Below are 57,671 nucleotides of genomic sequence, written 5' to 3' on the forward strand. Positions count from 1 at the left end.
CTTTAAAATCCATTCCTCCAAGATTTACACTTATAAAAAACAGTAAAAACAGTACATATCCTGATACAAAAATATTATTGAATATTATTGTTAAAATAAGAGTTAATAAAGCAGATATAAGTTTAAACTCCGGATTGATACTTCTAAGCTTTGATTTAAAAGCGTATAAATCTATTGAGAAATATCCGCCATGTTGATGTGCCATATAATTTTCCTCAAAAAAAGCTGCCTACATGAGATAGCAGGTTCCGCTCTAAATAAACCTGTTGATCCCTTGTAAGCAGCTAATATAAATAAATTAACCACATTTTTAGAAAATCAAAATACAAGTAAACATAAAAAAGTCATAAAACAAGTAAAATGGTGTCCTAAAACAATAAATCATTATAGATGAAGGCTTATGGGATCGTAAAACCGCTCATTACTTATAAAAATAAGTATATATTACATAGATGTATCCTGACTTAAATTCTAATAAAAAATTATTAGACGACTCGGCCTTCCCATTTATAAAACAGTGGCAAAAGAGTCTTTTAATTATTACAGTAGCGTCCCTGTGCGGGATTTTCACCCGACTTCCTATGCAAAGCATAAAATCTATGTGCTTGTTAAAGGTTATCATAAGATTTTATTAAAATCAAGATTTTTAAATAAAAAACGGTAGCAAGTAACAAAAATGTCTACTTGATACCGTTTTATTATATTACATTGCAAATAAGTCGTTTAGACTCTCTGACATTGTAGGATGTGTAAATATAAAGTTTGCAATGTCCTTTGCTTTAATACCATGATCCATTGCCAGCTTTATAAAGTTAATCATCTCATAAGACTCTTCACAGAAAAGCTCTGCACCCAATATTGTGCCGTCAGCTGTAACCAAAGCTTTTAACAGTCCGTCAGTCTTTCTTAAGACCTTAGCCTTCGGAATAGCATTTGCACTAAGGCTTAGAACTTTGTATTCCACTCCTGCAGCCTTTGCATCCTTTTCACTCATTCCCACTCTTGAAAACGGAGGGTTGATAAATACGGAATAAGAGAAAGCTCCTCTATTTTCTGTAGTTCTCTTATCTTCTCCCATTATTTCATCCCATATGATTCTACTGTCATCAAGTGAAATATATGTAAACTGAAGCTTACCGCAAACATCACCTGCCGCCCAGATATTATCTGCACTTGTCTTTAAATGCTCATCGGTAACTACACCACCTCTGTCGGTGAGCTTAACCCCTGCATTTTCGCATCCAAGGCCGTCAGTATTCGGTCTACGACCTACAGCAAGTAAAATTGCATCAGATTCCAAAGTCTTTGCCTCTCCTGCAACCTCATAATATAATTTGCCTTCTTCGGCTTTGGTCACCTTTGCACCTGTAACTATCTCTACAGATTTCGCTTCCAATACTTCACGGATTGCCTTTGCAATATCCTCGTCTTCTCTAGGTAAGAATTCATCACCGTCTTGTACTACCGTTACCTTGCTTCCGAAATCTGCATACATAGATGCAAACTCCAGTCCTATATAACCGCCACCTACAATAGTAAGTCTTTTCGGTAACTCCTCAAGATTCATAATAGACTCTGATGTATATACGCCTTTACTGTCGACTCCTTCAATCTTCGGTATTACAGTAACAGAACCTGTATTGATAATAAACTTCTCAGCCTCAATTTCCATATTTCCGTCTTTAGTTGAAACAATAATATGGTGATTATCCTTAAATGACGCCGTTCCGTCAATTATCTCCACACCTGTGCTTGCTATCTTATCGTAATTTGCCTTATTAAGAGCGGCTGTAAGTTTCTTCTTTTCAGCAACTGTCTCCTTATAATGCTGTGCTTTTTCCTCAAACTCTCCTTTTGGAGTTTTTAATGCATCTGTTATAAGTCTTTTTGAAGGAATACAACCTACATTAATGCAGGTACCTCCATACATATTTTTATCTTTCTCAATTAAAGCAACACTTTTACCGGATTTACTAAACTTCGCAGCAAGAGTCTTTCCTGCTTTACCGAAACCGATAACAACTATATCATAATTAGCCTTCATAAGCTTTACTTCCTTTCAATTTGATTTTATATTATTATACACCTAATTTTATACAATTGAAATACTTAAAATTAAATAATTAAAATTCCTCATCAACACAATACTCCATATCCCCGCTATTCCAAATATACATAATAGCGGATACAGGGTTTTTCCCTTCTTCCCAAAGCCATCCTGAGTAAGTAGTTGAATTTCCAAAGTAGCCTTCTGTAATAATCTCAAACTCACAATTTTTATGAACATCCATAAATTCCTCTAAAGAAATAGCATCTCCGATAAAATGACCTTTACCTAATGTTTTATTAAAAATCAACACACTGCAAAGCCTTAAATCACAATCTATAAAACAGACTTCACCCTTGTGTTCTACTTCTTCGTTGTTTACATATTGAAATAATGAATCAACCTTTAGAGTAAGCATTTTATTATGGAATTTGATTCCCTTTACTCTGCTACCATTTAGGCTGAAAATGATATTGGCGTGTCTGTCATATATAAATTTATTTATATTTTTGTCCATGATTTACTCCTTAGTGAATCTATAGCAGCAGAATTATGCTAATAATATTTTGACCGTTTAAAAGGGATTCTAATATAGCGGCTCAGTTGTCAAAATTTTAGATTTTTATAATGATATAAAATCAAACAACTATTTCCAACTGATATCAAGTTTCTTCTTCTCTTTTACACACTCTGTCAAATATAAGTTAATCAATGTTTGATACGGAATACCTGTTTCTACAGCTTCTTCTTTAAAATAATCTATAACTGTTGGCGATATCTTAATAGTTACCTGCTTCTTAAGCTCTTTAATGTATGGATTTTTTATAGCTTTACTAAAATCAAATTCCTTTTCAAGAAATTCATCTCTCATAGATTCACTCATGATAAAATACTCCTCTCATAATTTTTTCTTTCGTATGAAGTCGCTTTTCTTGAAGATATTATTATTATAACCGACTCTTTCCGAATACAATGAACAACAACTAAAATATTTCCTATATTACTACATCCTAGGATACGAAATCTTTCTTCCACATCTGAATGTAGATCATAATATTCTACAAGTGCCTCTTCGTCATAAAATACTGTTTTCGCCTCTTCAAAACTAATACCATGTTTTGCTTTATTTATAGTATTTTTATTATCATCCCATTCAAATGAATACATTACTTTACTCCCTTTTTTATAAAATAATTATATTATATTTACTTTATATTGTCTATGCTTAAAGTATGTCTTCTTTCTTTCAATATGCTTACAGCAACAGATAATTGAATTTCATTAATTATAATGTGGTATACTTGAATTTATATAATTTGGTTTTCTTTAGATAATAATCTTGTTTAATTATCATATTACTACCTCCCGAGAATAATTTAATTGGATTTCCACTGTTTTATTTTGAGTTATATATTTTTTTGTGTACTTTACACTTTATAACTTACTTATGGTATACTTAAAAAGTTAAAAAATCTGTTTTCTTCTATTTCAAAGTATTGAAAAACTGAATTTCAATACCCTATAAAACTTGTACTAATTGGAAGATATTACTGTATAAGGGGAACGAACGGATTACTTGAAAATAGTTTATAAAATAGGGAGAGAATAATGGAAATAGATTTAAGTCCTGAGGAAAAAAATAAAATAAATAATCTATGGAAAACCTCACGATTTCAGCGTAGTTGGAGATCCGTACAAAATATAGTAAATTGTAAAGATAGTGTTACGAATTATTTTGTTCGAAATATTATTCTGATATTTATAAGCATTATTGTCGGTATAGGCTTTTTCTTTTTGGAAGAACAAGGCATTCTTCCGGACAGTGTTTTGATAGATAAGCTTATGAAGTTCATCGCAAGACTGATTCTATTTCTTATAGCACTACAAATCATAAGTGTCCTGGTTTATAGCTTATTGGGTCCGAGCTTTGAAGAAAAGCAAAGAAGTAAACTGCGTGTACTTTACGAGAGTGAAATTCTTGAACCGATACTGCAAGCACTTTATCCTTTGGCCAAAATTGACACGGAACATGATATTTCACCAAGTAATGTAGCAGAAGTAGTTCCTGCCGCAAAATACTATGTCCAATCAGGTATACTTAAGCTAAACAATGAAAAGGATATTGAAATAGTGGATTTATATGCATATACTGTCACAAAGGGATCGGCAACATGGAAGGATGAGATAAAGCACCTCCATGAGATTACAGGTTTTATCGGACAAGTTTACTCTATAAAGAATACTCACTCTTTAAAAGGGAATTTGAGAATTATTCCGACAAAGCATTTCCTTAATATAAAGACTCAGGGAGGCTATCTTGCTGCCATGTCAGGCGGAAAGAAAATTAATGTAGACGATTTATGGCAAAACGAGCACTACAACATCTACTGTACTGACGAACAATCAGCAAGGATGTTCTTAACTCCTGCTGTTATCGACCTGTTTAACAACTGTTCTTCGGACTGTGAACTTTCTCTATACAGCACCGAATCTCGCATTTATATTTCAACTTATAATAATAAGCGTCTTTTTGCAGCACCGAGAAACAAAGATGGCCTTAGGTCATGGAGTATAGAAAAAGCTGCAATGAATATAAAATATGCTTTTGATTTTGCAGACAAAATAGCCGAGATTATGTAAGCATTAAAATAAATACATAACAATAATTTATATTTATCAACATTGCATATACTCTGTATTTATACTATAATTGTAATACAGCTAATTACATAATTATTGGAGGTGTAATATGTCAACACTACAAATTCGTATAGACGATCAACTAAAGAAAGACGCCGACTCACTATTTTCAAGTCTGGGTTTGGATACATCTACAGCAATAAGAATTTTCTTAAATGCTTCACTTGAGCACAATGGATTACCGTTTCCGGTCGCACATAATAAGCAATATAATGAAAGTTTTACAGCAATTCAAGATGCAAGATTACATAGAAACTTAAATGGGCCGTATAAATCTGCTAAGGAAGCGGTTTTGGCTATGTTGGAGGATTAAATGTATCAAATTCTATTTACAAACAAGATGAAGCGTGATGTAAAGCGAATCAAGAAGCGTGGTAAAAACATTTCAAAGTTGGTAGATGTACTTGATTTACTCAGCACAGGAAAACCGCTTGAATCTAAATATAGAGACCATCAACTTTCCGGTAATATGTCAGACTTTAGAGAATGTCACATAGAACCGGATTGGCTACTAATATATCGTATTGAAGATGATAGACTTATTATCATTGCGACTGAAACCGGTACTCATTCCGACCTTTTCGGTATGTAGCTTAAATTTTTTTAAATCCTAGATTTATATGCCTATTTCCTGTAAGCTGATATTTCTTCCATTTAAATCTGTAATCTCAGCCTTTTCATCATCAGTAAGGTTATCAATAAAAATACACCTTTCATTAGGATATCCACCGACAAATTCCATTTTGGGAATATGAATTTGGCTTGGGTTTTTCGCGAATAAACATAATCTGTTATCACCCCAAAATCTTGTGAGTGTTAATATCTGTTTCTTGTATATAACATCTATACCTTTCAATTTTATCTCCGTAATTTCTTTATTTTCATACCTTATTCTAAGTGTTCTTAAAATACTTGAGTTAATGCCACTATATCATCTTTGATAAGTTACCCTATATTATCTGAACCTTTTCATAATATACTTTAACTTTGGAGTTTCAATCACTTCATAAATCTCAAAGCCAAGCTTATCATAAACTCTCTTTGCACTTTTATTAAAGTCAAATACAGTCAAAGAAATACTTCTAATATTCTCATCTTTAAAGATAAAATCTATAAATTCTTTCAAAGCCGCTGTTCCAAGACCGGCTCCTGTTTTTGTAGGGTTTAATACAAATCTACCTATGTGAATGTTATCCTCTTGTATTCGCACTTCTTGTATCATTCCGATAAACTCTTCACCATTAAAAATCGAAAATTTGTTTTCCAATTTTTCTATTTTTTTATAAGTTAGCGGAAAAGAAACTTCTGTTCCCATCCATTGCTCTTGAAATATCTCTCCTCTTTCATTTGACCACTTGCATAAAAGTAAAATATTATCTTTATCGATACCTTTTACAAAACCAATGCTCATAGCAATCTCCAAAACATATTATAGCTCATATTGCAGCAGTTCTTGCCTCAGCTCTTTTACAATTTCCGCCATCTCTATGATATCATCTCCTATCATTTCATATGCTGCCTATCAAGTCCTATACCTGTAAATATTTCTTTAAGAGTAATTTCTTCTTTATTCAGGCCTTCTAAAAACTCTACGAGACTCAAGCTGTCATCAGAACCACTGATAAAGTCTCCCCAATATTTTGAAATATACATACTTCACCCCTCCTCGGCTTTTATTTTCAAATCTGTAGTTCTTCTCTCACCATCATCAATGCAAATCCCAAAAGATTTTCACCTCTCCACTTTTCCATATCCCATCTGTTTACATCTTTCATGGAAAGACCTATTCCCCAGATTTTATCCTGTACGGCACATTCCGCAAGTATGTCATTACCTGTATTCAGAAGTCTTTTCTTTAAATCTTTATTCTGAGAAAACTTCTCAAGCAAGCCCTTGTATATAATAATCTGTCTTACTCCGTTCCAATATGTATCATTATAATTTGAAACCTGCCTTCCAAGAGCTTTTATTTTTGAAACATCTGTAGTTTCTAAAATTTCCTTTGCAATTTTGGTATCATCAAAAATAATTGCCTTTTTATACATCATATATTGTTCCATTGAAGAGAACTTTATCGAATCAATTTTAAACTCTGAAATATACCAATTACTTAAATATCCGTTTTCCTCGTCAGGATTATGAAAACATCTTATATTCATATCATACCTCCTATAACCATTTTATACTTATATCAAAAAAGTGTCAAAACCCTTCAACTTTAAAGAGTCTTGACACTTTCTATTATCTGTTCATTATCAAATTTTTATATCTTGCCAGTTCTACTTTTGCATTAGCGAAGTCTACCATATGCCATTCCCAGTTCGGACTGCCGACTGTTCCCGGTGTATTGATATGACCTTCTTTCCCAAGTCCTATGATATCAGCCAAAGGTATAATGGCATACTCTGCCTTACTATTTAACACATAGTTCAAAAGCCTGTCCTTTATATTGCCTGCCTTTATACCCTGCTTCTTTAAAAACTCTCTGACCTTTCTTTTTGCAGCCACAGTCAGGCTTTCATACCACTGCATCAAAGTATCATTATCATGAGTTCCTGTATAGAAAATGACATTCTCTATATCATTTGATATATCTTTTGCATACTTTCCTTTTGTATCAATGGAGAATAGAAGAATTCTCATTCCCTTTAAGTGATAGTGATCCTTAAGCTCCAATACCTCAGGACGCAATTCTCCCAAATCCTCAGCCACAAGATTTATACCCGGAAGCTCCTTATTTAGGGTATCTATCACTTCATAGCCCGGAGCCTCAACCCATTCTCCGTCAATAGCTGTAGGACATGATGCAGGTATCTTCCAGAAAGTATCAAATGCACGGAAGTGATCGATACGGATGATATCAAATAACTTATTGCTGTATCCTATTCTGTCCACCCAGAACTTATATTTGTTTTTCTTTAAGTAGTCCCAGTCATAGATAGGATTTCCCCATCTCTGGCCTGTAGCACTGAAATAATCAGGCGGCACACCTGCAATAAACAGCGGTCTTCCGTCAGTATCAAGTAGGAAATTATCCTTACCTGACCATACATCTACAGAGTCAAGTCCGACATAGAAAGGCACATCGCCCATAACTTCAATGCCTGCTTCATTGGCATATCTTTTTACAGCCATCCACTGTGTATAGAAAATATATTGAATAAAGCATTGATATTCGGCTTCTTTTTCTACATTCTCAGAAAGTGCACTCTTTTCTCCTGACCAATTCTTGTAATCAGCCTTCCACTCATTCCAACAATCACCGTTGTTGTCAAGCTTTAGAGCACGAAAAACACCATAGGTATATACCCAATCCTGTGACATAAAGTCTTTATACGTAGGGGCGTTTTGTCCGTCTTTGGCCTTAAACTTTTCAAAAGCTTCTCTTAGGTAGCTTTCTTTAAAAGCTCTTACTGCCGTATAATCAACTCTTTTTGCATTTTCTCTAAATGTATCGGGTTTCTTATCAAGCAATCCGGATTCGAAAAGCAAGTCAAGACTGATATAAAGCTCATCACCTGCGCATGAGGAGTATGGTTGATAAGGAGAGTTTCCGTATCCTACAGGATTTAGCGGTAAAATCTGCCAGATCTTTACGCCGTTTTCCTTCATTATATCAATCCACTGATAAGAAGCCCATCCAAGCTCTCCCACACCTGTTGTGGAAGGGAGAGCTGAAACCGGCATTAAAATTCCTGTTTTCTTCATTCAATACTCCTTATAAATGCCAGATATCCTTGTTATACTCCGCGATGGTTCTGTCTGATGAGAAGAATCCGGCCTTTGCTATATTTACAAGTGCCTTCTTTGACCAAGACATCTCGTCTTCATAGTCATTTAACATCTGCTCTTTTGTCTTTATATAATCCTTTACATCAAGGAGTGCCATAAACCAGTCTTTACCTACAATTTCCTTATAAAGTCTGCAAAGATTCATCGGGTCTCCGATACGAATAAGTTCTTTGCTGATAATGAAGTCTACCAACTCCTCCACCTCAGGGTCATTATCATAGATATCGGCAGAACTATATGAAGCTGTTTCATAGAGCTTTATTACATCTTCAGACTTCTTACCGAAGATATAGATATTATCATCGCCTACAAGCTCATGAATTTCTACATTGGCACCGTCCTCTGTACCAAGTGTTACAGCACCGTTTAGCATAAACTTCATATTTCCTGTTCCTGAAGCTTCCTTTGATGCAAGCGAAATCTGCTCGGAAATATCACAAGCAGGGATAAGCTTTTCAGCCTTTGTAACATTGTAGTTTTCCACCATAACTATCTTAAGATATGGACTTACATCCAGGTCATTCTCCACCAACTGCTGCAGGCAAAGAATCAAATGAATTATATCTTTTGCAATAGTATAGGCAGGTGCTGCCTTTGCTCCGAAGATCATTGTAATCGGACGCTTCGGTAGATGTCCCTTCTTGATCTCTTTATATTTGTAAATAGCATAGAGTGCATTCATCTGCTGTCTCTTATACTCATGCAAACGCTTTATCTGAATATCAAATACAGAGTTCTCATCAATATCAATGTTCTGAGTCTGCTTTAAATACTTCTTAAGCTCTAATTTGGCATCCTTTTTGATTTCTCTAAGCTTCTTTAATACATTCTCATCATCTTTGTAGTCTAAAAGCTTTTCAAGATTTTCGGCATTATCCATATACTCAGGTCCTATAAGCTCGTTTAAATACTCTGAAAGCTCATGATTGCAGTGAACAAGCCATCTACGGAATGTAATACCGTTTGTCTTGTTGTTGAACTTCTCAGGGTAGATATCATAAAAATGCTTAAGCTCGGAGTTTTTCAAAATCTCTGTATGAAGAGCCGCAACACCGTTTACAGCGTAGCCGTAATGAATATCAATATGAGCCATATGTACACGGTTCTGATTGTCTATGATATATACTCTCTCATCACTGAACTCTCTTCTTATTCTGGCATCAAGCTCATAGATAATAGGCAATAACTGTGGAACTACCTTCTCCAAGTAGCTGATCGGCCACTTTTCAAGTGCCTCGGCAAGTATTGTATGATTTGTATAAGCACATGTCTTTCTTACAACATCAATAGCTGTATCCATGTTGAAGCCCTTTTGCTGTGTCAAAATACGGATAAGCTCAGGAATAACCATAGTAGGGTGAGTATCATTGATCTGAACACATACATGCTCATGAAGTCTGTAAAGATCTACACCTCTTCCTTCAGCCTCTCTTATAATTAGCTGTGCAGCATTGCTTACCATAAAGTACTGCTGATAAATTCTGAGCAGATGTCCTGCCTCATCACTGTCATCCGGATACAAGAACAATGTAAGGTTCTTACCGATATCATGTTTATCAAAATTTATGCCGTCTCTTATAATAGACTCGTCCACACTGTCAATATCAAAAAGATGTAATTTATTGCATTTGCTTTGATGATATCCCGGAACATCTATATCATACATTGTAGATTTCAAAGTAAAGTCTTTGAAAGGAACTTCAAAACTCACATCTGTTCTTGTAAGCCAGCTGTTATCTGTAATCCATGGATTCTTCTCTTCATACTGCTTATTGTCTACAAACTTTTGTAAGAAAAGTCCGTCATGATAGTTTAATCCTACACCGTCACCGTTTAATCCAAGTGTTGCGATAGAATCAAGGAAGCATGCGGCCAAACGTCCAAGACCACCGTTTCCAAGTGAAGGCTCAGGCTCCACCTCTTCAACTGCCGTTATATCGTGACCATTCTTTGCAAGTATTTCTCTTACTTCATCAAACATTCCAAGATTTATAAGATTGTTTGACAAAAGCTTTCCGATAAGGAACTCTGCTGAGATGTAATATAGCTTTCTATTTCCTGTATTATGCTCCATGCCTTCCATCTTCTCTTTTGTAATGTTCAAGAGTGCTGTGTAAATTTCCGCATCTGAAGCTGCTGAAATTTCCTTACCAAGTTTGTTCTTTAAAATTTCTTCTAATGACATACCTTTTTCTCCTTTTTTCAAATCCTACGGATTAAAGTTCCGTTTGCTTCAAGTACTTCTCCGTCAAACTTTCGTGAAAATAAAATCTCTTTCCCCATATCTATTTTGATAGGATTTTCCGAAGCATTTATTAAGACTTCCATACTGTTTCCATCTTCATCAATCTTGATATATTCCACACATCTGTCATTATCATAGTTATGTGGAAAGTGGAAATGTGGACTCCTACACATTTTCTCATTGCGCCTTAACATTATAAGACTTCTCATTGTAGCAATTTTTTCTACATTTTCACTGCTGTCAATCTCACTCCACGGCATACATCTCCTGCAATCCGGATCATGTGCACCTTCCATGGCTATCTCCGTACCGTAGTAGATACAAGGGCTTCCCGGAAGTGTGAAAAGAATTGCAAGCTGCTGATAAAACTTATCCAAATCATGGAATCTGTTTATAAGTCTTTCCGTGTCATGCGAATCAAGCAGATTGAATAATACATTGTTACTCTGCTGCATATACATTGTATAACAGCGGTTGACCATATACTCAAACTCATGCTTTTTCATAGTCTTATCAAGGAAAAAGTCATGAATTCCACTAAGCAGAGGATAATTCATCACAGAGTCGTATTCATCTCCCTGAAGCCACTGTATTGCATCATGCCAGATTTCTCCAAGCAGGTAAATATCAGGCTTTATAGCCTTTAGATGCTCTCTGATTTTTTTCAAAAACCTGTGTGATACCTCATTACCAACATCAAAACGAATACCGTCTATATCAAACTCTCTTATCCAATCTTCACAGATTTTACAAAAATAGTTTATAACCTCATCATTGTTGGTGTTAAGTTTCGGCATACCGTCCGTAAAAGCAAAAGTGTAATACCTTTTATCCCTTGTATCTCCTCTTTTTGCAATGTCTGCCCAGTTTTCCACCATGAACCAGTCTGCATACTTTGAATATTTCCCGTTTTCAAGCACATCAATCCATGGCTTAAATTTTCTTCCGGAGTGATTAAATACCGCATCCACCATAATACGAATACCCTTATTATGAGCCTCTTTGCAAAGTGCTTTCATGGTATCAATATCTCCAAAAGAAGGATCTATCTTTGTATAATCTGTTGTATCGTACTTATGATTAGATTCGGCTTCCATTATAGGATTCAGATAAATGCCTGTTATTCCAAGGTTTTGCAGGTAATCAAGTTTACTCCTGATTCCTTCCAAATTTCCACCGAATTTCTCATAATTGGTAACACTTCCATGATCTCTCCAAGGCAGAATATCTTCTGTATTTTTCTCAGGAGTACCATTACAAAATCTGTCAGGGAATATCTGATACCAAATAGTGTCATTTACCCATGCAGGTGTAACATTTATATCCGACGGATTCATCCACGGCATAATGAAGCATTGCAGCATTCTTCCGTCCATATGGAACTGTTCCTTGGTTAAAAATCCGTCTTCAAAATAATACCAGACACTGTCATGTGTATGCAGTTCAAAAAAATACTTACATCTTTTATATATAGGAGTAAGTGTCGTAGTCCACCATAACTGATTTGACAATCGCTTTTTATAGACTATCTCTTCTCTTTTTCCGGTCCACTTCTCGTTTCCGCCAAGTATTCCGGCTTCAAACGGATCACCACAGTGGATAAAAACCTGCTTAACATCATATCCTGTTTTTAAATTTATAATGAGTCTGTCCTTATCAAGAGCATAACTCATCTGTTCTGATGTTCTATGGTATACACCGGTAAATTCCATTATATCTCCTTTATGTTTTTCTTACCAAGTATCAATACACTTTGTTTTCCTACTTTTATAGGAGCCTTTACATTTATATTCTTTTTCCAAAGCATACTGTCATTGCCGTCACAAAGTACTTCAAAGCCTTTATCCAAAGACTCAACTTCAAAGTCCTTATTTGAAGCATTATAAATTACTTTGACCTGACTCCACAAAGAATCCTTATCATTGTTTACACTAAATCCTACAACCTGCTTTTGCTTCCACATATCGGTAATGTGCTTGTAGCTGTTTTCAGACTTATCACAAAGCCCCGAAATTTGTTTTCTAAGTGCAATCAGACCTTTATAGTAGTCGACAAGGTTCTTATTCTTATATGCAAGTTCCCAGTCAAGTTTGTTTATCTCAATAGGCATATTGTAGGTGTTGTCAAGTCCGCCCTTTGTTCTGCCGAATTCCTCGCCCGATAAGAAAAACAAAGTCCCCTGACAAGTCATATAAATTGCGGCTGCCAGTTTGTTTAATCTCATTATCTCATCTTTACCGGCGGTATCACTCAGTTTATCCCAAAGTGTCTGATTGTCATGTGCCGAAACATATGTGACTATCTGTGACGGTGCTTTCACACCTTTAAACTCTTTATTATATTTCGGGTCACACCATGCACTTACACTTGCAAGTATATCATCTTCTTTTTCCATGCCGCCGTTTACAAATCCGGCTTCCTTAGGTCTGAGTGCTGAACCCTTTATAGAATCTCTTGTGTTGTCACAAAATACTCCTATATTTTCATCTAAAAGAGCTATATTATCTTTGTTTGCAACTTTTTTATTGTATTCTATGGCGGTGTCAGTTGCAGACCAAGGCTCACCATAGATTATCTTTTCGCCCTTGCCGTATATGATATCCAGTTCTTTTCTGATATTGTTCATCAAATCGGTATCAAGAAGTCCCATCAAATCAAAGCGAAATCCGTCAATATGATATTCCCTTACCCAGTAAAGTACGGACTCCAAGATATATTTTGAACACATGGCTCTTTCACTTGCCACATCATTGCCGCAGGCAGAACCGTCGGATACCTTGCCGTCACTGAATGCTCTGTAAAAATACCAAGGCAGAGTCCTTTGAAACCATGAATCAAGTGAGTAAGTGTGATTGTATACCACATCCATAATCACGCCAAATCCGGCTTCATGAATAGATTGTATCATCTCCTTCATTTCGGTGATACGAACCTCACCGTGAAAGGCATCTGTAGCATACGAACCCTCAGGTACATTGTAATTTACAGGGTCATATCCCCAGTTGAACTCATCGTCTTTAGTTTCGTCCACAGAACCGTAATCATACATCGGCATTATTTGAATATGTGTCACACCCAGTTCTTTCAGATAGTCAAGTCCTGTAGGATGAATACCGTCATTATTTAATGTTGTATGCTTACAGGTAAAAGCCTTATACTTTCTGCGATACTCTAAAGGGAAACCTCCCGACTTATCATAGGAAAACTCTTTTACATGAAGCTCATATACAACTCTTTCTTTACCTTTTTTCGGTGCCTTATCATTTTCCCAACCTTTCGGATCAGTTTTTTTCAAGTTTACCGCCATACTTCTGATACCGTTGGCTCCGCAGGCTTTTGCATACGGGTCGGCGGTTAAAACTTCTTTAGAGTCTCTCTTTATCAAATAATCATAGTACACTTTATGAAGCTCTTTGTGTGAGTGAAAGCTCCAAACTCCCTTATCCTCTTTTTCCATAGGAATCTGCTCATACGCCTTGCCGCCGTCACCGGCTTCATAAAGATTTAGTACTACACTATCTGCACCCGGTGACCACAGTTTAAATGTGGTCTCGTTTTCATTACATTCCACACCAAGGTCATTTCCCTCATAAATATAGTTATCAAGAAACTCCTTTGATGAGTAATATTTTTTAAGTTCAATTATATTTTCCATTACTATCCCTTAACGGCACCTGAAATACCGTCTACATAGTATTTTTGCATGAATAAGAATAAGAGTGCAATCGGAATGGAAATAAGCACCGCTCCTGCCGCAAAGCTTGTGTACCAGCTGTCAATATATTCTTTTTCAAGCATCTTCCAAAGTCCGATAGCTATCGTATATTGGTCCGAGTTTGCTCTGCATATAACTCTCGCAAAGATAAAGTCAAGCCATGGTCCCATAAATGATGTTAAGACAGTATATACAATAATAGGTTTACTAAGCGGTAATGTAATCTTATAAAAAATCTGCCATCTGGTACATCCGTCCAAAAGTGCCGCCTCATCTATCGCTGCAGGAATTGTATCAAAAAATCCCTTTGCAATCTGGAATCCAAGCCCTGCACCTCCGGAGTAACATAGAATAAGTGCCAATTTAATAAGATTTCCCTCTGTAAGTCCCATTGCCTTTAAAATAAAGTATACAGCAATCATTGACATAAATCCCGGGAAGAGTCCTAGTACCATTGCCATGTTCATATAAGGCTTTCTGAGTTTAAACTTTATTCTTGAAAGGCAGTATGAAACTGCAAGTACATAAAATGCCGACAATATACATGAACAGATTGCGATAAACAAGGTGTTCATAAACATCTGCGGGAAGTTTAATATAGTTGTATCACTAAACAGCTTTGCATAGTTGTCAAGTGTAAACGCCTTTGGGAAGAAGGTCGATACATATGATCCCTTTTCCGCTCTAAAGCTTGTCAAAACTACCCAGAATATAGGGAAAAGCCAAATAACGGCCAATATAGCAAGAACGATATGTACAATAGTGTTGTTTATCATTCTCTTTTTCTTTGCAGATTGAAATTGCTTTGCCATAATTAGAATCCTCCCTCTTCCTTATATGATTTACTGTTTCTGTAAGTGAACAGTGCACCGATTGCCAAAATAACAAATGTCATAATACCGATAACCGCGCCGATATTGTAATACTGTTTGTCAATTGTCAACTTATAAAGCCATGTAACCAAAAGGTCTGTCTTACCTGCTGTTGAAGAGAGGTCTGTAACCGGATCTCCGCCCGACAAGAGGTAGATAACGTTGAAGTTGTTGATATTACCTGTAAATGTAACAATCAGGTAAGGTGTTGTAACATAGAGCATGTAAGGCAATGTAATCTTTGTAAATGTCTGTATTGCATTTGCCCCGTCAACTCTTGCCGCCTCATAAAGGTCCTCAGGGATATTTTGCAATACACCTGTAAGCTGAAGTAAGGTATACGGTACACCTACCCAGATATTGATAATGATAACGGTAACTCTTGCCCATGTCGGATCTGTAAAGAAAGGAAGACTCTTATCACTTGCTATAAGGCCAAGGTTTCTAAGAAGTACATTCACTGCACCTTCAGGCTGTAACATTGTACGCATTATAAGAAGTGATACGAACATAGGTACCGCACATGAAAGCACAAAACAAAATCTCCAAAATCCCTTTGCTCTTGTTCCTTTTCTGTTTATAAGGAGTGATAAAATCATACCGAAAATATAGTTACTGAATGTTGCGAAGAACGCCCAGATAACTGTCCATCCAAGCACCGACCAGAATGTACTTCCAAGGATACTTTTTGAATCAAACAATGTCTTGAAATTATCAAGTCCCACCCAATCAAACAGCATTAAATGATTGTCTATACGGCTATAGTTTGTAAATGCCATACAGATCATAAATACTAAAGGAAGTATTGTAAATATAAATACAAATGCTGTAGGCGGTGTCATAAACAGACGATATAAATTTTCATTTAAAAGTGTTTTCAAATCTTCTGCAAAGTTATTTACATGCTTACCTTCTTTGCGGAGACATTCAGCTTTGTATGCGCTCTTTAATGTACCTCTCCAGATAACTACCATAAGAACGGTAATCAAAATTGCGGCCACACCGTAAAGTAATATAAGAATTGACTGATCACCCTTTGTATAGGTATAAATCTGCTTTGCCTCATCCCATACTTCCTGCTGCTCTACGCTTCCAAGTGTTCGTAGACCCGCTATAAAGCCGATTCCGTTTACAAACATAAAGACAAGATATGCGATCTCTATAAAAAGATATATAAGTCCTTTTATAACCTGTCCGTTTACTATATTTCCAAATCCCATCAGGATCATGGAAAGCTTCGTTGATAATCCGCCCTCTTTTATTGCATTGGTGCAAGTGTATGGAGTCGGAAATTCATTAACTCTTTTTTTTAATAAACCCATAACATTTACCCCTTAATTTATTCCGTTACTGTTCATTGCCGCATTCATTGCTTCTGTCTGTTCTTTGGCATTATCATGTGTCACGCTCTTATTTCTGATTCCCTTACCCATGTTTTCAACAGGACTCCAACAATTACTCATAGCCGATACGAAAGGCTGAAGAATTGATGTATTGTTAAAGGTATTGTTCTGTGCCAAAACAAGTGCATCAGATGCTATCTCAGGATCCTTTAAAAGTTCGGTATTACAAGGAATAACATTTCTCAACTCATAGTGTGCTTTCTGTGCTTCCATTCCTCCGAGGTATACTGCAAGTGCAACCGCCTGTTCCATATGCTCACTGTGAGAATTTACTCCGATTGCCTTTGAACCTGCATATGCGAGCATCTGCTTTTGTTCACCTTTAATACTGTATGTAGGAAGTGAAGCTGCACCCATATTTTCTCCAAGTGCTTCCTTAATTGCATTTGCATCCCATGAACCTGTAAACATTGCATTTACACTTCCGTCACGAAGCCCTGCAAGTGCCGAACCGTCAGCATCAATTTTGAAATTAGGATTTGCTGCAAGGTCTATAACATAATTTGTAACATCTACAGCCTTGTCGCCTCCGAAGTCAACACCATTTGACTCATCGTTTTCATTTCCGAACAATGTACATCCGTTTCCAAGATAGAATGCAGGGAGATACCACGAATTTCCTAAAGGAAAAGACACCGTACCCTTCTTTAACATTGTGTCAAGGTTTTTTATGTCATCATCTGAAAATACGGACTTGTCATAAAACATATACCAGGTGTTTGTTGTAAAGGGTACACCGTAAAGCTCATTATTTACAGTAAGTGAATCCAAAAGCTCTTTTGAGTTGGTTGACTCAATAGTCTCTTTATACTTTCCTCCAAACTTTGCTATTGCCTTTGCATCGATAAGATTACTTATACGATCGTTTGCATACATAAATACATCGGCGCTCGCTTCCGGATCCTGTGATACCTGATCTGCAGCAGTCGCTTCATCTGCAACTCCGTAGACAAATGTGATATCCCATTCCGGATGTTCATTCGCAAAATTTTTACACATTGTCTGAAGCCACTCACCACTGTCTTTTGACTGATCTTCAGACGGCGACCAAACCATCAGCCTGACTTTCTCTACTCCGGCTGAGCTTTTACTGCCGGCACATGCGGTCAGCCCTACTCCCAGAGTCAAAGCCATGATTCCTGTTAGAAATCTTTTAAGACTTCCTACCATAATCTTACTACCTCCTGATTAAATTTTCGTATTGTTTCGTTAATGTAAATATATATCTTTTTTAATTCCCAGTCAATAAATTTTCATTTTTTCTTTATGTTTTTAAAGCCCGAAAATAAAGCTGTATACAGTATTCAAAAATTTTCGTTTTGTTTCCGAAATTCTTGAAAAATACCATATTATGTTCTTTGTTGCTTTTTAACATTTTATTCTATATAATAATATAAAAATGATTTTCTTTTATATGAAAGGATATTAAACTATGACCACAATACAGGATATTGCTGATAAATTAGGCATTTCCAAGAGTACTGTGTCAAAGGCATTAAATGATGCACCTGATGTTAGCGAAACTTTACGCAAACAAGTTCTTGAAACTGCTGTTGCATTGGATTATACAAAATTGAGGCGATATAAAAAGCCGACAAAAAAAATCTGTATTTTAATAGAAAGAGAAAATATAGAGTATTTGGAACCACATCACTTTGCTTATGATATTATCATCGGTTTTCGTCAACTTGCAGAGCCTGCAGGCTTTGAGGTGGAAACAGTGCCTGTTGATACCGATTTTCAAAAAAATAAAACATATGATATCTTTATGCTTGAACATGATTATGCAGGTTCATTTGTACTGGGATTCTCACTACATGATCCTTGGATTAATGATTTTAAAGACAGTCATACTCCTGCCGTACTTTTTGACAACTATATTACCGGAAATCCGTCTACCGCCTATGTCGGCATTGACAATAGTGAAGGAATGGAACTGATTCTTGATCATCTTACAAATCTCGGACATAAAAAAATAGCTTATCTTAGCGGTTCACTCGGATCCTATGTACTTCAAATGAGACATGCGGCTTTTTTACACGCTATGCATAGTCATGGCCATAAAACAACACCTGAGAACACAGGCTGTTCTTACTATCTGTCTGAGTGTATAGAAAAGCATCTACCAAGATTTTTGGAAGCCGGAATGACTGCTATAATCTGCAGCCATGATAATATTGCAGCTGCATCAATAACTCAGTGCCACCAGCTTGGCTATAAAGTTCCTGAAGATATAAGTATTATCGGATTTGACGATTTGCCTATAGCGGCTTACACATCACCTCCCCTTACTACTATAAAACAGGACAGAATAGAGCTTGGAAAAAGCGGATTCTTTGCCCTCTCAAGTCTTTTAAGCAATATACCCATCAGTACTTTTTTACTTCATGCAAAGCTTATTGAAAGAAAAACAACATCAAAAGTCTGTACAGGCAAAAAAAGCGACGATCTGTGATAACGCGGAAAGTCGCTTTTTATTTAGTTATATTTTTTTCGTATCAAGTATCCTGTTGGCATTTTCTATCCTTTCCTTCGTAGGCGGATCAATACCTTCAAGCTTATACTCAATTCCCAGATTATCCCATTTATGTCTTCCCAATGTGTGGTATGGCAATACTTCCACCTTCTCCACATTCTTTAAAGAAGAAATAAATTCCTTAAGTTTAATAAGATCCTCATCATAATCACTTCTTTCAGGTACCAAAACATGACGAATCCACATCCTTTTTCCCATTTCATCCATTGTTTTTGCCATTTCAAGAATATGATCGTTTTTCATGCCTGTTATAATTTCATGTCTTTTATTGTTTATCTCCTTTATATCAAGCATAATAAGATCCGTATATTGCATCAAGATTTTGAACTTTTCAAAAAAGTTTGAATCTTTACTGAAAGGTCCTCCGGCAGTATCAAGACAGGTATTTACACCGTTTTCTTTACACAGTTTAAAGAGCTCTATTATAAAATCTATCTGTAGTAAGGGTTCTCCACCACTTACGGTAATCCCACCGTTCTCCTTCCAATACGGCTTATATCTTATTGCCTTGTCAAACACTTCCTGAGCACTGAATATCTGATTTTCCTTTTTAGACCAGGTGTCCGGATTGTGACAGAACTGACACCTCATAGGACAGCCTTGTACAAATACAACAAATCTGACCCCCGGACCGTCCACCAGCCCGAATGTCTCAAATGAGTGTATATTTCCTCTTACTTCCATATTTCCTCCAAAAGCTAAAGGCTATGCAAAGTAAACTTCACATAGCCAAATATCAAATCAGTTTATATTATAGCTTGTCATGACATGTTCTGGCGATAACGTCAAGCTGCTGCTCTCTTGTAAGATCAATAAACTTAACGGCATATCCTGAAACTCTTATTGTGAAGTTTGCATACTCCTCCTTCTCAGGATGTTCCATAGCATCTATAAGTTTTTCAGTACCGAATACATTTACATTGAGGTGATGTGCACCCTGATCAAAATATCCGTCCATTACCTGAGTAAGGTTTTTCTTTTGTTCATCCTCACCATGTCCGAGAGCTGACGGATTGATAGTCTGAGTATTTGAAATACCGTCAAGTGCATACTCATACGGCAACTTTGTAAGTGAATTAAGTGAAGCTAAAAGGCCGTTTTTTTCTGCACCGTAGCTTGGATTTGCTCCCGGAGCCAAAGGCTCTCCCGCCTTTCTTCCGTCAGGCATGCTTCCTGTCGCCTTACCGTATACTACATTTGAAGTAATTGTAAGTATGGATGTTGTCGCTTCCGAATTTCTGTATGTATGTCTTTTCTTAACCTTTGTAAGGAAAGTCTTTAAAAGCCATACCGCAATATCATCGGCTCTGTCATCATCATTTCCGTATCTTGGGAAATCACCTGTTGTCTCATAGTCAACCACTATTCCGTTTTCATCACGTATTGTCTTTACCTTGGCATATTTGATTGCACAAAGTGAATCTACTACATGTGAAAATCCTGCAATACCTGTTGCAAATGTTCTTCTGACATCGGTATCTATAAGTGCCATCTCGGCAGCCTCATAATAATACTTATCATGCATATATTGAATAAGATTTAATGTATTTACATAAAGTCCTGCCAGCCAGTCCATCATTACATCATATCTCTCCATTACCTCATCATAATCAAGATATTCAGATGTTATAGGTCTGAAAGCCGGTCCGACCTGCTCTTTTGACTTTGCATCCACACCGCCGTTTATAGAATAAAGTAGGCATTTTGCAAGATTTGCTCTTGCTCCAAAGAATTGCATTTCCTTTCCTGTTTCTGTCGCCGATACACAGCAACATATAGAATAATCATCACCCCATACCGGACGCATTACATCATCATTTTCATACTGTACAGAACTTGTTCTTATAGAAATAGCTGATGAATACTCTTTAAATGCCTTTGGCAGTCTGCTTGAATAAAGTACGGTAAGGTTCGGCTCCGGTGAAGGTCCCATATTCTCAAGTGTATGTAAGAACCTGAAATCATTCTTTGTAACCATCGACCTTCCGTCCATACCGAGTCCTGCCATCTCAAGTGTAGCCCAAACCGGATCGCCTGAAAAAAGCTGATTGTAAGAAGGTATTCTGGCAAATTTTACCATTCTGAACTTCATTACAAGGTGATCTATCAACTCCTGTGCTTCACTTTCTGTAAGTTTTCCTGCCTTTAAATCTCTTTCAATGTAAATATCAAGAAATGTTGAAATTCTTCCGACACTCATTGCCGCACCGTTTTGTGTCTTTATAGCCGCAAGGTATCCGAAGTATAACCACTGTACAGCCTCTCTTGCATCCTTTGCAGGTTTTGATATATCAAATCCGTATGCTGCAGCCATTTCCTTCATCTGTTTAAGAGCCTCTATCTGCATTCCAAGTTCGTCTCTTTGACGAATTATTTCATCAAACATTGTACCGTCGCCACAATTTTCCAAATCTTCCTGTTTCTTTTCTATAAGAAAATCTATTCCATAGAGTGCAACCCTTCTGTAATCTCCTACAATTCTGCCTCTACCATATGTATCAGGAAGTCCTGTAATTATTTTATTATGCCTTGCCGCATGCATTTCAGGTGTATAAGCCTCAAACACTGCCTGATTATGAGTCCTGTGATATTCTGTAAATATCTTGTGGAACTTCTCATTTGTCTGATAGCCGTAAGTACTTGCAGCCTGCTCTGCCATCTTGATACCACCAAAAGGCATAAAAGCTCTCTTTAAAGGTTTATCTGTTTGAAGTCCTACAACCTTTTCAAGATCTTTCATATCTTCATTGATATATCCCGGTCCATAGGCAGTTAGAGTCGAAACAACTTCAGTCTCCATATCAAGAACTCCGCCTTTAGCTCTCTCCTCTTTTTGGAGTCTTGAAAGCTCACCCCAAAGCTTGTTTGTAGCTTCTGTAGGACCCTCCAGGAAACTCTCGTCTCCATCGTATATTGTATAATTATTTTGTATAAAATCACGTACATCTATATCGTCACGCCATTTTCTTCCCTTAAAACCATCCCAGCACATAAGTACCTCCTTTTAAAATAAACAAATTAGTTAGGCTTTACTAACCTCTTTATGTCCTGATAATATCACCATTAAATTTATTATTCAAGCCATATTTGTTAAATTTTTCTCATGTTTCCAATAAAAAACAATTCCTAGCTGTTTGCTGGGAATTGTTCTGATATTTATACATTATTCTATTATACTTTTATCTTTATTTATCTATTTTAAAGACATTACTAACTGCAACCGATATAAAAATTGTGATAAGCATGCTTGGTATTGTACTTCCTATCGGTGTATCAAACTTCATCAAGATTCTGTATATTATAAATCCTGTCACCCAGATAATAATATTTTTTATTGAAAACATTTTTTTATCATTACTTATTTTCAATATAAAGAAATCCGCTATTTGTATTGCAATCATCGGTGCAAACACCGACCCTATAAGATATAAAAATCCTGTAATATCATCCATAGGTAATACAATTGCTCCCAAAGTTCCTATTACGGTAACAGCTACCGCCACCCACTTTGACTTTATTTTTGAAAATATTGATTCTGTAGATACTCCTGCCGAATACACATCTAAAAATGTTGTAGTCACTGTGGAGAGTACCACTATAAAAAGTCCCATTATGCCAAGTCCGGCTTTCAGTAAAATCTTGGCTATATCCGACTCCATTGTAAATAAGGCCGCACTCATTCCTATAATGTACATCCAGATACTTACAAAGCCGTAAACAATACTGCTTGCTGCAGTTGCTTTAACAGGCTCTTTTGCCTCTTTTGTATAATCACTGATAAGAGGCAACCATGAAAGCGGCATGGCTATTGAAAGCTCCATTGCGGCACCGAAACTCATACTGTTATCTCCTTTATCGAATGCTGTCCCACCTTTAAATATTATAAAGCTTAAAATTATTGTCATTAAAAATAATGCCGACATGGCAATTACATTTAACTTACCTAAATTTTTAACCCCTATAAGTATCCACACCAAAATCAGTCCGCCGATAACAATGCACCATATAAAATGTCCTATAGGCAATATACCTTGAGTAGCTGAGGCACCGTCATAAATCATTATACCCGTCCAACCGAAAAGCTGTAAGATGTTCAATATTGCAAAGAAAATACCACCTTTTGTTCCGAAACTTATCTTTACGGTGTCCATTGCGCTTTTTTGAGTCTTTGCACCTATCATTCCGGCTAGAAAAAGTAAAATACAACCTACTATATGTCCAAGTACTATGGCAAGTAATCCTTTTAAAAATCCTAAAGATGCAAAGTATGTACCTGTTAAAATCTCTGCTATGGATACTGCGGCTCCAAACCATATCAAACCGTTTTCAAATACTGATGTCTTCTTATTCATTATCCGCCTCCTTTGCATACTCTCCGTTTATATTAAATGCATGATTTAGAGGGCCGCTCCCCTTTCCTATATCAAGCATTGCAAGTAAAGCATCTGATATATAGTTCTTTGCCCTTTCTACGGATTCTTCAAGTGTATATCCCTTTGCAAGATTTGATGCTATTGCCGATGAAAGGCTACATCCAGTACCGTGAGTATTTTTATTATCTATACGTTTTCCTAAGAACCACTTTGCTTTTTTATTCTCATACAATAAATCATTTGCATCATTTATACTGTGTCCCCCTTTTAACAATACCGCACAATGATGATTTTCATAAATTATTTTTGCCGCCTCCAACATGTCTTTTTCATCTTTAATACTTATACCGGAAAGTACTTCCGCCTCAGGTATATTCGGCGTTATCACTCTTGCAAGAGGAAAAAGTTTTTCTTTTATTGATTTTATTGCACTGTTCTCCACAAGATTTGATCCGCTTGTAGCTACCATTACAGGGTCAAGTACAATATTTTTCGCCTTATATTTTAGAAGTTCATATTCAATAGCTTCCACTATTTCCGGCGAAGATACCATGCCTATTTTTATGGCATCAGGAAAAATATCATCAAAAATCATCTCCAACTGGCTCTTTATAAATTCAGGAGCAATATTTAGAATTCCCTTTACCCCTGTAGTATTCTGTGCTGTAAGTGCCGTTATGGCACTCATTGCATATACATTGTTTGCAGTCATTGTTTTTATATCAGCCTGTATACCTGCCCCTCCGCTTGAATCACTTCCGGCTATTGTCAATACTTTTTTCATATCATGTCCCCTCGATTAATTCACTTGCCAAATTGTAAAGTTCTTTTGTCGCTTTTTTTATATCGGCGGCTCCAAATATTGCAGAGACTACTGCAACACCGTCTATACCGCTTCCTTTAAGTTTTAATATATTTTTAGAATTTATTCCGCCTATTGCCACTTTAGGTATATTTACAGCTTCACATATTGATTTTAATGTTTCATATGAGAGAATACCTACATCATTTTTTGTAGAAGTTTCAAATACCGCACCTAAACCTATATAATCTGCACCGTTTCTTTGTGCCGAGACAGCCTCATCTACCGTATGTACTGAAACTCCTATTATCATATCTTCTCCTACAATCCTGCGGACATCTTTAAGTTCCATATCATCCTGCCCTATATGTATTCCGTCGGCATTTGAAGCAATAGCCACATTAAGATTGTCATTTACAATAAATGGAATATTATACTGTTTACACAGTTGCGATATCTTTTTTGCCTCATCTATAAAGCTGTCTTCATCAAGACTTTTTTCTCTAAGCTGCACACAGGTTACACCGCTTTCAAGTGCATCTTTTATTTGCTCATATAAAGTTTTATTCTCTGTCCATGCTCTGTCTGTAACCGCATAAAGATGCATGTATTTTTTATCTAATCTCATACCTTGCTCCTTTTTCAAGTTCATCAGGAGTAAGATTATAAACCGCATCTATTAAATAATTTCTGTAGCTGCTGTTACCGTCTTTATCTGTCATACGCTTCTTTGCTATTTCTCCACATAATCCCATTGCACTTACACAGGCAAAAGCGGCTTCTAAAATGTTGTCAGGATTTGCACTTATATATGCTGCCGTCATAGCTGAAAGCTGACATCCGCTTCCGGTAATTTTACTCATTATACTGTCGCCGTTATATACACAATATGCAATTTTACCATCCGTAACTATATCAATGGCAGATGTTATAACTGTTACACAGGAGTTTTTCAATGCAAAATCCTTGGCGAACTCAACAACATTATCAAGATTTTTTTCATTGATAAAATCAACGGAATCAACACCCCTCGTATTACCTCTTCCTGCGGCAAGACATTTTATCTCTGATAAATTTCCACGTACAACGCTGAATTTTACCTTTTCAAGCAGTATTTTTGCAGTATCCGTTCTTAATTTGGATGCTCCTGCTCCCACAGGATCAAGTACTATAGGATGATTCAATTCGTTTGCCTTTTCACCTGCCGCAATCATTGAAAGAATCGTTCGTTTATTTAATGTACCTATATTTATATTAAGGCCTGAACATATTGATGTTATCTCTGCAACTTCATCCAAATCGTCAGCCATTATAGGACTTGCTCCACAAGCAAGAAGTATATTTGCACAGTCATTTACAGTCACATAATTTGTTATATTATGTACCAGAGGTGATTTTCTTTTGACATTTTCAAGCATTTCTTTTATCATATTCTCACCTCTCTACCCACAATTTTAAACAACAAATCTGAAACAACCGTCTTTTTGACATTACTTTTATTCATAAGTAACCCTCCTAAATTAAAGTTTTAACCATAAAACTTATATACTTATATTCAGGTAAATTTTTGCAATAAAAAATGAGATACAAGAACCTGTATCTCCTGAAAAGAAAGTCAAAAAACATCTCCCTACGTTGGCATTATCCAAATCAGGTAAACGGTCGAAAGTCACACTTCCCTCTCAGCCTATATATAAGCTCCCAAGTTTATATCGTTATATTTTACAAAAAGTATATCACTGCAATTAAAAATGTCAATAAAAAAAGTCAATTGCAACTCTTGAATTTGTATTCGGCTTAATTAAGCTTTCAACAATTGCCACATGCTCTTTTGATGTTGCATACTTATTAAGAGCATCCTCATCATTTACATCAAGTATCAAAACCAAATCATGAGTACTTGTAGGTAAAACATTATAAACAATATCTGCCTTGACTACTTCATCCATACTTTTGCATAAATCAAGCAGACTGCTTTTTATCTCTTCACCTATAATTTGCTTATCCACACCCTCATTAAACTTCCACATTACGATATGTCTTAACATAAATTCTCCTTTACATATATTAGTCTTTTTTTAATTTTGAAAAGAATTCACATACAGCCGTAGCGGACTTTTTATTCATTCCTTCCACCGACATAAGTTCTTCAAAACTTGCATTTTTAATGTTTTCAATTTCTTTAAAATGCTTCATAAGTGCTTTTCGCCTTACAACTCCTATTCCCTCTATATCATCAAGTATCGACTTTACCTGAGTTTTTGATCTTAGACTTCTGTGATACTCTATTGCAAATCTGTGCGCCTCATCCTGTATTCTTGTAATCAGCAAAAATCCTTGAGAATGAGTATCTATAGGAATTTCAACATTGTTGTAATACAATCCTCTGGTCCTGTGGTTATCATCCTTTACCATTCCGCATACCGGAATATTAAGTCCGAATTCCTCCAAAACCTGTAAGCAGATGTTTACCTGACCTCTTCCACCGTCCATTAGTATTATATCAGGCAGTTTATTAAATCCGGTATCCTTTTCATCAACACCGCGGTCAAATCTTCTCGTAAGTACTTCCTTCATTGAAGCATAGTCGTTTGGACCTATTACTGTTTTTATTTTGAATTTTCTGTAATCACTTTTTTTCGGCATTCCATTCTCATAAACCACCATTGAACCTACAGATTGAACACCTGAAATATTGGAAATATCATAGGCTTCCATTCTTTTTAAATTAGGCAATGATAAAATCTCTTCAATTTCATTTACAGCTCCCACACTTCTTGCTTCCTGTCTTTGAAGCTTTTCTCTGTCTTTGGTTAGAACAATTTCAGCATTTTTCTTTGCAAGTTCTACCAGCTTTTCCTTAGAGCCTTTCTTTGGAACAATTATATTTACCTTTGAACCTCTTTTAGCGGAAAGCCATTCCGAAATAAGGTTTTCATCCTTTAACTCATACTGTGACATGATTTGACTCGGTACAAAAGGTGTTCCTGCATAAAACTGCTTTATGAAGCTCTCCAGAATATCAACTTTTTCATCATCCATTGCCACTTGTATATAATGATGTTCTCTACCGACCATCTTTCCTTCCCTGATAAAGAATACCTGTACAACAGCATCTCTCTCATCTCTTGCCATTGCAATAATATCCCTGTCTTTGGAATCATCCGAAGTGATTTTCTGTTTTTGTGTAATATGAAGTACGGAGTTTAATAAATCTCTTTGCTTTGCCGCATCTTCAAATTTCAGCTCAGCTGAAAGCCTTTCCATTTCAGTTCTTATTTTATTTATAATAGGATCAAAATCTCCACTCAAAAAGCGAAGTGCTTCGGCCGCATTTTTATTATATTCATCTTTTGATATGTAATTTTGGCATGGAGCATCACACTGATGTATAAAATAATCCAGACATGGACGCTCCGCTCCTATATCCTTTGGTAGATTTCTACTGCATGTCCTTAACTTATAGACTCTGTTTAAAAGATTTATCGTATCTCGTACCGCATTACCGCTTGAAAAAGGCCCGAAATATCTGTTTTTGTCCTTCTTTATCTGCCTTACCATCTGCAGTCTTGGGTATTCCTCTTTCACTGTAAGTTTTATATAGGGATAGGTTTTATCATCCCTAAGCATTGTATTATACCTTGGTCTATGTTCTTTTATCAGATTATTCTCAAGTACCAATGCCTCAAGCTCGGAATCTGTTACAATATATTCAAATCTTTCAATCCTTGAGACCATTTGTTTTATCTTAGGACTCTTATCCTTACTTGATTGAAAATATTGCCTTACTCTGTTTCTCAATGAAATAGCCTTGCCGACATATATAATATCATCCTTTTTGTCATGCATTATATAAACGCCGGGCTGGCGTGGCAGCTTCTTTAATTCATCTTCTATTACAAATGCCATCTGTTACCTTAGTCTTTTCCCCTCAAAATGTATTTGCATATCAAGATATGCAATAAAATCTGCAATATCTATTGTCTTATCAATACCGTTTCTCTTTAAGCCGTAAATATCAAATATAGCATCCAACTGCTTATCTGTTATATTTTCCTTGTTGGCTAAGATTATTTTCTTTTTTGTATAATAATCATTTGCATCCAGAAAGTCTATAAAGAAATTTTTAGGCTCATCTTCACTTTCTTCCATCAGCGTTTTGTTAATTGTCTCTATATTAATTTCACTATTTATATCTGTAATTTGTTTAGATGTCTCAGATATATTTTCCAACTTTTCAAAGCGATACTTTTGTTCTATCTCAGGATATTTTTCTCTGTCAACTTCACTTAAGAACATATCAAGCGGTCTTGCATATACTCCGAAATCTCCGTAAAGTGCCTGATATATTACCAGCTGTTCCTTACTTTCAGAATGTGTGGCAACAGCAATTATCTGATAAAGCTTATTTTTAAAATGTCTGTAAAACTCTCCCGGCCTTGGATTCTCTCTCATTATATCACCCTCTTTTTAACCAAAATTTTCTTTTAAAAATTTCCATACATTATCTATAAGTTCATCTATACTTGATGCGGTATAGATTATTTCATCCGGATCATGTATATAAAAAATAATCTGGCCGACTTTTCCTTCCTTATCCGGATCAAAATCAAGCATCAGATATCCGCAATTGAGATATGTCGCAAAAGCAAACCAATCTTTATGGAATAGATATGGTTTTATTCTGCCGTCTCTCATTTGTTCTATAACATCATCGGTAAAATAGTCCGGATAATCTGTTAAAAGAGCATCCCTGTCTTGAAAATAGCTCTTTACCTTTTTCATCTCTTCAAGGCTGAATAATGTAAAGTTGATTTCTCTGTCATCTATGTCACATTGCAACAATTCAAAATATCCGCTGCCGTTTTTGTATGAATAAAGTTCTTTAAAATCCTCAGGCAATTTTATTCCGAAAGTTTTTTCAAAATCTTCAAACTCACTTTCACTTGCTCCGCCTATTTGTTCATACTCTTCAAAGTACCCTTCTTCTACAGGATCATCTATTCCCAATTCCTCAAAATTCTCACAGATATATTTTTCAGCTTCTTTTAACTTTTCTTTTATTGTCTTCCCCATTGACAACCACCTTCTTATTAAGTTCATTTATAATAGCTTTATTATATCACATTGAAAGGTAGTTGCCACTGATAAGATGAAAATGAAGTATATAAAAACTGTCATCTTGTGAAAGAAACAGGATGGCAGTCTTTTTTAATTTTAAATATTGTATTCCGACAGTATAATTTGTATACTGAGATTAGTTTTAGAATTATTTGATAATTGAAAGGTTGATTATGCTGAAAATTTTTTATGGAGATATGAAAGATTCTATTTACAATACTGCATCTTATTTTAAGTATGATTATGAAGATGATTGGATAGTAGATCCGTTTGTAAAGGATATGATTTATGATGTAGATAAGTCAATTGTCTTAGACAGTGGAGTGATAGACAGCCCTGTCTTAGGTAAAATACCTCCAACAGGTTTATCAGGTGGTGTGAAAACGCTAATCTTGGTCAAATTTGAAAAAAATAAGATATTTAACGCTTCTACTTGTGGCGATAACTGTGCTAAATGGTTTTTAAAGATTGCAGAAAAAGAAGACAGAACAATCAATCTACATCATTTGATGGACTTTGGCAAAGAAGGTTTTGATATATTGATACTGAACACTAACCAAATTGTACATACAAGAATGGAACTTGTTAGTATAGCCGGTGAATTTTTGTAGAAAAGAAGTGATATTATGAAAGGTACGTATAGAGTTGTTGTATCCACAAAGCGTCTAAAATATGACTTTGTGATACGCAGAAATATAACAATTATTCAAGGAAACAGTGCAACCGGTAAAACCACTTTAGTTGATATGATTAGGGAAGCTGTGAACAATCCCTCCGGAGCATCAGTTGATTTGGTATGTGATAAAAAATGCTTTGTACTTGACGGTACTCTGTGGAAGGAACAGCTGACAGCTGTTTCAAACAGTATTGTATTTATCGATGAGGGAAATGAATTCATAAAAACAATTGAGTTTTCCAAGTTTATTCAAAATACAGATAATTATTATGTTATTGTAACCAGGGAATCCTTGCCTACTCTACCGTATAGTGTAGAAGAGATATATGGCATTAAGTCTTCAGGAAAGTATGGAAAGTTGGAGCAAAAATTTAATGAGTTTTACAGGATATATGGCTCTGATATATATAAACAATCTATACATCCTGATACTGTTTTAACTGAAGATAGCAATTCAGGGTATCAGTTTTTTAAAAGTATATGCGATGATACACATATAAAATGTGAAAGTTTAAACGGTAAATCAAATATCTTTCAGTATTTGAATTCACATGACAATGAAAACATTCTTGTAATAGTTGATGGTGCAGCATTTGGTTCTGAAATGCATAGAGTAACAGAGTTAATAAGGGATAAAAAAGGAGTAGCAATTTATTTACCTGAGTCATTTGAATGGTTAGTATTATTATCCGGTGTTGTTAAAAACTCTATGCTAAATAGTATATTGGAGAGACCTGCTGATTATATAGAATCCAAGGAGTATTTCAGTTGGGAGAGATTTTTCACCGCTATTTTAATTGACATGACAAAAGATAGCTATCTGGCATATACGAAGAAAAAATTAAACTCCGTATATTTGACAGACACGGTAAAAAAATCAATTCTTGATGAGATAAAATATATTAAATTATAATAAAAAAGCGATAAGTTTGTAAAACATTTATAAATAGGACTCCCCTTTTGGGAAGTCCTTATCTTTATTTCAATCCGTCGATTGACTCTATTCTTTTTTTATCTCCGATATCCTCAAATCTTATCAAAAGTTGTCCGTCATCATCTGCAAATTTAGCATAGATATTATTGTTTTCCCAATGATAATCTGTACCGTTCCATGCAAGGAAGCCTTCCACCAAGATTTTATGGTCCAGCTCATACTGGCTGATAGCACTCATTATAGTTCTGATAAATAACTTTGTATCCACAGGTGCAAAGAATTTTTCAGGTAAATCGTAAAGTGCCACAAATGCAATACCGCCCGAATGTTTACATGGATAATATCCGTAGTTCTTTTCACTTATGCCACATGAAATCATTGAAAGTATATATCCGGTTACTTTCTCTGTCAAAGGAAGATTTGGATTTGTTAAGGCTGCAAAGCCTACCTTTTCTCCAAATTCTCTTGCTTCTCCAACAAGTTCAAGTAAGCTCTCATCAAATCCGTTTATATTCTCCCAGCCCCATAGCCAGTCATTTGATTCGATTGCTTCACTTCCTATGTATTGTATCGGATATGTGCTCTTTCCGATTTTGATTTTCTTTGTATGAAAATCCACATTCCAAGCCTGTCCTTTAGCTACATACATCTCAATAGCCTCCTGTACACGAAGCATACCTCCAAATACTGCCGATACTACCTCTGTCCAGTCTGTACGATTCATTTCATAATCTGTTTTTAATATACTAACTCTCTCTGCCATAATACTTCTTTCCTGTTTTTGATACTATAATTCAACCAAAAATGATCAAAAAATGCAAGCATTATTTTAAGACTCTGTACTCGTTCATTACTTTTCCGTCTTCAAAAATAACAGGCTTTGCAGTAAGTCCCTCAGCTTCATTGTCATAGTATCCCATCAGATAATCATTTACATCCTGTAAATTGTCAAACTCTTCTACCTGATACGGTAACTCAAATGCCAGCTTCTCAATAAAGAGATATTTATCACCGTCTTCTACCAAAATACCTGTATGCCCTATGAACTCCTGTACCTTATTCATACCGTCGTCCATGGTCATAAATACTGAAATCATATGCATCTTATCATTGTTAAACGAAATCTGCTTATCTTCCAATGATTTTACTATTTCATCTGACAAAACATTTGTATCATGTGTATTTGTTACATCAATATATGAAAATAATGTATCAAATTTTTTCTTATCCTCACCTTCAAAAATATTTTTATCTTTTATAGAATCAAAATCGTTGAAAAGCATTGTTGTATCACCCGGTGTAGGATTTCCGACCTTTATAAAATCTCCCATCAAAGAATATGATGTAATTCTGCAGTTTCTGCCTACATATCCTCCCTTGGCAAGCCATGCATCTATAAGCTTGTCCTGATCAAATGTAGGGAAAGCGGCATCTATGGTTGTCATGCTCTGAACCAGATTCTTAGGGCCTACCGCATTATTATACTCATCTACCGCGTCAAAAAAGTTCTTTATCTTTTCATCACTAAGACCGGCATTCTTTAGAGCATTTCTTACTCTGTTTCTGGTATCTTCATCTACAAGATTTGAATATTTTAATTTTATATCCGCCTTACTTACCGCTGTGCTTGGCTCATCTGCCACACTTTCAGTGTCTTCAACGGCTTCAACACTTGTCTCATTGTGTTCTATAGTAACCGTAGTGTCTTCATTTTTATCTGTTCCTTTACTTCCACATGCCGCCAAAACAATAGCTGCACCCATAACTGTTATTAAAAATTGCTTTTTCATATAAAAACCTGCTTTCTTTTTTAGTCGCTTTAGTATATCACTTTAATTATATTTATAATATATAAGTTTGCAGATTTCTTTTTTAATAATAAATGAAAAAATATTATAATCGTGTTCAAATATTTGAAAATTAATTTAATTAATAAACTATGTTGTTCCCCCTTTAATACGGTTTTAAAAAGTGATATAATTCTATTTTAATTTTATATAACAGTTCATACTAAAGAAGGAAGGCGTATTATGAAAATCGGTTTCGATAATCAGATGTATTTAAAAACACAATCTGAGCATATAAGAGAAAGAATAGCAAGTTTTGGTGATAAACTCTATCTTGAATTTGGCGGAAAGCTCTTTGATGATTACCATGCATCCAGAGTACTTCCGGGCTTTGAACCTGATTCAAAGCTTAGAATGCTTCTTCAACTAAAAGATCAGGCCGAAATAATTATCTCAATCTCTGCATCGGATATTGAAAAAAACAAGATTAGAGAAGATCATGGTATTACCTATGATGCCGATGTAATCAGACTTATAGATGAATTTCGAAGAAAAGGATTGTTTGTAGGCAGTGTATGTATTACGCAGTATTCGGGGCAAAAGAGTGCGGACAAATTTAAGGAAAGACTTGAAAATCTCGGTATAAAAGTATACAAGCTTTATTTGATTGACGGGTATCCAAGCAATGTGGCACATATCGTGAGTGAAGAAGGTTATGGAAAAAATGATTATATCGTCACTTCAAGACCTCTTGTAATAGTTACCGCTCCGGGACCCGGATCCGGAAAGATGGCCACATGTCTTTCTCAGCTCTATCATGAGAATAAAAGAGGAATTAAAGCAGGTTATGCAAAGTTTGAGACATTTCCTATCTGGAATTTGCCTCTGAAACACCCTGTAAACCTCGCATACGAGGCTGCTACAGCTGACTTAAACGATGTAAATATGATTGATCCTTTCCATTTGGAAGCATATGGAACAACAACTGTAAACTACAACAGAGATATAGAAATATATCCTGTTTTGATGGCAATTTTTGAGGGAATATTTGGAGAATGCCCATATAAATCTCCTACAGATATGGGAGTAAATATGGCCGGTAACTGTATTATTGACGATGAGGTATGCAGAGAGGCAAGTAAACAGGAAATCATAAGAAGATACTATAATTCACTTGCAAGATTTGTTAAAGGAGAATGCAAAGCTGATGAAATTTATAAACTTGAGCTTATAATGCAACAGGCAAAAACAAGTATTAATGACAGAAAAGCTGTTTCTGCAGCACTTTTAAAAGCTGAAGCCACAAATACCCCTGCAGCAGCTATTGAACTTGAAACTGGTGAACTTATTACAGGTAAGACTTCCGAGCTTCTCGGTGCAAGTGCCGCACTTATTTTAAATGCATTAAAAGCTCTCAGCGGTGTGGATGATGAAATAAAGCTTATTTCACCTACAGTTATTGCACCTGTGCAGGAATTAAAAACCACATATCTTGGTGGTAATAATCCGAGACTTCATACAGATGAAGCTCTTATAGCTCTCTCTATTTCAGCCGCTACCGATGAGAATGCAAGAAAAGCCTTAAATGCCATTCCGAAACTTAAAGGTTTACAAATGCATTCTTCCGTAATGCTTTCAGAAGCAGATGTAAAGACTCTAAACAAACTTGGAATAGGACTTACCGCCGAGCCGAAATACGGTAAGAAAAAGAAGTTCTAAATTATAATCCATAAAAAATACCACCCGAATTACCGGGTGGTTATTTTTTAAATATCTAAATCTTCAAAATCATCATCTTCATCATCAGAATCGTTTTTAAGTTCTTCTACTACTTCAAAATCCTCTTCTTCTATAACTTCACCGTTTGAGAGGTCTATTACATCAAAATCATCCGATTCATCTTCCGACTTTACAGGCTCTTCTTCCTTTTTCTTACTTAAAGGCATATATTCAAGAGTAGTTTCATCATTCATCTCTTCTTCAGGTATCAAATCCACTTTTGAAGTAATGTTACTCTTGTTTTTCTTCTTGGCAGGTTTTTGTGCCGTCTTTGCAGCATTCTTTTTATTTGAAGCTCTTGACAAAAGTAAAATTATTATAAAAATAATCAATATAACCGCAAGTGCAATTAAATTTCTTACCCACTCATTACTCTTCTCATATTTCTTTTCAAGTGCATTATATTCTTCAGTCGATACACCTGTGTCTACATTTGGATCGGCAAAGTACCTTTGTATTGTATGCTCTTCCATATCATATCTGTAGAAGTCTTTTTTACCTTCCGAATTCATGGCATAAACAACACAATATCTCTTTTCATTGTCACTGCCCCAAATCCATCCACGAATCTTTTTACCGTTTATATTTATAATACTTTCAATAAATCCCTTAGGTACCTCTACACCTTTATCAATAGGCATTACGGTAATGCTCTTGGTATTTGTGGTAAGCTGTGTATATACAGCCCATGTATCCGCAGCATCATCATATATGTAGAAATCTCCTGAGCCGTCATTGCCTACAAGATAAAGGATATATACATCCTGACCCTTCATTTTTCCGGCCTTGACATCTCTACCTTTATATGTGAATGTAGACTCTTCAAAACCTTCAGGCAGGATATTTTTATCAAATGAATCCGATACCTGATAATCAATTCCGCCTAAGGTAAGCCCGTTATCTGTGGAAACCAGATCCAAAACATCTGCACTGCTCTCGCTCTCTTCGATAACTTCTTCTGCTGAAGTTTCTGAAGAAGACTCTGAGGCTTCCTCTTTTTTTACCGCACTTTTATTTACATTTATAATATAACTTTCTACAGCCGAACCGTCAGGTGATGTTACCTTTACATTAATAGCATTCACTCCGACCACAAGATTATCATTTCCTGTTATAACTACTTTTGCCCCATCCTGTCTTGCCTTTGCGTTGACTGCAATGTTGGATATATTTCCTGCTACATTCATGTCGTAATTTTTCACAGTACTGCTAAAATCAGGTGAAAGCTTACCCGGACTGACTTTCAAAGAAGAAAGCATTGCATCCTTTTTATCTACCGCAACTGTAGTTGCCGCTTCCTTATTCTTTTCAACAGTAGACTCTTCGGCAGTAGTCTGTTCTGCAGATTTTATCTTTATTCTTCCGCTGCCTTGAGACTGCATTGTAGCCATCTTTGAGTTTGTATCATATACTTCCCATGTACTTACAACGACTGTAGTTTCCCCGGCTGTCTTGGCTTTAAATTTCAGGGAATAGTTTTGATTGTTGCTGCTGCTTCCTGTATTGGATGTGACTTTTATACTACCTGCCCCACCCTGTGCATTTGTTCCTCCGACAAAATCCAAAATGCTGTCATCATAACTGAGCATTATATTTGCGCTGTCAATGTTTCCGTCTGTTGACGATAAACTCATTACCAAATTTACTTCATCACCCACTGTTGCATTGACATCTGCAAAGCTTATACTGATACCCATAGCAAAAGCATTAAAAGCTATTACTGCTGAAAATATCAATGTAAGTATAAATGAAGGTATGACGATATTTACATTAGGCTTTTTTAAATATTTCATCTTAATCCTCTGACATTAACCCTACATAAAATGTAGAAACAGTATTAATTTCCTCTCTTTATATTTATGCTGTACTTCTCTTTAGTTCCGTTTTGAGCTGTAACAATTATGTCAACTGCGGAGTTGGAAGAGTTCAGTTCAATATCACCGCTTCCTGATACAGTTGCACTTGCATCGGCCGCGTTTGCTTTAATATTAACATTATTTACATTGGATGGCAATTCAACCGTATAAGAATAATTGTCACTACTAAAGCCGGGTGTAATATTATATCCGCTTATACTTAGTGATGACAATCTGTTATTCGGACTACCGTCTCCTGTCGGCATTGCTTCAGGTACCTCAGGCATATCTTTATAAACAGGTATATGGAATGTGAAAACTCCCTTTTTGTCCTCCTCGGAATATGCTCTTGAGAGCATAGCTCCCTCATTCTTTGCGCCTTCAATATTTGTCATATATTGGTGCTTATATTTGTTTTCACCAAGAACATTAAACTTCTTTAAGTAGAATGTGTTCTGTCCGGCTTTTGAATAAGTACTTCCATAGAACATGGCACCGCCTATTATTGCTTTAGCCTTTGTATTCCATGGACGAAGGTATGTATTTCCGCTTCCTGCCCACGCCAAACCTCTGCTTGTTGCACTCTGGTTTCCCGACTGATAAGCCTCTATATTGAAGAAATTATAAATACCTGTTGCTCCGCTTATAAGCCCTGATGTGCCTTTAACTCCCTGTTCCTGTATAAGCATTGCGGCTATAACATATGGATTAACACCTGAACTCTTGGCGGCATCCATAATCATATCAACATATGTAGTACCGTTTGAAAGTGCATTTGCATTTTCACCGGCTGAACTTGCTGATGTTGATGCATATGTGCTGTTTGAAGCACTTACACTCTCTTTAATACTGTCACTGTTTACCACTCCCGGTCCGTGCTCCGTATCATTGAACTCCGTAGTTGATTCAAAAATCGGCGCAGGTGCAGGTTCGGTATATCCCGGACCGTTATCTTTATCTTCCACCGTAGGAAGTTCTTCTTTAGGTAGTGTTGCGGCGGTTAAACTTTCTCCTGTCGGTCCTACAAGTTCTATCTTCTCATTCAGGTCTGCAACCGGTCCGGCATTCTGCGCTTGTGTTGTAGAAGCCGCTGTAGTTGCCGCAGTTGTAGCTGAAGTTGTCGGTGCCGATGTTGCAGACGGTACATTGCTCTTAACACTTGATTTACTTTCCATGAAAGTACCTTTAAGCATCTTCTCAACACCTTCTTCAGTCTGTTCACCTGTAGTATATCCATGGTTTAAAAACTGAAATATATTGGTTGAATCCAAAAAGTTTCTTGGATCCATATAGTATCTTATAATACTTTCACTTGCGGCAACCCATTCATTTGAGTCAAATCCCGGCCAAGTTCCGTTACTCCAGTTATACGCACCTCTTGCAGTTGATTTCCAAGATGACTTTGCATTCTTTTTTACAAGATTAACTCCGACTATCGATTCATTCCTTATAACTTCATCCCATGAAATATCTACATTTTGTACAACAAACTTCCAGTTGGGATACTCGGCATGTAAAGCCCTTAATCTGTTCTTATAACTCTCAGGAAATCCAGCTATCTCAGACTCAAAAGTCTTGTCTGTTGTATACTTCGCAGTACTTTCCGTCTTTATATAATTCTTTGCAACATAGCCTTCTCTGTCACCTGAGCCGGTATTAAAACTTATTTTATACCAATACATTCCGTCACTGTTTACTTCATCAAGTACTGTAACACTTGTATCTCTTTCCAGTGTAGCAATAGTATTATTTCCGGTACCGGCATTTGATCTTACATTAAGTGCACTTACATCTACCGTACCCTTCTTTGTAGTAAACGCATTGATATCTTTTATAAAAATATTTCTTCCGACACCTGTGACAAGTATCGTACCCATTGTCGTTACCAGAATAAATTTATTTAATAATGTTTTCTTCATTAAACCTTCCTATATCTGTTTTTTATATGTACATTTTTAACTGTCATTTTAGATTATCAGGTCCAAATCCGAACGGTAGCAACTCTTCCAATTTCATGGTTTTCACCTTTGCACCGTCAGACATTACGATTTCAAATTCCTTAGGGTTACAAAACTCCTGCATGACCTGTCTGCAAACTCCACATGGAGTACATAAAGCATCCGCATCAGAGTCTTCAAAGCCTCCGACAACGGCTATCTTACAAAAATCATATATTCCTTCAGATACCGCTTTAAAAAAAGCTGTTCTCTCCGCACAATTACACGGAGTATATGCCGCATTCTCTATATTACAACCATGTATAATCTTTCCTGATTTGGTCATAAGTGCAGCACCTACTTTATATTTTGAATATGGAACATAGGCCATTTTTCTGGCCTTTTTTGCTTCTTCCAGTAATTCTAAATCAGACATATTTCTCCTAAAACTGTACTAATCCGTCTATAGGTCCTGTAAGTAAAATATCATTTGCATATATTACAGGTCCTTTAGCGCGGTATTGTGGGCTCATCTCATACTTTATTTTGCCCTTAACTTTTACCCAGTCCTTGTTCTTAAAATTCTTTGCACCTTTGTAATGACACACGAAGCCAAGGAACTGAATATCCGCCTCACAACAAGTCATTGCTCTTCTACCCGGAATCAATATATCATCACCGATTCCGTCAGGTCTTACCACCTGAGCAACGAACTCAACTTCTTTTCCGTCATACTTTTCGGTTCTGTCCATAGCATCCACATAGAAGATACCGTATTCCTCAGGCTTAATAATAAGCTTCGGATCATCAAGATTATATGGGAGATTTATACTGAAATCTCCGGTAATCTCTCCTTCTTCGCCCTCAAAAATGATTTCCGCATTTGGTGCCATAGCCTTTATTTGAAGATGATATGTACTTAAAATCTCCTCATCAATATCATCGGCTCTGTTACATATAACAAGTTCTGAATCCTTCAGCATCTTACCCATATATGCCTTTAAATCCTTGTTTTTTATATAGAGGTCCAATGTAGATGTATCATAAATTGTAATCATCTGATTTACATACCAGATATCAGGTATTTGTATCTTGTCCTGTTCCCACAACCCGTTCCATTCTATAAGAATTCTCTCAGGATCTACCTCTTTGGTAAACTCTATCATCTTTTCTTTTGTAAAATCCGATATATCATCTATGTACTTTACGGTTGTGTGAGTAGATTCCAATAATTCCTTATCGTATTCCTCCTCACCTTCTTCACATACAATCAACAAGGTGTTGCCTTCAGTTTGAAAATACTCCTGCTGCATTGTGAACTTCATAAATTGTGTTTTACCGGCTTCTAAAAAACCATTGATGACAAAAATAGGTAATCTTTCCATAACTTCTCCAATCAATAAGCTTTAAGCTCTAAAACACTTCTCTATTTCTTCAGTCTTTAATCCTGCGCCGATTACACATACCTTACCTGTATACTCCGCATCACCTCTTCTGATGTCGCTCTCTCCCGGAACAAGGTCAAAGTAGAACCAATCATCACTGTTTGCATCCTTTAACATTCCCTTAGCTCGAAGAACCACTCCGAATCTTTCCTCATCAGCAAAGCTATCAAGTACACTCTTTAACTTTTCTTCGCTTATTGCAGGTACCTGCTCCATTCCCCAACTGTCAAATACATCATCTGCATGATGGTGATCATGATGGTCATGCCCACATCCACAGTGATCATGGTGATGTTCGTGATCGTGATGGTGGTCGTGATCATGCTCGTGTTCATGGTGATGCTCGTGGTCGTGATCATGACATCCGCAGTGCTCGTCATGCTCATGGTGATGGTCGTGATCGTGGTGATGCTCGTGATCGTGATCATGGCATCCGCAGTGCTCGTCATGTTCGTGATGGTGCTCATGTTCATGGCATCCGCAATCCTCATCATGTTCATGGTGATGGTCGTGATCGTGGTGATGATCATGCTCATGATGATGTTCATGCTCTCTTGCCAATTCATCAAGCAATTCAGCCTTTAAATCTATAGGACTTGATAAGAGCTCTTCTATCTTTTCATTGCTTAATTTATCAAGAGGTGTTGTAACTATTGTCGCATCAGGATTTACATTTTTAATAAGTGCAACGGCTTCCTCAATTTTAGTATTATCCACCAAATCCGTTCTTGATAAGATTATAGTATTAGCAAATTGAATCTGGTTGTTAAAGAACTCACCGAAATTCTTCATATACATCTTGCACTTTTTAACATCAACAACCGTTACGGCAGAATTTGACTCTACAGGCAAATCTTTTTCAACATCCGAAACAGCCTTTAATACATCTGAAAGCTTTCCTACGCCACTCGGTTCTATAATAACTCTGTTCGGCTCATAAGTTGATAAAAGTTCTCTTAAAGATGCCTCAAAATCTCCTGCCAAAGAACAACAAATGCATCCTGAGTTCATCTCTTTGATTTCAATGCCTGAATTCTTTAAAAATCCTCCGTCTATACCGATCTCACCGAACTCATTTTCTATTATTATTGTTTTTCCCTTGTCCTTATTTCCTTCAACAAGTCTCTTTATAAAAGTGGTTTTTCCTGCACCTAAAAAACCTGATACTACATCAATCTTTGTATTTGCCATTTTATCTCCATTCTAAAATCTCTAAAAAGCAAGCCTGATTATAAAATCAAACTTGCAATGAATCTCTGTTTAATAATATATTTAAATAATAAACACTTTATAGTTATCTATTATAATTTACTTGCGTATATAGGGTTTTACTCTCACTATAACAAGTGATGCCGCTATTCCTATAAGCATTCCGCTGACCACTCCTGCAATCATCAGTACAGGCAAGTATGTGAATACTCCGTTTGTTCTTACCACAAATGCCGCACAGATTATCTGTCCCACATTGTGCATTATACCACCTATGATACTTATTCCCACCATAGAAAAGCCTTTGATTTGTTTTGCTAAAATCATACAAAGCAAACTGAGTGCTGCTCCTGATATAGAATAAAACATCATTGAAATATTTCCGAATGTCATAGCTATCAAAACAATTCTAAGCAGTGAAACTATTACCCCTGTTTTTATATCAAATAAATAAAAAGCAATAATCACAATCAGATTTGCAAGGCCTAACTTCATACCCGGTATACCTAAATTTATAGGTATTAATGTTTCAACAAAGCCAAGTACCATTGCCAAAGCCGTCAGCATTCCTAAAGTTGCTATCTTTCTAATATAAGTACTCGAAAATGTTCTCATTAATTTGCTACAACATATGCTATCTTAATATTTACTTCAAGCACTGTAAGCCCTGTCATATTCTCGATAGCATTCTTGACTCTCTCCTGTACTTTCTCACTCACTTCAGGAATATTGTAGTTGTAGCTTACATTGATTGCAAGGTCAACACAAACCTTATCATCATTTACCTCTACCTTAACTCCTCTCATACTCTTTGCAGTCTTACTTCCTGAAAGTTTACCTACTATTTCTTTTGTAGGATTCCCTGCCATTGAATCTACACCTTCTACCTCTGTAGCTGCAATACCTGCAATAACGGCTACAACCTCATCGGCAATCTTTACTTCGCCAAGTCTTCCGTTTTCATTTGTCTCTACTTCGTAATTATCTTTTATATTCATTGTATCAGCCATAAAAGCCTCCTTATTTTCTATAATTATTGATTATATCAAATATTGTGTAAAATTAAAAGAGAGGAGGAAAAAATAGGGATTAAGTTGATTCTTAAGAAAAAAGTCGGACACTATATACATGTCCGACTCTTTAGATTATTTACATATTAGACTATTTTCTTTTATTCTTATCTAATCTCGTGATACCGATTCCTGTAAGTGCCAATACAAGTGCAAAAATCATACCTGAATAATTTAATATTGCATATGGTAGATAATGAAGAGTATCTACACCAAGTGTACTTGCCATATATGCACCTGCCGCTGTCCACGGAATAAGACATTCCGTACATGTAACAGAGTCCTCAAGTGTTCTTGATAATACCTTCGGATGCAGACCCATCTTAATATAAGCATCCTTAAAAGCTTCTCCCGGCATCAAAATAGATACCTGACCGTTACTTGTAACACCTGTGATTATAAGACAAGTAACTATTGTTGAAGCTACGAGTTTAAATGTTGAGTTAATCTTTTCAAGCATCTTGGAAATTACGACTTCCAAAGCGCCTGTTACACTCATGGTTCCTGCAAATGAAATAGCACAAACCGCAATGAGAAGTGTATTCATCATCGACATCATTCCACCTCTGTGGAGGAGTCGTACAAGCTCCGGTGCAACCTCGTCCTTAGTCATTCCAATCATCTCTACATTAAATCCGTTTAATGTAACATCTACAATACTCTTTAAATCAGCTCCTTGGAATACTGCAGCATTTATAAGTGCAACCGCTGATGCAACAAGCATAACGGGAATTGTAGGTTTCTTTGTAATTGATCCTACAAGTACTATTACAAGAGGAACAAGTAGCAAAATATTCCAATTAAACATTTGATCAAGAGTGCCTGTAAGTATATTTATAGTTTCAGGTACTACAACATTTTTTCCTACACCTACCTGTCCCATTATAAAGTAAAATATTACAGATAAAACTGCCGCACTTCCCGTAGTCCACATCTGATTATAAACATGCTCATATAGATCTACACCGCAAACTGCAGATGAAAGGTTGGTAGTATCTGAAAGTGGCGAAAGCTTATCTCCGAAATACGCTCCTGATACCACTGCACCGGCTACCAATGCAAGGTTTGCATCCATTCCTATAGCAACACCCATAAATGCTACACCTATAGTTCCTGCTGAACCCCATGATGTACCGGTAAGAACCGACACTATTGCTGTAAGTATAAATGCTGTAAGTGCAAGATATTTAGGACTTATAAGCTTTAATCCATAATAGATAAGCATAGGTATAGTACCGCCAAGCATCCATGAACCTATCATAAACCCTACTATAATCAAAATTAACAGCGCTCCCCAAACCTTTGAAATTTTGGTTGCTATCTCATTCATTATATCATCATATGAATATCCGAGGAATATTGCCTGTATACCTGATACTACGGCCGCCAAAACAATCAAAGGCTCTGCCGGCAATGATAAAAATGCAATTCCAACTCCGAGAATTATAAGCATTGAAAGTATAGGAAACAATGCTTGAAGCACTGTAGGTTTTCTTTTTGTCTTACTCATAAAATATCTCCCAATTTATATTATTTTTAAATCTGAATAAAGCTTCTTCCAATAAACACTTAGGCAATGCGGCATTTACTCTGAAAAATCCCCTTCCGTCTTCACCATATCCGCTACCGGGTGAAAATGCTATATGTGCTTTTTCTATCATAAGCTCTTTTAATTTGTCTTCTGAAATATTAAGTGCTCTGTAATCGACCCATGAAAGGAAAGTTCCTTCAGAATCAATTACTTTAAAGCCTCTCATGTCATTTTCAAAGAACTTCTTTATGATATCCATGTTTTCTTTTATCTTCTCTTTTGCAATAGTAAGCCATTCTTCGCCATATTCATAAGCTGCTATAACAGCCGGTATACAAAAATAGCTTGGATTATGTATTCCACCCTGCCTCAAAAGTTTTTTGAAAAAACTCCTAAGCTCTTCATTTTTGATAATTATATTGCTTGCCTCAAGTCCCGCAATATTAAAGTTTTTGGAAGTTGATAATCCTATTATTATATTCTCATACATATCATAGAAAGATGCATAAGATATGAATTTTCCCTTCCATATAAAGTCCGCATGAGTTTCATCGGATATAATCAATACATTGTATCGCTTACATATTTCAACTGTCTTTTTTATTTCATCTTCTGTCCACACCCTTCCCACAGGATTATGTGGAGATACGGTGATAAATATTTTCACTCCGTTTTTTATCTTTTCTTCAAAATCATCAAAATCAATTTCATAATGCTCTTCTTTTAATTGCAAAGAACATTCAACAAGTTTTCTTTCATTGATTCTTACCGCATTTTGAATAGGATCGTAAAGTGGTGTAAAGACAAGAACTTTGTCATCTTTTTTAGTATAGTTTTGTATTATTAAAGATATCGCCTGAATTATTCTTGGGCAGTAAACTATCCATTCATTTTCAGGACTGAAGCCGTAATTATTTTGTGCCCATTTTCTTGAAAGTTCAATATATTTATCACTGACATTTGTATATCCGTATATTCCATGATTAGCAGCTTCTATAACAGCCGTCATTATTTCCGGTGCTACTCTGTAATCCATGTCCGCAACTGTAAGCGGTATCAAATCATCAACTCCACATTCATCTATTATTTCATCCCATTTAGCACAATTTGTATTTTTTCTGGAAACTATATTGTCAAACACCTGCTTCCTCCTCTCTTAATATTTTTATAGCAGGATAGGGGCTATATACCGGTATGGCAATAGCCCTGTTTATTATGATTTTCCTGTTTTATGGTTTGATACCACATCAAATACTACCGCTCCCAAAAGTACAGCACCTTTTACAATGTATTGATACTGATCCGGAAGTCCTAGAATTGACATACCTTGATTTATAACACCTAAGAGTATTGCACCTATCATTATACCCTGAACTGTTCCGGAACCACCATAGGCGGATGCTCCACCTATAAAGCATGATGCAATAGCATCCATCTCATAGGAACTACCCATGTTTCCGTCTACAGATCCTATACGTGCTACTACCAAAAGTCCTGAAAGTCCTGCTAAAAGACTCATAAGAAAATATGCCCAAAAATATACCTTTCTTGGATCTATACCTGAAAGCCTTGTAGCCTTTTCATTACCTCCCACAGCATAAAAATATCTTCCAAATACTGTTGAACTTGTAATAAATGCAAAAACGGCAACTACTACAAGAATCCAAATAAGCATTATAGGAATACCCTTATAACTCATAAGCTTATATGCATAGAATAATATCACAAGATCAAATATACAAACTCTTGCAGCGGTTAATCCGAAACCTGCAGTTTCATATCCTTTTTTAACCTTTTTTCTTTCAGCAATAAAAGTATATACTGTAATTGCCGCTGCAACCACAATACCGACTACCATTGATGAAATAACTCTCTGGTTTACATCAAATCCCGGAATTTGAATATATGATGTAAATAAACTTAAGAATCTTTTATCCATTATTGCTACAGTCTTTGAATCTAAAATAACTCTTGCAATACCTCTAAACAGGAACATACCTGCCAATGTACAGATAAAAGGAGGTATATGAATATACCCTATAAGCCATCCCTGCCATACACCTATGACACATGCAACTGCAAGTGAAGCAAGAATTGCAACAAACGGACTTATTCCCATACTCAACAGTTTAGCTGAAAGTGCCGCCGACAAACATAGTGTTGATCCGACAGATAAATCAACGTTTCCACCGGTAAGTATACATAAAAGCATACCACATGCCATTATAAGAACATATGCATTCTGCAGTAGCAGATTTGAAATATTCTGTGCTAAAAGAAGTCTACCCCCGGTAAGATATGTAAAGAATACAAAAACTACAAGCAGCGCAAGTACCATTGTATATTTTTTTACAAATTTATTTGCATTCATTTTTACCTCCTAATTTACTGCAGTACGATCTGATTTTAAAATCGTACTCATTATTTTTTCCTGTGTAGCTTCCTCGGCACTAAATTCTCCGGTGATCTTACCGTCATTCATAACATAAATTCTATCGCACATACCTAAAAGCTCAGTAAGATCTGATGAAATCATTACCACAGATTTACCCTGACTCACCATATCGTTGATAATGGAGTAGATCTCATATTTTGCGCCTACATCTATTCCTCTGGTAGGCTCATCAAGGAATAAAACTTCAGGTCCTGCAAACATCCATTTTGATAAAAGAACCTTTTGCTGATTTCCACCTGAAAGGTTTCCCACCTTTTGTAAAACAGACGGTGTTTTTGTTTTCATGGCTTTTACATACTCTTTTGCCACCATATTTTCTTTTGAAACATCTACAACACCTCTTTTATCTGCTATTTTTTCCATTCTTGCCAAAGTAGTGTTTTTTGCAATTGTTTCTGAAAGTATCAATCCGTCGGTTTTTCTATCCTCTGTAACATAAGCCAAACCGTTTACTATTGCATCTCTGGAGCTGTTTAAGAAGACCTCTTTACCTGCAATAAATTCCTTACCTGAAATATGACTTCCATAGCTCTTTCCAAAAAGTGATTTGGCCAACTCTGTTCTTCCTGCACCTTGCAGACCTGAAAAACCTACAACCTCACCTTTCTTTACATGAAAACTGATATTATTTACAACACATTTTTCAGTATATATAGGATGATATACCGACCAATCTCTTGCTTCAAACATTATTTCATCACTTATTACATGTTCTCTTGCGGGATACCTGTCTTCAAGCTCACGTCCAACCATACCTTTTATAATGCGTTCTTCATTTATACAATGATCCGAATTATCAATGGTCTCAATAGTCATTCCATCTCTTATTACTGTTATTTCATCAGCCACATATGCAACTTCCTGCAATTTATGTGTAATAATAATAGATGTAATGCCTTTTTCTTTTTTAAAACGTATGAGCATATCAAGGAGCATTCTTGAATCCTCATCATTAAGTGAAGATGTCGGCTCATCCAGAATTAAAAGCTTTACATCTTTTGATATAGCCTTGGCGATCTCTACAAGTTGCTGTTTTCCGGTTCCGATATCCTTTATAAGAGATTGTGTGTCTTCATTTAAACCTACAGCTTTCATAGCTGTGTCAGCCTGATGAAAAGTCTCATTCCAATCTATCACACCGAATCTGTTTTTTCTCTCATTTCCAAGAAACATATTTTCAGCAATTGTAAGCTCGGGTATAAGGGCCAGTTCCTGATGTATTATCACTATACCCAGCTTTTCACTGTCATGTATCTTTTGAAATTTACATTCTTTATTGTTGTAGAGGATCTGACCGGTATACTCATTATATGCAATGGTTCCGGAGAGAATATTCATCAGAGTGGATTTTCCTGCTCCGTTCTCTCCTACCAATGCATGAATACTTGCTCTTTCGATCTTCAGATTTACATTATTTAAAGCTTTTACTCCGGGGTATTCCTTTGTAATATTTTTCATTTCTAAAATATAATCTTTCAATACATCCGCCTTTCCGCCATATAAGGCAATATTATAATCTTATATCGTTATCTACGATAATATTTCGCAAAGTTTCCCCGGAGCCTGCTGTAATTTACTGTACAGGATGTGGATAACCATCACTTCCCATTGTGTAATATCCTGTATCAACGAGTTCCTTTTGGATATTGTCCTTTGTTACAGTAACAGGAACCAAAAGATATGAAGGTATTACAGCCGCTCCATTGTCATATGATGATGTATCATATGTACAATCAAAGCTCCAGCCTGATTTTTCAATAAGTGATGCATCAGGTTTTTCATTATTTAATATTGCCGCACCAAGGTTAAGTGTCGCAATAGCCTCGTTTGCAACAGCCTTATAAACTGTCATTGTCTGCTTTCCGTCAATAATATTTGCAAGGTTTGCCTCATCTCCGTCCTGACCTGTAATTATTATCTCATTACTTCCGGCATAATCTGACTGAATAGCCTGTGTTACACCTAAAGCTGTAGAGTCATTTGAACATACAGCCGCATCAAGCTGTGTACCGTCTGAGTAATATGAACCAAGAATATTCTGGAATCTTGATAATGCCTTTGATGTATCCCACTGTGCAGTACCAACCTGCTCAAATGTTGTCTGTCCTGAAGGAACTACAACTGTTCCTTTCTCAATATATGGCTTTATAACATCCATTGCACCGTTAAAGAAGAATTTTGCATTATTATCTGCAGGATCACCACCTGTAAACTCAATATTAAACTTCTTATCACCTGCATTGGCAAGATCAAGTTTCTCTGCCACAAACTCACCCTGAAGTTTTCCTACCGTGTAGTTATCAAAAGAAACATAGTATGATATTGCATCTGTATTCATGATAAGTCTGTCATATGCAATAACAGGAATTTTTTGTCCCTTTGCCTCAGCAAGAACCTGTGCGAGTGACTCACCGTCTATTGCAGCTACTACAAGTAAATCAACCTTATCGGCAATAAGACCCTCGATATCTTTTACCTGCTGATCGATCTTATTGTCAGAGTAAGTAAGTGAAACCTCATATCCTGCTTTTTCAAACTCTTTTTCAAGATAAGAACCGTCACGATTCCATCTCTCAAGAGACTTGGTAGGCATTGATATACCGATTTTTCCACCCATTGCCTTTGCTTCTTCGGAGCTACCCTCTACCTTGGTACTCTCAGCCTGTGTCTGCTCGCTCTGCGTCTTTGCAGGCTCATTTCCGTCAGTACATGCCACCAACGATAAAGCTAACATACCGGCTGCTACAAATGCACATAATTTCTTAATTTTCATATTGTCCTCCTTATATAAACCTGATTTTAACGTTCCTAATCAGGTGTTTTTATAACTTTGAATTAAAAAATATATTATTTACTACAGTCTCCAAATATTCCTGTCTTCCTGACTCAGGTAACTCAGGCTTTTTCATCTTTAACGCATATTCCGCACATTCTACCAATGTGACAGATCTGTTTCTTATCTTCTCTCCAATTCCCGAGTTATAGCTTGAATATCTCTCTTTAATGAATTCATCTATTCTACCGTCTTCAATTATTTGTGCGGCTTTTATAAGACCAAGTGCAAATGTATCCATACCTGCTATAAATCCATAGAACATATCTTCAGCTGTATTACTTGGTCTACGGTTCTTTGAATCAAAGTTTAATCCACCGCTTAAACCGCCTGCCTTTAATATTTCATACATAGCAAGAGTAGTGTCATATACATTTGTAGGGAACTGATCTGTATCCCAGCCAAGTAGTGTATCACCCTGGTTTGCATCTACAGAGCCAAGCATACCGTTAATTGCAGATACTCTGAGTTCATGTTGGAATGTATGTCCTGCCAATGTGGCGTGATTTGCCTCAATATTCATCTTAAAATCCTTATCAAGTCCATATTTTCTCAAGAATCCTATTGCTGTTGCCGCATCAAAATCATACTGATGTTTCATTGGCTCCTTCGGCTTCGGCTCGATATAGAAATCACCCTTAAATCCGATGCTTCTACCATAGTCTCTGCACATTGTAAATAATGTGGCAATATTCTCCTCTTCAAGCTTCATATCTGTATTAAGAAGAGTCTCATAACCTTCACGTCCACCCCAGAATACAAATCCCTTTGCTCCAAGCTTTACAGCATTTTCAAGACCTTTCTTAGCCTGTGCGGCTGCAAAACAAAATACATCGGCACTGTTTGAGCTTCCTGCACCATTCATAAATCTTGGATTACTGAACATATTGCATGTTGCCCAAAGACATTTGATATCTGTTCCCTTTGTCTTTTCAAGAATATAATCTGTTATTTCATCCAAACGTGCATTTGTAACATTGATGTCTTCCTGATCCTCAGGAACGATATCTGTATCATGAAAGCAATAATATTTGATTCCAAGCTTTTGCATGAATTCAATACCTGCATCAACCTTAGCTTTTGCATGCTCCATTGTTCCCGGATTTTCACCAAAACCTTTATCTGCTGTACCCTGTCCGAACATATCCACACCGCTTGCACAAAGATTATGCCACCATGCCATAGCAAATGATAAATGTTCTTCCATAGTTTTACCCATTATTACTCTTTTAGCATCATAGTATTTGAAGCTGAGTGGATTCTTGCTCTCACTTCCTTCAAATTTAATAGGTGAAATGCTTGGGAAAAATTCTTTCATAAATACGTCTCCTTTCAAATCTGCAATAATAAAGATAATATTGCTATATAGTTTATAAACGACTTTCCATGTGTGTATTATAATAACTGATATATTTAAGTAAATGTCGGTAATCTTGTTATTGATAGATGTTTATATTGCTATTTCTATATTGAAATAATATATATTATAGAATATACTGAATTTAAAAACAAAATAGACCTTATTTATATATTTATTTGTCTATTTTTTAACTATATTTAAGACTTAATTTATTCTATTTATATAAAGGAATGTATGCTATGGACTTGAACTCAATCAAAACTAATAAAACCGAATATGAAATCATAAGACATACAAAGACAAACTCCCTTGCTATGCTTATGATTGAAATTCTCTCAAGAAGTGTACATTGCCACTCCGATCTTGAAATAGGCATGATTCTTGACGGAAATATAGATCTTGCAATAGATAATGAAGTATTTAAACTGAAGAAAAATGATATTTATATTGTGAACAGATACCAGCCACACTCTTTCTACAGCAATAAGCACCATAATAAAATAGTTATATTTTTGATAAATCACGCACTGTATAAAAACATCGGTCCGGACATTATATATAAGAAAAATCATATAGTTTTTGATGATAAGAATTCTGATTTGTATAAAACAATATTTGAATGTGCTATGTGTTATGCCAGTGATATTGCATTTACAGAATTAGGCGCAGGCGCAAAAGCTCTTGACTTAATTTATAAGCTCAGTAAAATAGCCGATCCTTTCATCGATGAACAAAGTACAAAGCAAAGTCGCTCAAAAGGTAAACGTTTGCAAAGAATAACTGAATATATGTTTGAGCATCATTCGGAAAATATTACATTGGAAGATATCGCAAATCTTGAGTCGCTGTCTACTTATTATATATCTCACTTTATAAAGAAAATGACCGGTACTACATTTACAGAATATTTAAATAATATAAGATTTGACCATGCATTTTCGCTCCTAAACAAGACTAATTTAAGGATAAGCGATATTTGCTGTGAGGCAGGTTTTTCAGACAGCAGGTACCTCAACAGATTATTTAAAAAAAAGATGGGAATAGATATACAATCATATCGAAAGAACATAGATAAAATAGAGCTACCGCTAACAGATCAACCCTATATGACTGTTCAAAATCATATATCACAGAGCAAATTTATGTTGGAGCTTGAAAAATATATTTTCTAAAATCAAAAAACGATACTCTGATTCTTCTCTCAAAAGAATTTGTAGAGTATCGTTTTTACTATTATATTTTCTTATGTATCCGGACATCACTTTATAGTTCACCCTGATTTTATTACTCCGAAATATTATTAAACTTATATGTAACAAGAGCATCTTTGGCTTTTATACCTATGCCGATTTTTCCATCACAGGGATATATCATAGAAGTAAAATTATATTTCCCTTCAAAAAGATAAACCTCCAATACATTTCCGTCTTTAATAATATCAAAATCTATATCAATATTTCTTTGTATATCAGCCTTATATATTCTTATCCCGCTCTTTATATGCTCATCAGCCTCACTGAAATCAGTGATAATATTTCCGAATAAAAAATCAAGCTTTATAATGATTTTATTTTCTTCACTGTCAAAAATTATAAAATTAAGCTCCGTGCTGTTTTTATCTCTTTTTATATTTCCCTGTATATAAATATAATCACACATTTCATCCAAAAGATTACATATAACTCTATCGGATATTTTGCTTTTATGGCTGTATTCAATGCTTTTCTCTTCTAAATCCTGCCTGTATGGCTGCATTTTCAGATTATTACCGTCCATATCGATAAGCCTTGGGTACGACATAATACCACGATATCCGTTTTCCGTAGAAGGACCGTGATCTTTTATCCAGGGCATCCATTCCCAGCCCCCTATCCATGCCATCGAAACCGCTCTGTCAAACTTATCTTTATAGACCTGTGATGCATAATAATGCGGTCCAAAATCCGGTGTTTTGGTGTAATCATGATAAAAGATACAGTTTTTAAAATTTATATCTCCTACCATATATATTGTCGGTAAAAAATCCGTGCGATTCATAGGAGAAGCTGTAATAACCCATTTACCGTCTATTTCAAAAATATCCGGACATTCAAACATTGTCCCCTCTCCGTCTTTTGCCTCATACAGTATTCCGCTATATGTCCAGTTAAATAAGTCTTTTGAATGAAACAAATATATTCTTCCATGACTTTTTAAATCACAAGCCGCACCGTCCGAACCTCCCACGACCATTTGCCAATATCCGTCATAAAATATTACCTTAGGATCACGAAAATCAATACCTATTGATTCAATAACAGGATTTTTTTCATACTTTGTAAAATTATAGCCGTCATTTGAATATGCCATGCACTGCCTTTGTAAAACCACACCGTCCACCAATGCCACAGCCGTATAAAAAGCATATATTTTATTGTCGGAAACCACTACAGAACCGGAAAAACATCCCCCTTTATCATAATCTTCATATACCTCATCAGGAATCAAAACAGGTGGACATTCATCCCAATGTATCAAATCATTGCTTATAGCATGCCCCCAATGCATTTTATCCCAATTATTACTGTATGGATTGCATTGAAAATATAAATGATATTTGCCCTGAAACCATACCAGACCGTTCGGATCGTTTATCCAGCCTTTTTTTAGGGCAAAATGATTTTTAGGTCTGAAAATACATTCTTTTATACTCATGATTTCACCGCTCCCAAAGTCATACCTGCCGTCATTTTTTTATTCAATCCGAAATAAATAAGTAGTGTAGGGAATACCGACATTGATATGGCTGCATATGTGGCGCCCCAGTCTTTTAAACCTCTCGGTCCTATAAAATCTGTAAGACCTATGGATATTGTTTTTAGTTCCGTACTGTTTATAAATACAAGGCTGAAAGTATAATCATTCCATACTGTAATAAAATTCATTGCAAGCACTGTCATTATAGTATTTAAAGACAGTGGAATAATTATTTTTGTATATATACCGTAAATATTTGCTCCGTCTATAACAGCCGCTTCTATAATCTCATCCGGAATAAAGGAATAAAAATTCACAAACAGCATTATTGATACCGGAAGCTGAAATGCCAAAAGCGGCAATATAACGCTGATTCTTGTGTTTATAAGCCCCACTTTTGCAAACATTGTAAACAGTGGAATCAATGTAACCGCATAAGGAATGGTAAGACCTATGAGAAAATATCTGTATATATTTTTTCTTCCCATAAATTTCATTTTAGCAATAGCAAATGATGCCATTGAACTTATTAAAACTATAAGTACCAGTGATATTACAGAAATTATCGCACTGTTCTTTATATAGGTAATAATATTGCTCTCGGTAAATATTTTAATAAAGTTTTCCATTGTAAAGCTTTTTGGAAAAGCAAAAGGCTGTGTCAAAAGCTCAATATTAGGCCTAAAGCCCGCTATAATCAGCCAAATAATAGGATATCCCTGAATTATTAAAAATAAAATCATAACGGACCAATATATTACTTTTCTAATACTTCTTTTCATATATCCTCCTATTCGTTTTCACTGTCCATGTATTTGCTGATTAATAAAACTCCCAATATGCTCAGTATTACAATTACCACAGCAATGGCACTGCCATATCCGTAATCCCTGCTTGTAAATGCCTTCTTATACATATATGTTGCAAGTATTTCAGATCTGTGATTCGGTCCGCCCTTTGTCATATTCATAGGTGCGGCAAATCCTCTTAAAGCTCCTACAAGGCTTAATATACATGAGAGCATAATTACATTTGCTATTGCAGGTATTCTTATTTTTACAAGAATCTGCAATTCACTCGCCCCGTCTATTCTTGCAGCCTCCAATATATCAGGAGATACTGAAACCAATGCGGAATAAAAAATAATCATATAAATACCTATATACTGCCATCCCTCTACGGATGCAACCGCAATCAAAACGGTTTTATATTCACTTAGAAAGGCAATAGGTTCCATCCCCAATAATTTTCTGAATATATTAAAAAGTCCAAGAGGCTCATACGAATAAAATCCTGTAAATAATTGTGATATCGCAATAACCGTTATAACGGAGGGGATATAATATACTGTCTGTATAAACCCTCTTCCCTTTTTTAAATATGTAAGCAAAACAGCTATAATAAAACCAAAGCCAAGCTGCAATACCATTACAATAATAATGTAAATTATATTATTCCAAAATGCCTGCCTGAATACTTCGTCACCAAGCAGCTTTATATAATTACTTAAGCCTACAAAAGTTTTTTTGCCTATACCGTTCCATTCAAGAGCACTATAGTAAATCGAAACCAGTATAGGTATCATAACTATAATAGAATAGACAATAAAAGCAGGCAGCAAAAATATGGCAATTGCTTTTTTATCTCTTAAAATCTTCATAAAATCACCGATATTCCAATGTATGCAATTTGGGGCAAAATATATTTGCCCCTTAAAATATACTTTTATTTATTTGCTTTTAAAGCTTCATCTACAGCTTTTACAAATTCATCAGGAGTTTCCTCTCCCATGCAAAGCCCCGGAAGATTATCATTGATTGTTGCTATTACATCCTCACTTAATACCACATCCCAAGGTCTTGCGGCAGTGGAACCTATATTATTTGTATCCTCCATTACCTTTAAGAATAAAGGATCAAAGCTGTTATTATCTCCCATTTCAACCTTTTGCGGTGCAAGATGCTCATGAGCAAAGTAAGCAGGACTGTAGTTTTTAACTATAAATGTCAGATAATCCTTATACTCATCATCAAAAACCTTAGGATTTACCGAAAGACCTATACCGCCAAATGCCCAGTAATCATTTGGCTCCGTCTTTGCATCCTTTATTGTAGGCATATAAAAATAGTCTACATTCAAGCCCTTAGGTCTGTTTTTATCTGTGAAATAATTTAATTCCCATGTACCTGTAGGATACATTGCACACTTTCCGCTCAAGAAAAGATTTAATCCTGTAGCTACATCAGTTGTGGAAAATCCGGGTTGAAAATATTTTCCTATCTCTGACATAAATGTTGCAGCCTTCATACCCGTATCATCTGACATCTTTGCCTCTCCTGATGAGAGTTGAATTAAATATTCATTTCCCGACAGTCTAAATGGATATGTTGCGAGCAGACGAAGTAGCGGCCAGCCGTCTCCTCCACCTATTCCAAAAGCTGTATAACCTTTTTCATTTAATACCTTGCATGCCTCTAAAAGTTCATCTAATGTCTTTGGTGCCTCAATACCTGCATCCTTAAACATATCAACATTGTACCAAATCATCTCGGTAGAAAGTTCAAGAGGCAAAGTATATAATTTTCCTTCGGCAGTTCTTCCATAATTTAATGCCAGTGGAATATAGCTGTCTTTTTCGCCTATCTCCTCAAGAAAAGCATCCATATCTGTAAGCATATTCTGCTCCCCAAGCTCACTCGCATAAGGAGTTGCATCCAAATCAAACATATCCGGCATCTGACCGCCTGCAATCATTGTACGAAGCTTTTGATCATAAGATGATCTGTCGGCATTGCTGTCGATAACAAGCTTTATATTTCCACCCTGCTCATTATACTTATCTGTTATCTCCTGCAATGTAACCATGGTATCATCCGATGCCGATCTTGAAGAAAAATAATGTATCTCTCTTACATTACCATCCTTACCTTTAGCCTCTGATGAATTTGTTGTACTCCCTGATTTACCCGCACAGCCTGTCAATACCATTCCTGCTATGAGGCATACTGTTACTATTTTCTTATACATAATCTCTCTCCTTTATTTTGTTTCATACATATGAATATCACAAACCCTAATACTTCCGTCTTTTACAAAAAATCCCCAATATTTTCTTTCTGTGGAATAAGCTCTCATTGTCAATGCCACGGTATCATTTACATACAGACAAATTATACTGCCCTCCACAAAAACTTTTATATTTACTTTATTTTCCTCCAAAGCTTTATAGTCAAAAGGTCTTTCAAGTTCCACCATAAAAGGTTTATCCCCATCCACATACCATTGATTGACTCCGCTTATACGCCTTGGCCACATATCAGCTACAATTCTGTTATAAAACGGTTCAAATCTAAGATAATATCCGTTTGCAAAGTCCTTATCCTGCCTTAAGCCTATGCCAAATGCCCTGCTACCTTCGCAAAACTCTATAGTCGCCTCTATAAGACAAGTTTCTTTCATTCCTTCAATTACATATACCTTTTCCCCCTCATTATTTTTTATTTCAATATCTTCAATATTATTTGCAGTAATTTCTTTTTCAAAAATATTTGTTAAACCGTTTGAAGGTTTTACCTTCAGTTTGCCGTCTTTGTCTTGCTTTATTTCATGTGCTATAAGATTTCCGCCCCATTCATATTGACCGAAATCACTGTCACCACGCTTTGTAGGTACCCAGGCAAATGCCATCCTTACATCTTTTGCCTGTGCTGTTTTAGCCGCATAAAATGCTCTGGCATCAAAGGTATCTTCTATAGGAGCTGTCCAAGGTCCGCTTATTTTATCCGCCATCCTGTAATGTGTCACAAATTTTTCAGAGAAGGTGGAATAGATAAGATACCATTTATCCCCCATTTTAAATAAATCCGGACATTCATGAGTCATATATGATTTAGGATTGTAAAACGGCTGCATTGCCTTCCAATGAATCAAATCATATGATCTGCAAAGCCCTACACAGCCTCCGTTTTTCTCACTTGCACCTTGTAATCGGGCAGCAAGAAGCATATCAAAGCATTCTTCTTCTTCATTGTAAAAAACAAATGGATCACGCCAGTCAAATGGTTCATATATTGACTCATCCGCTCCGAATGTCAGTTCCGGCAGTTTTTCCCAATGTATAAGGTCCTCACTTATTGCATGCGCAACATATTGTAGAGGTCTCCCGTTTCTGTGATATTTAGGATTATAATTATTCTGTGCTGTATAAAACATATGGAATTTAGAGTCATTTCCCTCTATCACCGAACCTGTATAGCAGGCATAATCAGCATCATCGTACCCTCCTACCGGAAGCACTACTTTACAGTCCTCAATATTTACTCCGTCCTCTGTAATTAAAAGATTCCAGCTTGTACGATATCCATACTCATCCTCTGTATTTCCCTTTCTCTCATCATGAAGGTAGAAAATATAAAACTTACCGTCATGCGCAAAAGGAATGGTATCACCCACCCAGC

54 protein-coding genes and 2 riboswitches (2 of these 56 cut by a window edge) are annotated in these 57,671 nt (G+C 35.9%); of the genes, 8 read left to right on the forward strand and 46 right to left on the reverse strand.

Annotated features, from left to right (window positions below; translation table 11 throughout):
- The 5 genes from cbiQ to HMPREF1495_RS11695 all read right to left on the reverse strand — a co-directional run.
- A protein-coding gene (gene cbiQ / locus HMPREF1495_RS11675) for a cobalt ECF transporter T component CbiQ (RefSeq protein ID WP_034215039.1) crosses the window boundary here: on the reverse strand, positions 1 to 205 show its 5' end (the start). 596 nt of this gene lie to the left of the window's left edge; only the first 205 of its 801 coding nucleotides appear in the window; its start codon is at positions 203 to 205; its stop codon lies off the left edge, out of view.
- Positions 206 to 434: 229 nt separating this feature from the next.
- Positions 435 to 616, reverse strand: a riboswitch (cobalamin riboswitch).
- A gap of 87 nt (positions 617 to 703) precedes the next feature.
- Positions 704 to 2,044, reverse strand: a complete 1,341-nt coding sequence (locus HMPREF1495_RS11680) for an FAD-dependent oxidoreductase (protein WP_034215041.1) — start codon at positions 2,042 to 2,044, stop codon at positions 704 to 706.
- A gap of 79 nt (positions 2,045 to 2,123) precedes the next feature.
- A complete protein-coding gene (locus tag HMPREF1495_RS11685; RefSeq protein WP_034215044.1) occupies positions 2,124 to 2,564 on the reverse strand; it encodes a hypothetical protein in 441 nt (146 codons plus the stop codon).
- Between the two features lie 129 nt (positions 2,565 to 2,693).
- The gene (locus HMPREF1495_RS11690; protein WP_007592102.1) at positions 2,694 to 2,930 is read right to left on the reverse strand and encodes a BrnA antitoxin family protein; all 237 of its coding nucleotides are present in this window, start codon (positions 2,928 to 2,930) and stop codon (positions 2,694 to 2,696) included.
- Positions 2,927 to 3,214: a BrnT family toxin gene (locus tag HMPREF1495_RS11695; protein WP_034215046.1), complete on the reverse strand. Its 288-nt coding sequence runs from the start codon at positions 3,212 to 3,214 to the stop codon at positions 2,927 to 2,929. The genes HMPREF1495_RS11690 and HMPREF1495_RS11695 overlap by 4 nt, the downstream gene beginning before the upstream one ends.
- 441 nt (positions 3,215 to 3,655) lie before the next feature.
- On the opposite strand from HMPREF1495_RS11695, the gene HMPREF1495_RS11700 reads away from it, so the two are divergent.
- The 3 genes from HMPREF1495_RS11700 (at position 3,656) to HMPREF1495_RS11710 (ending at position 5,339) form a co-directional block, all read left to right on the forward strand.
- The gene (locus HMPREF1495_RS11700; protein ID WP_084544523.1) at positions 3,656 to 4,687 is read left to right on the forward strand and encodes a DUF3137 domain-containing protein; all 1,032 of its coding nucleotides are present in this window, start codon (positions 3,656 to 3,658) and stop codon (positions 4,685 to 4,687) included.
- 109 nt (positions 4,688 to 4,796) lie between these two features.
- Positions 4,797 to 5,060 carry a type II toxin-antitoxin system RelB/DinJ family antitoxin gene (locus HMPREF1495_RS11705; RefSeq protein WP_034215048.1) on the forward strand — a complete coding sequence of 88 codons (264 nt, stop codon included), beginning with the start codon at positions 4,797 to 4,799 and terminating at the stop codon, positions 5,058 to 5,060.
- Positions 5,061 to 5,339 (forward strand): type II toxin-antitoxin system YafQ family toxin, encoded by a 279-nt coding sequence (locus HMPREF1495_RS11710; RefSeq protein ID WP_034215050.1) that lies wholly within the window; start codon positions 5,061 to 5,063, stop codon positions 5,337 to 5,339.
- Positions 5,340 to 5,363: 24 nt separating this feature from the next.
- Here the strand turns inward: HMPREF1495_RS11710 and HMPREF1495_RS11715 are convergent, their stop codons facing one another.
- The 11 genes from HMPREF1495_RS11715 to HMPREF1495_RS11760 form a co-directional block, all read right to left on the reverse strand.
- The gene (locus HMPREF1495_RS11715) at positions 5,364 to 5,603 is read right to left on the reverse strand and encodes a hypothetical protein (RefSeq protein ID WP_034215052.1); all 240 of its coding nucleotides are present in this window, start codon (positions 5,601 to 5,603) and stop codon (positions 5,364 to 5,366) included.
- 99 nt (positions 5,604 to 5,702) lie between these two features.
- A complete protein-coding gene (locus tag HMPREF1495_RS11720) occupies positions 5,703 to 6,158 on the reverse strand; it encodes a GNAT family N-acetyltransferase (protein ID WP_034215054.1) in 456 nt (151 codons plus the stop codon).
- 92 nt (positions 6,159 to 6,250) lie between these two features.
- Positions 6,251 to 6,400 carry an imm68 putative immunity domain-containing protein gene (locus HMPREF1495_RS13680; protein WP_084544524.1) on the reverse strand — a complete coding sequence of 50 codons (150 nt, stop codon included), beginning with the start codon at positions 6,398 to 6,400 and terminating at the stop codon, positions 6,251 to 6,253.
- A 26-nt stretch (positions 6,401 to 6,426) separates the two neighbouring features.
- Complete coding sequence (locus tag HMPREF1495_RS11725) at positions 6,427 to 6,906, reverse strand: NADAR family protein (RefSeq protein WP_034215057.1); 480 nt, start codon at positions 6,904 to 6,906, stop codon at positions 6,427 to 6,429.
- A gap of 82 nt (positions 6,907 to 6,988) precedes the next feature.
- Positions 6,989 to 8,455, reverse strand: a complete 1,467-nt coding sequence (gene malQ / locus HMPREF1495_RS11730; RefSeq protein WP_034215059.1) for a 4-alpha-glucanotransferase — start codon at positions 8,453 to 8,455, stop codon at positions 6,989 to 6,991.
- 10 nt (positions 8,456 to 8,465) lie between these two features.
- Entirely contained in the window at positions 8,466 to 10,724 is a 2,259-nt protein-coding gene (locus HMPREF1495_RS11735; RefSeq protein ID WP_034215062.1) for a glycogen/starch/alpha-glucan phosphorylase, read from the reverse strand.
- 17 nt (positions 10,725 to 10,741) lie between these two features.
- Positions 10,742 to 12,496 carry a glycoside hydrolase family 13 protein gene (locus HMPREF1495_RS11740; RefSeq protein ID WP_034215064.1) on the reverse strand — a complete coding sequence of 585 codons (1,755 nt, stop codon included), beginning with the start codon at positions 12,494 to 12,496 and terminating at the stop codon, positions 10,742 to 10,744.
- Entirely contained in the window at positions 12,496 to 14,439 is a 1,944-nt protein-coding gene (pulA, locus tag HMPREF1495_RS11745; RefSeq protein WP_034215067.1) for a type I pullulanase, read from the reverse strand. Before pulA ends, HMPREF1495_RS11740 begins: the two co-directional genes overlap by 1 nt.
- Positions 14,440 to 14,441: 2 nt before the next feature.
- Complete coding sequence (locus tag HMPREF1495_RS11750) at positions 14,442 to 15,311, reverse strand: sugar ABC transporter permease (RefSeq protein WP_009663462.1); 870 nt, start codon at positions 15,309 to 15,311, stop codon at positions 14,442 to 14,444.
- Positions 15,312 to 15,313: 2 nt separating this feature from the next.
- On the reverse strand, positions 15,314 to 16,693 hold the full coding sequence (locus tag HMPREF1495_RS11755) for a carbohydrate ABC transporter permease (RefSeq protein ID WP_034215070.1): 1,380 nt from the start codon (positions 16,691 to 16,693) through the stop codon (positions 15,314 to 15,316).
- Between the two features lie 12 nt (positions 16,694 to 16,705).
- A complete protein-coding gene (locus HMPREF1495_RS11760; RefSeq protein ID WP_034215073.1) occupies positions 16,706 to 17,944 on the reverse strand; it encodes an extracellular solute-binding protein in 1,239 nt (412 codons plus the stop codon).
- A 262-nt stretch (positions 17,945 to 18,206) separates the two neighbouring features.
- On the opposite strand from HMPREF1495_RS11760, the gene HMPREF1495_RS11765 reads away from it, so the two are divergent.
- Positions 18,207 to 19,229, forward strand: coding sequence for a LacI family DNA-binding transcriptional regulator (locus tag HMPREF1495_RS11765; RefSeq protein ID WP_034215076.1), 1,023 nt, complete (start codon positions 18,207 to 18,209; stop codon positions 19,227 to 19,229).
- Between the two features lie 27 nt (positions 19,230 to 19,256).
- On the opposite strand, the gene pflA is transcribed toward HMPREF1495_RS11765, so the two are convergent.
- From pflA to HMPREF1495_RS11815, 10 genes are all read right to left on the reverse strand, one after another.
- Positions 19,257 to 19,994: a pyruvate formate-lyase-activating protein gene (gene pflA, locus HMPREF1495_RS11770; protein WP_034215079.1), complete on the reverse strand. Its 738-nt coding sequence runs from the start codon at positions 19,992 to 19,994 to the stop codon at positions 19,257 to 19,259.
- A gap of 67 nt (positions 19,995 to 20,061) precedes the next feature.
- On the reverse strand, positions 20,062 to 22,302 hold the full coding sequence (gene pflB, locus HMPREF1495_RS11775; protein WP_034215082.1) for a formate C-acetyltransferase: 2,241 nt from the start codon (positions 22,300 to 22,302) through the stop codon (positions 20,062 to 20,064).
- A gap of 193 nt (positions 22,303 to 22,495) precedes the next feature.
- Positions 22,496 to 23,662 carry a putative hydroxymethylpyrimidine transporter CytX gene (gene cytX / locus HMPREF1495_RS11780; RefSeq protein ID WP_034215085.1) on the reverse strand — a complete coding sequence of 389 codons (1,167 nt, stop codon included), beginning with the start codon at positions 23,660 to 23,662 and terminating at the stop codon, positions 22,496 to 22,498.
- The gene (gene thiD, locus HMPREF1495_RS11785) at positions 23,655 to 24,467 is read right to left on the reverse strand and encodes a bifunctional hydroxymethylpyrimidine kinase/phosphomethylpyrimidine kinase (RefSeq protein WP_034215088.1); all 813 of its coding nucleotides are present in this window, start codon (positions 24,465 to 24,467) and stop codon (positions 23,655 to 23,657) included. Before thiD ends, cytX begins: the two co-directional genes overlap by 8 nt.
- 1 nt (position 24,468) lies before the next feature.
- Positions 24,469 to 25,113: a thiamine phosphate synthase gene (gene thiE, locus HMPREF1495_RS11790; RefSeq protein ID WP_034215091.1), complete on the reverse strand. Its 645-nt coding sequence runs from the start codon at positions 25,111 to 25,113 to the stop codon at positions 24,469 to 24,471.
- Positions 25,100 to 25,915 (reverse strand): hydroxyethylthiazole kinase, encoded by an 816-nt coding sequence (gene thiM, locus HMPREF1495_RS11795; RefSeq protein ID WP_034215094.1) that lies wholly within the window; start codon positions 25,913 to 25,915, stop codon positions 25,100 to 25,102. Before thiM ends, thiE begins: the two co-directional genes overlap by 14 nt.
- A gap of 179 nt (positions 25,916 to 26,094) precedes the next feature.
- Positions 26,095 to 26,198: riboswitch (TPP riboswitch) on the reverse strand.
- A 41-nt stretch (positions 26,199 to 26,239) separates the two neighbouring features.
- On the reverse strand, positions 26,240 to 26,533 hold the full coding sequence (locus HMPREF1495_RS11800; RefSeq protein ID WP_034215097.1) for a Dabb family protein: 294 nt from the start codon (positions 26,531 to 26,533) through the stop codon (positions 26,240 to 26,242).
- 19 nt (positions 26,534 to 26,552) lie between these two features.
- Complete coding sequence (gene uvrC / locus HMPREF1495_RS11805; protein WP_034215100.1) at positions 26,553 to 28,394, reverse strand: excinuclease ABC subunit UvrC; 1,842 nt, start codon at positions 28,392 to 28,394, stop codon at positions 26,553 to 26,555.
- A gap of 3 nt (positions 28,395 to 28,397) precedes the next feature.
- A complete protein-coding gene (locus HMPREF1495_RS11810) occupies positions 28,398 to 28,940 on the reverse strand; it encodes a DUF1653 domain-containing protein (RefSeq protein WP_034215103.1) in 543 nt (180 codons plus the stop codon).
- 15 nt (positions 28,941 to 28,955) lie between these two features.
- Positions 28,956 to 29,561: an SMI1/KNR4 family protein gene (locus HMPREF1495_RS11815; RefSeq protein WP_034215106.1), complete on the reverse strand. Its 606-nt coding sequence runs from the start codon at positions 29,559 to 29,561 to the stop codon at positions 28,956 to 28,958.
- A 218-nt stretch (positions 29,562 to 29,779) separates the two neighbouring features.
- Here HMPREF1495_RS11815 and HMPREF1495_RS11820 point away from each other — a divergent pair, with 218 nt between their 5' ends.
- Entirely contained in the window at positions 29,780 to 30,217 is a 438-nt protein-coding gene (locus tag HMPREF1495_RS11820; protein WP_034215109.1) for a DUF4869 domain-containing protein, read from the forward strand.
- Between the two features lie 135 nt (positions 30,218 to 30,352).
- Entirely contained in the window at positions 30,353 to 31,195 is an 843-nt protein-coding gene (locus HMPREF1495_RS11825; protein WP_330368738.1) for a translation initiation factor 2, read from the forward strand.
- 64 nt (positions 31,196 to 31,259) lie between these two features.
- On the opposite strand, the gene HMPREF1495_RS11830 is transcribed toward HMPREF1495_RS11825, so the two are convergent.
- Both HMPREF1495_RS11830 and HMPREF1495_RS11835 read right to left on the reverse strand, forming a co-directional pair.
- Positions 31,260 to 31,979 carry a DUF6882 domain-containing protein gene (locus HMPREF1495_RS11830; RefSeq protein WP_034215115.1) on the reverse strand — a complete coding sequence of 240 codons (720 nt, stop codon included), beginning with the start codon at positions 31,977 to 31,979 and terminating at the stop codon, positions 31,260 to 31,262.
- A 61-nt stretch (positions 31,980 to 32,040) separates the two neighbouring features.
- On the reverse strand, positions 32,041 to 33,006 hold the full coding sequence (locus HMPREF1495_RS11835; protein ID WP_034215118.1) for a DUF4300 family protein: 966 nt from the start codon (positions 33,004 to 33,006) through the stop codon (positions 32,041 to 32,043).
- Positions 33,007 to 33,246: 240 nt separating this feature from the next.
- Here HMPREF1495_RS11835 and HMPREF1495_RS11840 point away from each other — a divergent pair, with 240 nt between their 5' ends.
- Entirely contained in the window at positions 33,247 to 34,722 is a 1,476-nt protein-coding gene (locus HMPREF1495_RS11840; protein ID WP_007592207.1) for a DUF1846 domain-containing protein, read from the forward strand.
- 47 nt (positions 34,723 to 34,769) lie between these two features.
- Here HMPREF1495_RS11840 and HMPREF1495_RS11845 read toward each other — a convergent pair whose 3' ends face one another.
- The 13 genes from HMPREF1495_RS11845 to xylA form a co-directional block, all read right to left on the reverse strand.
- Positions 34,770 to 36,575: a cadherin-like beta sandwich domain-containing protein gene (locus HMPREF1495_RS11845; RefSeq protein WP_034215121.1), complete on the reverse strand. Its 1,806-nt coding sequence runs from the start codon at positions 36,573 to 36,575 to the stop codon at positions 34,770 to 34,772.
- Between the two features lie 44 nt (positions 36,576 to 36,619).
- A complete protein-coding gene (locus HMPREF1495_RS11850; RefSeq protein ID WP_034215124.1) occupies positions 36,620 to 38,557 on the reverse strand; it encodes an SH3 domain-containing protein in 1,938 nt (645 codons plus the stop codon).
- A gap of 43 nt (positions 38,558 to 38,600) precedes the next feature.
- A complete protein-coding gene (gene cdd / locus HMPREF1495_RS11855) occupies positions 38,601 to 39,011 on the reverse strand; it encodes a cytidine deaminase (RefSeq protein ID WP_007592213.1) in 411 nt (136 codons plus the stop codon).
- Positions 39,012 to 39,018: 7 nt separating this feature from the next.
- Positions 39,019 to 39,960, reverse strand: coding sequence for a TIGR03943 family putative permease subunit (locus HMPREF1495_RS11860; protein ID WP_007592215.1), 942 nt, complete (start codon positions 39,958 to 39,960; stop codon positions 39,019 to 39,021).
- A 21-nt stretch (positions 39,961 to 39,981) separates the two neighbouring features.
- Positions 39,982 to 41,211: a CobW family GTP-binding protein gene (locus HMPREF1495_RS11865; protein ID WP_034215127.1), complete on the reverse strand. Its 1,230-nt coding sequence runs from the start codon at positions 41,209 to 41,211 to the stop codon at positions 39,982 to 39,984.
- Between the two features lie 117 nt (positions 41,212 to 41,328).
- Positions 41,329 to 41,844 (reverse strand): Gx transporter family protein, encoded by a 516-nt coding sequence (locus HMPREF1495_RS11870; RefSeq protein ID WP_007592218.1) that lies wholly within the window; start codon positions 41,842 to 41,844, stop codon positions 41,329 to 41,331.
- Positions 41,844 to 42,239 (reverse strand): Asp23/Gls24 family envelope stress response protein, encoded by a 396-nt coding sequence (locus HMPREF1495_RS11875; RefSeq protein WP_007592221.1) that lies wholly within the window; start codon positions 42,237 to 42,239, stop codon positions 41,844 to 41,846. Before HMPREF1495_RS11875 ends, HMPREF1495_RS11870 begins: the two co-directional genes overlap by 1 nt.
- Before the next feature lie 151 nt (positions 42,240 to 42,390).
- Positions 42,391 to 43,809, reverse strand: a complete 1,419-nt coding sequence (gene nhaC, locus HMPREF1495_RS11880; protein ID WP_034215130.1) for a Na+/H+ antiporter NhaC — start codon at positions 43,807 to 43,809, stop codon at positions 42,391 to 42,393.
- Complete coding sequence (locus HMPREF1495_RS11885) at positions 43,802 to 44,971, reverse strand: MalY/PatB family protein (RefSeq protein ID WP_034215133.1); 1,170 nt, start codon at positions 44,969 to 44,971, stop codon at positions 43,802 to 43,804. Before HMPREF1495_RS11885 ends, nhaC begins: the two co-directional genes overlap by 8 nt.
- Positions 44,972 to 45,043: 72 nt before the next feature.
- The gene (locus HMPREF1495_RS11890; RefSeq protein WP_034215136.1) at positions 45,044 to 46,201 is read right to left on the reverse strand and encodes a sugar ABC transporter permease; all 1,158 of its coding nucleotides are present in this window, start codon (positions 46,199 to 46,201) and stop codon (positions 45,044 to 45,046) included.
- Between the two features lie 9 nt (positions 46,202 to 46,210).
- Positions 46,211 to 47,764 (reverse strand): sugar ABC transporter ATP-binding protein, encoded by a 1,554-nt coding sequence (locus HMPREF1495_RS11895; RefSeq protein WP_034215139.1) that lies wholly within the window; start codon positions 47,762 to 47,764, stop codon positions 46,211 to 46,213.
- A 94-nt stretch (positions 47,765 to 47,858) separates the two neighbouring features.
- A complete protein-coding gene (locus HMPREF1495_RS11900) occupies positions 47,859 to 49,058 on the reverse strand; it encodes a substrate-binding domain-containing protein (RefSeq protein WP_034215143.1) in 1,200 nt (399 codons plus the stop codon).
- Between the two features lie 49 nt (positions 49,059 to 49,107).
- Positions 49,108 to 50,436, reverse strand: coding sequence for a xylose isomerase (gene xylA, locus HMPREF1495_RS11905; RefSeq protein ID WP_034215146.1), 1,329 nt, complete (start codon positions 50,434 to 50,436; stop codon positions 49,108 to 49,110).
- A 281-nt stretch (positions 50,437 to 50,717) separates the two neighbouring features.
- Here xylA and HMPREF1495_RS11910 point away from each other — a divergent pair, with 281 nt between their 5' ends.
- Positions 50,718 to 51,650 (forward strand): AraC family transcriptional regulator, encoded by a 933-nt coding sequence (locus HMPREF1495_RS11910; protein ID WP_034215149.1) that lies wholly within the window; start codon positions 50,718 to 50,720, stop codon positions 51,648 to 51,650.
- A 112-nt stretch (positions 51,651 to 51,762) separates the two neighbouring features.
- Here HMPREF1495_RS11910 and HMPREF1495_RS11915 read toward each other — a convergent pair whose 3' ends face one another.
- From HMPREF1495_RS11915 to HMPREF1495_RS11935, 5 genes are all read right to left on the reverse strand, one after another.
- A complete protein-coding gene (locus HMPREF1495_RS11915) occupies positions 51,763 to 53,172 on the reverse strand; it encodes a glycoside hydrolase family 32 protein (protein WP_034215152.1) in 1,410 nt (469 codons plus the stop codon).
- Positions 53,169 to 53,996 (reverse strand): carbohydrate ABC transporter permease, encoded by an 828-nt coding sequence (locus tag HMPREF1495_RS11920; RefSeq protein ID WP_034215155.1) that lies wholly within the window; start codon positions 53,994 to 53,996, stop codon positions 53,169 to 53,171. Before HMPREF1495_RS11920 ends, HMPREF1495_RS11915 begins: the two co-directional genes overlap by 4 nt.
- An 8-nt stretch (positions 53,997 to 54,004) precedes the next feature.
- On the reverse strand, positions 54,005 to 54,874 hold the full coding sequence (locus tag HMPREF1495_RS11925; RefSeq protein ID WP_034215158.1) for a carbohydrate ABC transporter permease: 870 nt from the start codon (positions 54,872 to 54,874) through the stop codon (positions 54,005 to 54,007).
- A gap of 65 nt (positions 54,875 to 54,939) precedes the next feature.
- On the reverse strand, positions 54,940 to 56,241 hold the full coding sequence (locus tag HMPREF1495_RS11930) for an ABC transporter substrate-binding protein (protein ID WP_034215161.1): 1,302 nt from the start codon (positions 56,239 to 56,241) through the stop codon (positions 54,940 to 54,942).
- A 12-nt stretch (positions 56,242 to 56,253) separates the two neighbouring features.
- Positions 56,254 to 57,671: the 3' portion of a glycoside hydrolase family 32 protein gene (locus HMPREF1495_RS11935; RefSeq protein ID WP_034215162.1), read on the reverse strand. The gene runs 31 nt beyond the window's last position; the window shows 1,418 of its 1,449 coding nt (coding positions 32-1,449); its start codon lies beyond the right edge, outside the window; the stop codon is at positions 56,254 to 56,256.

Source organism: Lachnoanaerobaculum sp. MSX33 (assembly GCF_000512995.1).
Classification (GTDB): Bacteria; Bacillota; Clostridia; order Lachnospirales; family Lachnospiraceae; genus Lachnoanaerobaculum.

Excerpts from the sequence above, each read along its gene's own strand:
- HMPREF1495_RS11680 (WP_034215041.1), bottom strand. The coding sequence starts at position 2,044 with ATGAAGGCTAATTATGATATAGTTGTTATCGGTTTCGGTAAAGCAGGA.
- HMPREF1495_RS11685 (WP_034215044.1), bottom strand. The coding sequence starts at position 2,564 with ATGGACAAAAATATAAATAAATTTATATATGACAGACACGCCAATATC.
- HMPREF1495_RS11690 (WP_007592102.1), bottom strand. The coding sequence starts at position 2,930 with ATGAGTGAATCTATGAGAGATGAATTTCTTGAAAAGGAATTTGATTTT.
- HMPREF1495_RS11695 (WP_034215046.1), bottom strand. The coding sequence starts at position 3,214 with ATGTATTCATTTGAATGGGATGATAATAAAAATACTATAAATAAAGCA.
- HMPREF1495_RS11700 (WP_084544523.1), top strand. The coding sequence starts at position 3,656 with ATGGAAATAGATTTAAGTCCTGAGGAAAAAAATAAAATAAATAATCTA.
- HMPREF1495_RS11705 (WP_034215048.1), top strand. The coding sequence starts at position 4,797 with ATGTCAACACTACAAATTCGTATAGACGATCAACTAAAGAAAGACGCC.
- HMPREF1495_RS11710 (WP_034215050.1), top strand. The coding sequence starts at position 5,061 with ATGTATCAAATTCTATTTACAAACAAGATGAAGCGTGATGTAAAGCGA.
- HMPREF1495_RS11720 (WP_034215054.1), bottom strand. The coding sequence starts at position 6,158 with ATGAGCATTGGTTTTGTAAAAGGTATCGATAAAGATAATATTTTACTT.
- HMPREF1495_RS13680 (WP_084544524.1), bottom strand. The coding sequence starts at position 6,400 with ATGTATATTTCAAAATATTGGGGAGACTTTATCAGTGGTTCTGATGAC.
- HMPREF1495_RS11725 (WP_034215057.1), bottom strand. The coding sequence starts at position 6,906 with ATGAATATAAGATGTTTTCATAATCCTGACGAGGAAAACGGATATTTA.
- malQ (WP_034215059.1), bottom strand. The coding sequence starts at position 8,455 with ATGAAGAAAACAGGAATTTTAATGCCGGTTTCAGCTCTCCCTTCCACA.
- HMPREF1495_RS11735 (WP_034215062.1), bottom strand. The coding sequence starts at position 10,724 with ATGTCATTAGAAGAAATTTTAAAGAACAAACTTGGTAAGGAAATTTCA.
- HMPREF1495_RS11740 (WP_034215064.1), bottom strand. The coding sequence starts at position 12,496 with ATGGAATTTACCGGTGTATACCATAGAACATCAGAACAGATGAGTTAT.
- pulA (WP_034215067.1), bottom strand. The coding sequence starts at position 14,439 with ATGGAAAATATAATTGAACTTAAAAAATATTACTCATCAAAGGAGTTT.
- HMPREF1495_RS11750 (WP_009663462.1), bottom strand. The coding sequence starts at position 15,311 with ATGGCAAAGCAATTTCAATCTGCAAAGAAAAAGAGAATGATAAACAAC.
- HMPREF1495_RS11755 (WP_034215070.1), bottom strand. The coding sequence starts at position 16,693 with ATGGGTTTATTAAAAAAAAGAGTTAATGAATTTCCGACTCCATACACT.
- HMPREF1495_RS11760 (WP_034215073.1), bottom strand. The coding sequence starts at position 17,944 with ATGGTAGGAAGTCTTAAAAGATTTCTAACAGGAATCATGGCTTTGACT.
- HMPREF1495_RS11765 (WP_034215076.1), top strand. The coding sequence starts at position 18,207 with ATGACCACAATACAGGATATTGCTGATAAATTAGGCATTTCCAAGAGT.
- pflA (WP_034215079.1), bottom strand. The coding sequence starts at position 19,994 with ATGGAAGTAAGAGGAAATATACACTCATTTGAGACATTCGGGCTGGTG.
- pflB (WP_034215082.1), bottom strand. The coding sequence starts at position 22,302 with ATGTGCTGGGATGGTTTTAAGGGAAGAAAATGGCGTGACGATATAGAT.
- cytX (WP_034215085.1), bottom strand. The coding sequence starts at position 23,662 with ATGAATAAGAAGACATCAGTATTTGAAAACGGTTTGATATGGTTTGGA.
- thiD (WP_034215088.1), bottom strand. The coding sequence starts at position 24,467 with ATGAAAAAAGTATTGACAATAGCCGGAAGTGATTCAAGCGGAGGGGCA.
- thiE (WP_034215091.1), bottom strand. The coding sequence starts at position 25,113 with ATGAGATTAGATAAAAAATACATGCATCTTTATGCGGTTACAGACAGA.
- thiM (WP_034215094.1), bottom strand. The coding sequence starts at position 25,915 with ATGATAAAAGAAATGCTTGAAAATGTCAAAAGAAAATCACCTCTGGTA.
- HMPREF1495_RS11800 (WP_034215097.1), bottom strand. The coding sequence starts at position 26,533 with ATGTTAAGACATATCGTAATGTGGAAGTTTAATGAGGGTGTGGATAAG.
- uvrC (WP_034215100.1), bottom strand. The coding sequence starts at position 28,394 with ATGGCATTTGTAATAGAAGATGAATTAAAGAAGCTGCCACGCCAGCCC.
- HMPREF1495_RS11810 (WP_034215103.1), bottom strand. The coding sequence starts at position 28,940 with ATGAGAGAGAATCCAAGGCCGGGAGAGTTTTACAGACATTTTAAAAAT.
- HMPREF1495_RS11815 (WP_034215106.1), bottom strand. The coding sequence starts at position 29,561 with ATGGGGAAGACAATAAAAGAAAAGTTAAAAGAAGCTGAAAAATATATC.
- HMPREF1495_RS11820 (WP_034215109.1), top strand. The coding sequence starts at position 29,780 with ATGCTGAAAATTTTTTATGGAGATATGAAAGATTCTATTTACAATACT.
- HMPREF1495_RS11825 (WP_330368738.1), top strand. The coding sequence starts at position 30,353 with ATGATTAGGGAAGCTGTGAACAATCCCTCCGGAGCATCAGTTGATTTG.
- HMPREF1495_RS11830 (WP_034215115.1), bottom strand. The coding sequence starts at position 31,979 with ATGGCAGAGAGAGTTAGTATATTAAAAACAGATTATGAAATGAATCGT.
- HMPREF1495_RS11835 (WP_034215118.1), bottom strand. The coding sequence starts at position 33,006 with ATGAAAAAGCAATTTTTAATAACAGTTATGGGTGCAGCTATTGTTTTG.
- HMPREF1495_RS11840 (WP_007592207.1), top strand. The coding sequence starts at position 33,247 with ATGAAAATCGGTTTCGATAATCAGATGTATTTAAAAACACAATCTGAG.
- HMPREF1495_RS11845 (WP_034215121.1), bottom strand. The coding sequence starts at position 36,575 with ATGAAATATTTAAAAAAGCCTAATGTAAATATCGTCATACCTTCATTT.
- HMPREF1495_RS11850 (WP_034215124.1), bottom strand. The coding sequence starts at position 38,557 with ATGAAGAAAACATTATTAAATAAATTTATTCTGGTAACGACAATGGGT.
- cdd (WP_007592213.1), bottom strand. The coding sequence starts at position 39,011 with ATGTCTGATTTAGAATTACTGGAAGAAGCAAAAAAGGCCAGAAAAATG.
- HMPREF1495_RS11860 (WP_007592215.1), bottom strand. The coding sequence starts at position 39,960 with ATGGAAAGATTACCTATTTTTGTCATCAATGGTTTTTTAGAAGCCGGT.
- HMPREF1495_RS11865 (WP_034215127.1), bottom strand. The coding sequence starts at position 41,211 with ATGGCAAATACAAAGATTGATGTAGTATCAGGTTTTTTAGGTGCAGGA.
- HMPREF1495_RS11870 (WP_007592218.1), bottom strand. The coding sequence starts at position 41,844 with ATGAGAACATTTTCGAGTACTTATATTAGAAAGATAGCAACTTTAGGA.
- HMPREF1495_RS11875 (WP_007592221.1), bottom strand. The coding sequence starts at position 42,239 with ATGGCTGATACAATGAATATAAAAGATAATTACGAAGTAGAGACAAAT.
- nhaC (WP_034215130.1), bottom strand. The coding sequence starts at position 43,809 with ATGAGTAAGACAAAAAGAAAACCTACAGTGCTTCAAGCATTGTTTCCT.
- HMPREF1495_RS11890 (WP_034215136.1), bottom strand. The coding sequence starts at position 46,201 with ATGAATGCAAATAAATTTGTAAAAAAATATACAATGGTACTTGCGCTG.
- HMPREF1495_RS11900 (WP_034215143.1), bottom strand. The coding sequence starts at position 49,058 with ATGAAAATTAAGAAATTATGTGCATTTGTAGCAGCCGGTATGTTAGCT.
- xylA (WP_034215146.1), bottom strand. The coding sequence starts at position 50,436 with ATGAAAGAATTTTTCCCAAGCATTTCACCTATTAAATTTGAAGGAAGT.
- HMPREF1495_RS11910 (WP_034215149.1), top strand. The coding sequence starts at position 50,718 with ATGGACTTGAACTCAATCAAAACTAATAAAACCGAATATGAAATCATA.
- HMPREF1495_RS11915 (WP_034215152.1), bottom strand. The coding sequence starts at position 53,172 with ATGAGTATAAAAGAATGTATTTTCAGACCTAAAAATCATTTTGCCCTA.
- HMPREF1495_RS11920 (WP_034215155.1), bottom strand. The coding sequence starts at position 53,996 with ATGAAAAGAAGTATTAGAAAAGTAATATATTGGTCCGTTATGATTTTA.
- HMPREF1495_RS11925 (WP_034215158.1), bottom strand. The coding sequence starts at position 54,874 with ATGAAGATTTTAAGAGATAAAAAAGCAATTGCCATATTTTTGCTGCCT.
- HMPREF1495_RS11930 (WP_034215161.1), bottom strand. The coding sequence starts at position 56,241 with ATGTATAAGAAAATAGTAACAGTATGCCTCATAGCAGGAATGGTATTG.